The sequence below is a fragment of the Mesorhizobium sp. WSM4814 genome (genome assembly GCF_055811595.1).
Genome location: NZ_JBVVQT010000005.1, coordinates 1 through 52,631 on the forward strand (window position 1 = coordinate 1; position 52,631 = coordinate 52,631).

Here is a 52,631-nt window from a genome sequence, read left to right on the forward strand (position 1 = left end):
CATAGCCATCGCCTGTGGCCCGCGGGTTCCTTCCTCGGGGACTTTCGTACGCCTGCCGGCGCCCGAAACTCTTCACGGGGGCGGACTGGCGGCTTTCAAGTCAATTATTCAGAAGCGGACTGTTGCCGCCCTGGTATTGACGTTGTCCGACAGCAGGCCGCCGACTTCGGGCGTTGCGATGGGGTAGTTTTCGCGAACAAGACTTGCGTCTGTCGGCGACGTCGAGGCCTGCCTGACATCGCTGCAGCCTGTATATCGAACCCTGCTTCCGTTACGCACTCATCAAGTGATATTGAAGATGGTGCACAAGACTTCGCCATAGGTCAGACGACATGTCGAACATCGAGGAATTGACCAGCGTCCGGCGAAGTCGCCAAACGGTCGGCCATTATCTCAAGCTGAGTGCGTACTGCTCGGCTGCCATTCTCTTTGCATCGCTATGTCGTCCGACCTCCGCTTTTGAGAGCCTGGAGCAAGCTAGCGCAACGGATTATTTGAGTTGCGGGTCCTCTGGCAATCGTTCCGCACCGAGCGAAGGAGCCAGCAAGCCCCAACCGAACCCAAAACGACAACCCGCCGGCCCCATATTCAGGCAGAGCCTACGCAACGCTCCTGATCGCAGAGTTGCGCTTCTACAGAGCGTGCTGGCGGATAAGGCAGTTTATGCATCTGTGATCGATGGCTTGTTCGGCTCGCAAACAGTGAGCGCGGTGAAGTCCTTTCAGGCCAATAGTGGGATGCCTGTCGACGGCATGGTCGGCATTGAGACAGGCAAAGCGATGGGGTTGCCGTTTTGGGACGCCAGTCACACTCGCAAGCTAACTCCTCCATTTCGTGATTCTGCGAAATATCCTGACGATATAGAATTCAGGTTCAGGAGCCTGATCGGGATTGGCAATTTCTTCAGCAGCGTGCCAGACGCCCGCTACAGTTCGTCCGATACGCTCACTCGACGGGCGCTTCGAACAAACAATCCCGGCGCCATCAACATCTCGAGATGGCAGCGAGATAGCATGAAAGGGTATGTGGGTTGCACGCTGCCCGACAGGTACGGCAACCAGACCGCCGTTTACGAGACTCCTGAGTTTGGGGTAGCCGCTTGGGGCTTTCTTCTTCGCAAAATCTATTTCGGGGGCAAGAAGGACAAGGTCACCATTGGCGCCATCGTAGACAAGTACCGCGGCGACAATCCTCGTGATGCGTATATTGACGGCTACAAAAAATATTCAGGCGGCAAATTGGCGGAAAGCTATGAAATCGACTTATATGACAATCGGCAACTGGCCTTGCTGGCAATCGCCGCATACTCACACGAATTCGGCTCCTGGTACCCTCTCACGGGAAAGCAGCTTCTGGCAGGCTTTTCCATTACCGATGAATACATCGACTCTGGCGTTAACGACGAGGTCATCGTGGCGCCGGAGGAAATGGATCCCGGCCGATATATAAAGCATTCCGATGCCGAACGCCCCGCACCCACGCCCCCTCCGCCGGCCGCGCGGTCAGCCACAACCGATGCAGCGGTGCGACACGGCCTGCAGCAGCTAGTCGAGACTGAGGGTGGGCCGCCAGGTGCGATAGCAACTCTTTACCGCGACGGCCGCCTAACCGTACTCAGTGCGGGCCGCGCCAATGTGTCCTCGGATGTAGCGCCAGCGGTCAATCAATACATGCGTATCGCCAGCGTCTCAAAAGCCTTCAACGGGGCCATTGCCCTCCATCTCGTCCAGACTGGCCGGATCGGCCTCGACGAGGCTATCGGCCAACATTTGCCCGGGCTGCCGGCGGCATGGTCCGCGATCACGCTTCGGCACATGCTAAACCACACCAGCGGGTTACCTGATTACCTGCGATCCGACGGCTTGGCCAAGCAAGTGGCGACAGATCCCCAAGGCTACGTCGAGCCGAGAAAGATCATCGACTGGGTCCGCAACGATCCGCTCGAGTTTGCCCCCGGTTCTAAGTATGCCTACTCAAACACCGACAATATCGTGGTTGGGCTGATTGCCGAAGAAGTGACCTCCAAACCTTACGAGGCACTGTTGCAAGAGATGATATTTGGTCCTGCCAACCTCGCGCAAACTAGCTTCCCGACAACGGAAATCGCGCTGCCGACGCCCTACATCCACGGCTACGCCGTTGAGCCCGGATCCCAGCCAGAGGACGTGACCAACTTTGTCAGCCCCAGCGGCGCGTGGGCATCTGGTGCGATCGTGTCGACTCCTGAAAACTTGTCCACGTTCATACGGGCTGACCTTGCGCTGAAGTTTTTCGGCGCTGCCGAGCAGCAGGAGCAGATGCAGTTCATATCAGGAGATTCCAGCCCGCCCGGACCAGGGACGAATGAGGCTGGCCTAGGACTGTTCCGCTACACCACGCCGTGCGGCGTCGTGTACGGCCATACTGGCAACTTCCAGGGCTATACGCAGTGGGCCGCGTCCAACGCCGACGGTACGCGCTCGGTCACTACCACGCTGAACGCTGCCGAGCCCACAGGTGCCTTGATTGAGCACTTGAGGGAGGTTCAGGCTCAGGCTGTCTGCGCGTTACTCGGCCATTGACGGTATTTTTTGCCAGTGACGGACCCGCGGCATACTGCTAAACCAATTCAGAGTTACCGCTGATTTCCCTGCCACGATAGTTCAGCGAGTTTGACATGCCTGGTCGCAAGGCGCTGTCCCGATGGTCCGACGCAGTGCGTTGCCATCGATTTGTCTTGCGATTAGTGCCTTCATTGTCGGGCCCAGCCTTAGCCAAACAATTCCCGAGCAGTCCAGCGTTACGGTGTTGTCCATGGGGATGCCTCAAACAGTTTCTGTTCAAATTGAACAAAACGGGAACAAAAAAGTCAAGTGTGGATTGACTTGGCGAGGAATGCCTTCCTATTTGTCAGAGGTGGGGCGGTCGCTCACAAACTGGGGAGAGCCGCGATGGGCAGACGAAAAAGCCGGTTCGACAGGCTGTCGGCGAGGCATGCCGAGGCGATCATCAGCGACGCTCTCAGCCTGCGCAGGACGGTGCTTTCGTCGCAACTGCATCTGAAGGCGCAAGGCGAACTGTTTTGGCAGCTTTGCGGGCTTGTCGAAAAATTGCATGAGGTGATGGCCAGCGTAGCGGAGAAGGAGCCCGATTTCCGGATGCCGGATCTTGGCCTGCTTCCGCTTCCCGAGGGCTATTTGACTCGGAAATGAGGCCATGGCCGGGCCGATGGACAGCGTTGGACGTGCCGCGAAGGCCAACATGCTGCTGATCGTCGAGTGCGGCCACTGCTACCATGTCGGGCGTTTTCGGGCCAACGACGTGGCCAAGGTGGTGGGCTGGAACAAGCCGCTGGAAGCCATCAGGTTCAGGTGCAAACGATGCAGCCGCAAGGACACCACCGTTCGCACTCAGTTCGTCGACCAGGACCATCCGCCAAAAGGCTACATCTGGGTGCTGCAGAAATTCAAGCTTTAGAACAGCGAACCTTGTACCGGCGCCTGTGGCGCCTGCGGCGGAAATTTTATCTGCGTCGCCGGCTTGTCGACGATCACCAGCGCGTCGTCCGCTGCCGTGCGCTGCAGGTGCCTGGCCTGCGACCACGGCGCGGTCAGCCAGGTCTCGGTTTCCTCCTGCGTGGTCAGGATCACGGGCATCGCCTTCTCGTGGATCGGCGCGATCAGCGCGTTTGGCCTGGTGGTCAGAAAGCCGTAGAGCTCGAACTCGCCCGGGCCGTCCTTGATCTTGCGCACGCCTTGCCAGCGCGTCCACAGGCCGGCGAAGAAGAACAGCGGCAGCGCCTCGCTCAGCGCGAACCAGTAGTTTCTCTGGATACCGGTATCCGGATCCTTGTCGCCCGGCGTTGGGCTCGGTTCGGCAAAACTGGTGAGCGGCACCACGCAGCGGTTCTCGACGCCGAGATATTGCTGCCAGTGGCCATATTGCGGGTTGCGGATGTTGGTGGTGCCGTAGTCGGCCTTGCCCTTCACGCGCTCGATCGGCGTCGGCATGCCCCACAGCAGGTTGGCCAGCTCGCGCGTCCCGTCCGGCGCATTGCGCACCACCGGGCCGGGCTGGTTGGGATAGATGTCGATGGAGGGCTCGAGATTGCCGAGGCTATCGCGCAGGGCGCGGGTCCACTGGCGGATCGCCTCCTGGCTGGTGGTGATGTTGTAGAGGTTGCACATATCGAGCCCCGGGGATGTTCAGGCATCTTGCGGGAAAGGGCAGGTAATTTCCAGCGCTTGTCCATTCGGCTGTGACACGGCTACCCCAGACCACAGCGCCGCGATCACCGCCGCCATCCCGGCGGGTCGACCGCGGCAGAAGGATACTGCCGCGCGCAGCGGCGAACCGCCGGCTCCGCTTACGCAACGCACGCCGCTCGCGCGCGTTCTACCATTAGGAGGAGCATGGTCATCAGGAGGAGCATGGGATGTGACACCTGGTCTCATGCGCTCACAATCGGAGGCAAACCACGATGTCCAAGTTTAGAGATGCCCTTGACCGCGGCAAGCAAGCTCGCCGTGAGCACGAGGAAAAGGTCGGCAAAGAGAAGGCCGAAGGGGTGGACTTCGGCGCGCAAGCAAGGGCCTGGCTAAACGACGTCGTGGTCGCGTCGCTGGAAGCGGCCAGGGCTGACGTAGCAGGCGAGGTGGCGGTCGAGATGGACACTGCGCCACGCCGCCAAGACAAAGCATCAACACCATCTATTCGGTTCAGGATCTACAGGAAGCGGGGAACGGAAAAGGAGGTGATCGGAAGGACGTTCTCGGTCAACGTCCAGCTGAGTGGACAAGTGTCGGCATCTTCGCCGGGGATGGTGGCGAGAGAAGTGGGAAACATCGGGGATAAGGCTGACGAGCGGTTCTCTAGCTTGCTGGCGGAACTGATCGAGGACGCAGCGAAGGGCACTTAGCCAGCAAGGTGTCGAGGAAAGGGCTGGCGATTTCCAGGGCTGTCCGCCGGTTTGCTGACACGCCGGGCCTGTCAGTAACAGCTTTCCGGATGCCGCAAACTCCCCTTCCGTTAACCTTTCGTTAACCATGGCTGGCTAGCGTTTACCTATCAGTAAGGAATCGCTATCCGTGACCTTCGCCGCCCCCGTCGAGACCAAATCCATTCGCTTTCGCGCCCGCTCCTTCGTCGCCTTCACGCTCACCCCGGAGACGCCGCTTTCGGAGTGGCTGGAAAGCCTCGACCGCTGGATCGGCAATTCTCCCGGCTATTTTGCCGGCCGCCCGGTGGTGCTCAACCTCAACACGCTGAAGCCCGCGGTCAGCCAGATCGAGGCGCTGGTTGCCGAGCTTGGGCTGCGCGGCATCCGCATCTATGCCATCGAGCTCGACGGCAACACGGTGCTTGAGCCCAGTCTGCCGCCTGTGCTGATCGGCGCCAAGGAAGCCACAGCCGGGCTGCTCATGCAGGCCGACCAAAAGGCTGCCGGCAGGCCGGAAGAGACGGGCAGGGCGGAAGAAGGCAGGGCGGAACCGGGCAAACGGTCAGAAGACAGGGTGCCGGAAGCGCCGGCCACGCTGATGGTCAAGACGCCGATCCGCTCGGGCCAGTCGATCTTCCACGCGCATGGCGATGTCATCGTGCTGGGCTCGGTCGCCTCCGGTTCCGAGATCGTCGCCGCCGGCTCGATCCATGTCTACGGCACGCTGCGCGGGCGGGCGTCGGCCGGTGTGCTCGGCCATTCGGCGGCGCGCATCTTCTGCCGCAAAAACGAGGCCGAACTGCTGTCGGTCGACGGCTGGTATTGCACCGCCGAGGAGATGGAGCCGGCCTTGCGTGGAAAAGCGGTGCAGGCGTTTCTGGAAAAGGACACGCTGCGCATCTCGCCGTTCAGCCAATGAAGGTACCCGAAAGTACGCAGCGGTTTTGAAATAGAAACAAAGACTTAAGCGCATCGCATAAATCGAACGCTTAACAATACGAACAACAATAAGGAGGCATAGATGGGCAAAGTTGTGGTGGTCACCTCGGGCAAGGGGGGCGTCGGCAAGACGACCTCGACGGCCGCCCTTGGCGCCGCCGTCGCGAGAACCGGCAAGAGGGTGGCGCTGGTCGACTTCGACGTGGGTTTGAGGAATCTCGACCTGATCATGGGTGCCGAGCGGCGGGTGGTGTTCGACCTGGTCAACGTCATCCAGGGAACGGCCAAGCTGTCGCAGGCGCTGATCCGCGACAAGCGGGTCGAGACGCTGTTCCTGCTGCCGGCCTCGCAGACGCGCGACAAGGATGCGCTGACCGAGGAGGGCGTCGGCGAGGTGATCGAAAAGCTGAGCTCGGTGTTCGACTACGTCTTCTGCGACAGCCCGGCCGGCATCGAGCGCGGCGCGCAGCTTGCCATGCGCTTTGCCGACGAGGCGGTCATCGTCACTAACCCGGAAGTCAGTTCGGTGCGCGATTCCGATCGCATCATCGGCCTGCTCGACGCCAGGACCGTCAAGGCCGAGCGGGGCGAGCAGATCGCCAAGCATGTGCTGGTGACGCGCTATGATGCGGCGCGCGCGGCGCGCGGCGAAATGCTCTCGATCGACGATGTGCTGGAAATCCTGTCGACGCCGCTGCTGGGCATCATTCCCGAGAGCCAGGACGTGCTCAAGGCCTCCAACCTCGGGTCGCCGGTGACACTCAGCGATCCGACCAACTCCGCCGCCCGCGCCTATATCGAGGCGGCCAAACGGCTCGAGGGCGAGGACCTGCCGGTCGTCGTGCCGTTCGAGCGCAAGGGCTTTCTCGATCGGCTTTTTGGAAGGAGGGCAGCATGAGCCTGTTAGACCTCTTCAAGCGGCGCGGCAGCGCGCCGGTGGCGCGCGAGCGGCTGCAGGTGCTGCTCGCCTATGAGCGCCGCAACCGCAGCCAGCCCGATCTCGTCTCGGTGCTGCGCGAGGAGATCATGGCCGTCATCGCCAGGCATGTGCAGATCGACCAGGATTATCTGCAGGTCTCGATGGATCGCGGCGAGACGATGTCGACGCTGGAGATCGACATCCAGATCCCCAACAAGAGCGCTAGGCCGCTAGCCATGTCGGCCTGAGCGTTGCGCCTGTAGTGGTTTTGACGCCGGCGGGACAGCGCCCCCTCTGGCCTACCGGCCATCTCCCCCAATGGCCGGCAGGACAGAGGGGGTACTGTCCCGCCGACATCTTTTTATTTTATGTCAACCATAGGTTGCGTTAAATATTTCCCATCCATTTGCCACTTGCGCAACCAACAAAAGGGTGAAAACGTTGGTCCGGGGTAAATGGGCAAGGGTGGTCGTCGCGGCTGTTAGAAGCTCCGGGGCGGCCTTGAAAAGCGATGAATTTTCCACAGTTCCTGGTGGGGATGACCGCCGCGGCATTCGTCGTGGCGCTCTCGAGTTATTTGGCAACGGGTTCAATCTGGAAGGCGCTCGGCTGGACGGTCCTCACCTTGATCGTTCTGCAGCTTGGATATTTTTTGTCCGTCGTCCGGCTGATCTATAGGGCCGAACGAAAGCCACACAGTGACCGCGACCCGCGAGTACTGGACCGTCGAGACAGCATGCGGTTTCGAGATTCAGGTCGGCCACCACAAATATAAACATGCCTAGACCATGATGTTCATCAGATAGACAGTATGGTCTAAACCGCTTGAAAGCGGACATGTTCGGTTCTGGGAATGTGCCTTGGACGTTCCGTTACTTTAGTCAACCAGTATATATCTCCGGGTGCATATGCCCGATACTGCGCAGCGCGTCATCCGCTCCAGCTCCGTCGCTCTGCTCACTCCGCCGCCAGCTTGTCCTGCGTCCTGGTGTCGAAGTCGCTGGCGTCGTGGCGCTCGTGCAATTGCATCGCCGGCTCGCCAAAGGCGCGGTTGACCATGCGGCCGCGCTGCACCGCCGGCCGCGCGTCGATCGCGTCGGCCCAGCGCTGCACGTGCTTGTATTCCTGCACCGACAGGAACGCGCCGGCGTCGTTGTACATGCGGCCCTTGGCCAGCCCGCCATACCAGGGCCACACGGCGATGTCGGCAATCGTGTAGGCGTCGCCGCCGAGATATTCGCTTACCGCCAGGCGCCGGTCGAGCACGTCCATCTGGCGCTTCACCTCCATGGCGAAGCGGTCGATGGCATATTCGAATTTTTCCGGTGCGTAGGCGTAGAAATGGCCGAAGCCGCCGCCGAGATAGGGCGCCGAGCCCATTTGCCAAAACAGCCACGACAGGGTTTCTGCGCGCGCCGGCTGCTCGATCGGCAGGAACTCGCCGAATTTCTCGGCCAGATGCAGCAGGATCGAGCCGGATTCGAAGACGCGGATCGGCTTTGGCCCGCTGCGGTCCATCAGCGCCGGGATCTTGGAGTTGGGATTGACCTCGACGAAGCCGCTGCCGAACTGGTCGCCGTCGTTGATCCTGATCAGCCAGGCGTCATATTCGGCGCCTTTGTGGCCGCGCGCCAGCAACTCCTCCAGCATGATCGTCACCTTCACGCCGTTTGGTGTCGCCTGCGAGTAAAGCTGCAGCGGATGCTTGCCGACCGGCAGCTGCTTGTCATGCGTCGGGCCGGCGATCGGCCGGTTGATGCTGGCGAAGGCGCCGCCATTTTCCTTGTTCCAGATCCATACTTTCGGCGGTGTGTATTGGTTCATTTCGGAGGCCTTTGATGTGAGCGGAGAGGGTCTTGGGGAGGATCAGCTTGCATAGATACAGGTAGTGCGGGCTGACGGAAGTTCAACTTGTGTTGAACTATTGTCGATGTCGGCAGCGCAAGCCTGCGCGATTGCATCCGGCCCTTGCGCCTCGTCATATGCGCCATAGCTATATAAGAATGCCGGCCCTCTGAACGGTCGTCGTGAATATGGCCAGGATTGAGAGCATGACCATCGATACGATTTTGCGGTCCATCGTGACGGTGCGGGCTTCGATCCCGGATGATGCCTTCACCGCGAATGCGCTGGGCACCAGCCGGGAGGGCAGCGGCGTGGTCATTCGCGACAACGGCCTGGTGCTCACCATCGGCTATCTCATCACCGAGGCGGAAGAAGTCTGGCTGACCGACCACAGCGGGCGCGTGATTCCCGCGCACGCGCTTGCCTACGACCAGGAAACGGGCTTCGGCCTGGTGCAGGCGCTGGCCCCGCTCTCCCTGCCCGCAGTGGCTTTCGGCGACGCGGCCAGGGCGACGGCCGGCGACCCGGTGGTGCTCGCCGACGGCATCGGCCAGGCGGTCAGCGCGTACATCGTCACCAAGCAGGAATTCGCCGGCTATTGGGAATATCTGCTGGACGAGGCGATCTTCACCGCGCCGGCTCATCCGTCGTGGGGAGGTGCGGCCCTCATCGGGCAGGACGGCAGGCTGCTCGGCATCGGTTCTCTGCGCCTGCAGATGAGCCGCGCCGGCGAGATCGCCGATATCAACATGGTGGTGCCGATCGACCTGCTGCCGCCCATCCTCGACGATCTGCTGACACGCGGCCAGGTTGCCAAGCCACCGCGCCCATGGCTCGGCGCCTTCTCCGCCGAAAGCAATGGCGAGGTCGTGGTGATGAGCGTCGCCGAAGGCAGCCCGGCCGCCGAAGCCGGCCTGCGCCAGGGCGACATCATCTCGGATGTGCGCGACGGCGAAGTCGACGGGCTCGCCGATTTCTACCGCAAGTTGTGGCAGAACCCGGCGGGCGCCGAGATCCCGTTGCGTGTTGTGCGCGACGGCCGCGAAACCTGGCTGCGCGTCAAGTCGGCCGACCGCAACAGCTTTCTTAGGAAACCGCAGCTGCAGTGAGGCTCCTTTCCTTCTTCCACCAGGGGCCTTGTGGGAGAAGGAGGATCGGCGCGCAGCGCCGAGCCGGAAGGCTGCAGGTTATTACATCACGATTTGAAGGACCGCCATGGGCGGCGCGAAGCATCGCGCCAACCTTGCAACAAGGCCACTGTTGCTCCATTCGATCGGAGCCAAGCAGCGACAAAGGAGAACCGATGACGACCACACAAAGGCAGACCCGCTGATGGCGCCGGTCGAGGTCGACCCCGCCAAGGTCCGCGAATTCAGCGATGCCGAGAGCTTCTACACCTGGCTCGGCAAGCATCACGACACCGAGACAGAAATCTGGATCAAGATCCACAAGGTCGGTTCGGGACTGCCTTCGATCACGCCCAAGGAGGCCATCGACGTCGTGCTGTGCTGGGGCTGGATCGATGCCGTGCGCAAGGGGCTCGACGACAAGAGCTATTTGCAGCGCTACACACCGCGCGGCAGGAAGAGCATCTGGAGCCAGATCAACGTCGACAACGTCGCCCGGCTGATCGAGGCGGGCCGGATGACCGAGCATGGGCTCAAACAGGTCGAGGCGGCGAAGGCCGACGGGCGCTGGGCGCGCGCCTATGCAAGCGGCAAGGACATGAAAATCCCCGCGGATCTGCGGGCCGCAATAGACGCCGAGCCCGAGGCCAAGGCGATGCTGGCAAGGCTCAGCGCGCAGAACCGCTTCGCGCTCGCCTTCCGCATCCACAACATGAAGACCGAGGCTGGCCGCGAGAAGAAGATCGCCGCCTTCGTCGAAATGCTGAAGCGCGGTGAGGCGATCTACCCGCAAGGGAAGAAGTGAGGCTGGCGCCGTCGCGGCTGTGGCTGCCATTGCGGCAAAGTTCGCGCCTCGTGGGTGTCAGGGTGAGAGAAATTGGCCGTCCACCCCAGCCGCTGCGCAGTAACGGATTCTTCTTTGCTTTTGCCGCACAATGGCCGCGACGAGGCAGGCGAAGTCCAGAGCATGGCCGAAAAGAAAAATCGCGACGGAGAGTTCTGGGAGCTGGCGCTCGAACGCGCGCATCTTGGCGTCTGGGACTGGGATCTCGCGAGCGGCGACTGTTTTTACTCGGCGATGTGGTTGCAGATGCTCGGCTATGGCGAGGGTGAGCTTGCGGAGACAAGCGATCTCTGGCTGCAGCTGACGCATCCCGACGATCGCGAGCGGGCGGTGGCCAGCGGCGAACGCCACATTGCCGGCCTGACCGATTCGATCGAGACCGAGCTCAGGCTGAAGCACAAATCCGGTCACTGGGTATGGGTTCTCGATCGCGGCGGAGTGGTCGAACGCGACGCCGAAAACCGGCCGGTCAGACTGATGGGCGTCCAGACCGACATCACCAAGCAGAAGCAGGCGGAAGCAGAGCTTGAACAGGTCAACGTCCGCTTTCGCCTGGCATTGGCGGCCAGCGGCACCGGCATCTGGCATCACGATATCGGTGCACGCAAAAGCTACTGGGACCAGCGCACGCGGGAGATCTACGGGCTTGTCGCCGACACCGACGAAGTGTCGCAAGACCTCTGGCACAGCTATCTGCATCCGGACGACCGGGCCGACGCCGAGCGGGCCCATTTGGCGCCGCTGCAAACGCAAAAGGTCGTCGCCGTGCAATACCGCATCATCAAGCGGGACGGCGAAATCCGACATCTCGAATCGCTGATACGGTTCGCCGACGCCCAGTCGTCGGGCCAGATCCTGGGCACGGTGCGCGACATCACCGAGGCGAAGCAACGCGAGCAGGAACTTGCCCATGCGGCCCGCCACGACGCGCTGACCGGCCTTCTGAACCGCGCCGCTTTCGACCGGCTGCTGGCCGAGCACATCGCAACGGCGCGCCGGCTCGCGGTGTTCTACGTCGATCTCGATTACTTCAAGGCACTGAACGACTTCGCCGGCCACGCCGCCGGCGACCTTGCCCTGAAGAGCGTCGCCGAGCGCATTCTGGGCTGTCTGCCGCCGTCGGTGCACGCCGCGCGCCTCGGCGGCGACGAGTTCGCGCTGCTGGTGCCTGATTGCGACGCAGCGCAAGCCGAGCGTCTCGCCGGCGCCGTACTCGCGGCGGTTCGCGATGCCGACCTCGGCTCGACGGCGGCGTCGCGCAAGCTTGCGGCCAGCATCGGCATCGCCTTTGTCGCCGATGCGAATACCGCAGTGGCCGACGCGCTCGCCTGCGCCGACGACGCCTGCTATGCGGCCAAGGCCGCCGGGCGCAATCGCTTCGCGGTGTTCTCGCCCGAGACGACATCCGGTTCCAGCGGCCTCAATGCGGCGCGGCTGGCCGCCGACACCGTCGACGCCATGGCGGACGGAAGGCTGAAACTGTTCGGCCAGGAAATCCACCAGCTCGGAAAACCCTGGCAAGAAAGCCGCCATGTCGAGGTCCTGGCGCGGCTCGCCGGGCGCAACGGCCGGCTGATCCCGCCGGGCGAGTTCATCCCGGCGGCGGAGCGGTTCGGCGTCGCCTCGCGGCTCGACCGCTGGATCATCAGGACGGCGCTGTCGCTTCATGGTCCGGCGCTGAAGTCAGGGGCGCTCACGCTCGGCTTCAACCTGTCGGCGCAGACGCTGAGCGACCCGCAGCTTTGGGATTTCGTCGACGCCATCATCGCCGAGACCGGGGCGCCGCATTCCGGCATCGGCTTCGAGATCACCGAAACCGCCGCAGTCACCAATTTCGCAGCTGCCGAGCAGTTCGTCGGCAAGGCGCGCGAGCGGCGCTGCCGCGTCAGCCTCGACGATTTCGGGGCGGGCATGAGCTCGTTCGAATATCTCCGGCGCTTTCCCGTCGACACGATCAAGATCGACGGCTCGTTCATCGAGCATATTGCCGATAGCCGCTTTGACCGCGAAATCGTCTCGGCGATATCGGGCATCGCCAGGAGCCTCGGCTGCTCCGTGGTGGCGGAGAAGATCGAAACGCAGGATGCGCTCGACATTCTCGCGGATATGGGCATTGACTTCGGCCAGGGATTTCTGCTGCACCGGCCGGAACCGCTGCAAGCGATCGTGGCGCGGGCGTGCGCGACCCGGGCGAGCGCGACGCAAGCGGGCGTGACACAAGCGGGCGCAACACGGGCGAGCAAGACACGGGCGAGCGCGCCGGCACCAGCCGGACGGCGAGCCTAGCCCGGATCTCTCCGGGCTGGCCGGGCGAAAAGTCCGCAAAACCGGTCCGGCGCCGTGATGCGCGACTGGTCAGGACTTTCCTGGCGGGCGATAGCGGACCGACTTTGCCTTGCCAAGCGCTTGCATCGTCTCTTCGACGCTCAGGAGAACGGTGGTCTCGTACGAGCTGAGCGCTCCTCCCGCACCAATGGCAAGCATGACAGATGCCATTGAAACGTTGTCGGGCGCCTCCCACAGGTTCCAGCCATCGTGCTCTCCGAAGCCGTACCAGAACCCGTGCAGCTTTCCGCCCACCGATTCGATGTAGGTGCGGGCTGCCTCGCGTCTATCCTCGGGGTTTTCGATCAGGCGCGCCCAGGTCTCGGGCGTATAGCTGAATCGTGAGAGATACATGGGCATGGTTCGCCTCCAGGGCCGCCGATCCCCCAGCGGCTCGGCGTCGAGGGGATCGAGGGGGGCTGGCGCCGAGCCTGACCGGCTTGGTTGGTTCACCGGCTGACAAAATATGCGCTCAGGCTAATTTAATCGCAACACCTATCCTGCAGGCCGCCGCCGATGCGGATCAGGCGTTGCGGCTCGCCATATGCGCGTCGAGCTTCTTTCTCGAAGGCCCGTACCGCTTGATGATGGTCGCGGCCTCGCTCGGCGGTATGCCGTATTTTTTCGCAAACGCCGCTACGTCGTAAGGCTCCTCGCCGGCGGCCGGTTTGCGGTCCTGCTTGCTCTTGGATTTGTCGTCGGCCATGTCGTCCTCCGTCATGTCAGGTGGTTCCCGCTCATGGGCTCGAACCACGATTCACGCCTTCAAAGGGCGCTGTCCTACCATTAGACGAAGCGGGAATAGAGGAAGTAACGCTGTCTAGCACTTTCTCATCCGCGCATGAAGCTGCTTCATGCCGTCATCGGCTTGAGCATGAGCTTTTCAGCAGGGCCTTGTAGAGACGGGAGCAATCGCCGTGACCAGAACCGACCTCTGTGACATCTACCGAGACTACATTGCCTGCCTGAACAAGCAGGACTGGCCGAAGCTGGGGCAGTTCGTTGATGATGAAGTGGTCCACAACGGTCGGCGGCTCGGTCTATCAGACTATCGCAAAATGCTGGAGAGAGACTTTGCTGAAATTCCGGACCTTTATTTCAACGTCCAGATGCTGATTTCCGATCCGCCCTATATAGCGAGCCGGCTCGGGTTCGACTGCACGCCGAAAGAAAGCTTCCTCGGCCTCCCTGTAAATGGGAAGAGAGTTTCCTTTGCCGAGAATGTTGTCTATGAATTTGGGGACAAAAAGATTGTAGAAGTATGGTCTGTCATAGACAAGGCTGCCATCGAAGCCCAGCTTTAGCGCAGGAATGCTCGGCCGTCGTTCCACGTTCCGATATGAACCACGGTATGAACAATGGCAGCTGCCTGTCCACCGCCTGTCAAGGACCCGGCCTTGACGCCTGAACACGCTGCCCCAGATTACGCGGCGGAGTTTTTAGAAATGCGATACGACTGGCAGGGGCGCAAATTCCTGGAACGGCATTTCGGCATTGTTATCGCAATTGGCCTGGCTGCAGGGCTGTCCGTGCTGGTCGCGCTGGGCTACACGCCTTAGAGACTGTTTGGAAACTCTACTCTGGCGGCCATCTGATGGCGTTTTCTGCGCTTACCTACAGCGCCGCGCGTCCTTTGGACGCGCAAAAGGACGCTGTAGCACTTTTGGTTTGCGCATGATCCTTTCCGAAAATCTTCCGATTTTCGGGGTCATGCGCGGGCTCACGGACCAAAACGTCCGCTGCGCGCCGGTTCTCGAAACCACCACCATATGACTCGCCAGAGCGAATTTCGAAACAGTCTCTTAAGCCTCGGATTTAGCGCTCTGCTGGGCATGCCCCACGGCATTGGCGAAAGAAATGTCATCCTTGATCTCGCGCATCGCCATCGAGGTGATCGTGCGGCGCACGCCGGGCAGGCGACTGAGCTCGACGCGCAGCATCCTGTCCAGCGCCATCATGTCGACGGTCACGATCTGCAGGAGATAGTCGGCCTCGCCTGTGGTGGCGTGGCAGCGCCGGATCAGCGGATGCGCCTGGACGGCGGCCTCGAAGGCTTCGGACAGTTCGAAATCGATCGACACCTGGATGAAGGCTTCGATGCCGAAGCCGAGCTTGGCCGGGTCGACCCGCGTCGAGTAGCCGCGGATGATGCCGGCGTCCTCCAGCGCCTTGACCCGCTTCCAGCACGGCGTCTTGCTTAAGCCGACCTCGTCGGCAAGCACTGCGAAGGAGGTGCGCGCATCGCGTTCCAGCGCCGCGACGATCTTCCGGTCGACGGCATCCAGCATCACACGTTCTCCAAACCTTCGCGATGGACGAACATCCGTCCTCCATTTTCTGGCATTTGGATAACACAAAGGAACAATGTTCAAGTGAAAAGCGACTAAACTGCGGGCTCGGACCGAACAAACGCCTGAGGGCCGGGCAAAGGAGCAGCTGCCATGCACAAGCCGGATTATCACGCCCGTATCGAAGCGCCCGAGATGCGCGACTATGGCGTCTATCTCAGCTGCGACAAGCTACTCGCCTGCCAGAAGCCGCTGGCCGAGATGGTAAATGCCGACGAGCTGCAGTTCCAGATCGTCCACCAGGTCGAGGAGCTGTGGATGAAGCTCATCGCCTACACGCTGGTCGATGTCGTCGACTTCCTCGAGCAGCAGAACACCCATCGCATCGTCACGCTGATGGGGCGGGTGCATCGGCTGATGCGCCTGATGACGGCGCAGCTCGACCTGCTCGAAACCATGTCGCCCAAGGAATACCAGGAGATTCGGCTGCAGCTCGGCAATGGCAGCGGCCAGGAATCGCCGGGCTTCAAGCTCTTGCTGCGCACGCCGCCGGACCTGTGGCGGGCGTTCAAGGCGTCCTATCTCGATGGTCGCGGGCTCTCGCTCGAGGATGTCTACGATGTCAGCTATGACCACGGCGACAGCTATGTCGTCGCCGAGGCGCTGATCGAATTCGACGAGCTGTTCCAGAAATTCCGCGCCAATCATCTTTATCTCATCCACCGCTCGATCGGGCTCGGCTCGAAATCGCTCAAGGGCCGGCCAGTCGAACTGCTGCAGGCCGGCGCCCTGCATCGCTTCTTCCCGGAACTGTGGGACATACGCTGCGACATGACCGACCGCTGGAGCGGCCAGTATGGGACTGTGCGGGCACCGATCAGCCACCCGGAGGCGAAGGCAGGGTAAGGCCCGCGATCCCTTCTCCCCTTGTGGGAGAAGGTGGATCGGCGCGCAGCGCCGAGCCGGACGAGGGGTGTTGGACGGAATGCGGCGATGCCAAGCTGGAGCACCCCTCATCTGACCGCTTCGCGGCCACCTTCTGCCACAAGGGGAGAAGGGGAAGCGCCGCATGTCGGATTTGCGGCTGGTGTAACGTCCTTGGGGCGAAATCGGTCGCAACCCTGGAGGACGGCATGTCATCGGAAACCACCCAATCACCGGCTCAACCGCCGTGGCAGACCGCGGCAATCCTGATTGGCCGCTTGATCTTCGCAGCCGTCTTTCTCATGGCGGTGACCTTCAAATTCATCGACATGGGCGCCACTGCGGGCTACATCGCCGCCGCCGGATTTCCGTTCCCGCTGTTTCTGGCCTGGTGCGCGGCCGTGCTCGAAGTCGTCCTCGTCCTGTGCTTCCTGACCGGCGCCTTGTTCTCGCAGGCCGCTCTTGTCGCCGGCGCCTATGTGCTGTTCCTCGCCTTTGCCTTCCACGGGCCGTCGCACTGGGCCGGAAACCAGGCCGAGTTCGGCTTTTTCGTCGATCATTTTACCTTCCTGGCCGGGCTGCTGTTTGCCGCGGTGCATGGGCCGGGCCGTGTGCTGACCTGGAAGGCTGCATCGGCCAGCTGATCGTAGCTCGGCTGGCAGGCGGCGTTCCGATACGGCGAGGCGATCGCGGCGTCACATCTGGTCGTTGTAGGGTTCCTTCATCTGGCCGACCATGCGCGCCAGTTTGGAGAAGGACGGCATGTCCGCCTCCGGCTGGCACTGGTTCGCCAGCTCCAGCAGCCGGATCGGGAAGTTGACGGCATCGCGGCTCGACGCCGACATGCCTTCGGAGCGCTCCTCGCTGGTCTCGCTGGCTTCGGCCTTGCGCAAGGCGATGTCTATCTCCTCGACCGTCAGCACGCCCTTGCGGACAAGGACCTGATTGATCGATGCGACGGCCATCAGCAGGCCCTCGAGTTGCAGATTGGCGACATTCATGGCTTTGCTCCCATTGGCAAAATTGCAAACGCGCGAACGCCGGTTCCGATCCGGACAGCTGCACCATAGCGCGGCGGGCGGCCGAATTTTAGGCCGGCCCGCGAGATTTCGCTTGCTTTGTGACGGCAGCTATGCTAGGAATATAGTCATGGTGCTGATTTGCGCCGACGACCCGCCCGCCGAGGCGGGTTTTTTATATCAAGCCTTCTCGAACGTTTGTGCCTGTGTTTGCCGATAGCAAATGTCGGCGGGACAGCGCCCCCTCTGTCCTGCCCTCTCTTTGCCAAAATTTGGCATCTCCCCCACTTGGGGGAGATCGGATGTCACCCCGGCTTTCGCCAATCACCAGCATCGAGGTAGGCATGGCCGAGAATCCTTTCGACGACGAACCGGCTGATGTGACCGAACCCAGGCCTTCCGGCCGGCCAAAGCGAGCGAAAAAAACGCTGGCCGATGGTTTTCTGGACGCCATCCGCGCCGATTTCCGGGCGCATGGCGCCGGCGTCATCGCCGAGGTTCGTACCGAAAAGCCCGATCAGTATCTGAAGATCGTGCTGTCGGTGCTGCCCAAGGATCTGCATCTCAACATCAACAGCCTGGAAGCACTGAGCGATGACGAAATCAGGCAGCGCATCCGCGGCCTCGAAGCCGTCCTGCGGCCGTTTCTCGAAAAGTCCGGCGTCGCAGGACAGGGGCTCGCAAAGCCGGGCCGCGACGGCGAAGACCGAGTATCTGAGCCTGCTCAGGGAATTGGACCGGAGGCGGCGCACTAACCAGCTTGCCGCCTACCGGCCTTACCCGCGACAGGCCGAGTTCCATGCGGCCGGTGCTGCCAACCGAGAACGCCTGTTCATGGCCGGCAACCAGCTCGGCAAGACAAGGGCCGGCGGCGCCGAATGGGCGATGCATCTCACCGGGCGTTATCCCGAGTGGTGGCAAGGCAAGTTTTTTGACACGGCCGTGCGGCTGTGGGCGGCCGGTGTCACCGCCGAGGGCACGCGCGACAACCCGCAGCGCATCTTGGTCGGCCCGCCGCAGCAGCCGGCGGCGTGGGGCACCGGCATGATCCCGGCCGACGCCATTGTCAGCACCATCATGGGGCGCGGCGCGCCGCATGGGCTGGACAGCGTCGTCGTGCGCCATGGCGGCGGCGGTGATGTGCAGGCCGATGAATCGGTGCTGTCGTTCAAGAGTTTTGAGAAGGGCCGCGAAAAGTGGCAGGGCGAAACGCTGCACGGCGTCTGGTTCGACGAGGAACCACCGCTCGACATCTATTCCGAAGGCCTGACCCGCACCAACGCGACAGGCGGCATCACCATCGTCACTTTTACGCCGCTGCTCGGCATGTCGGAAGTGGTGCTGCTGTTTCTGTCGGCGGATGAGGTGGAGGGGATGCCGAAAGCCAGCGGATGAAGTCGAATCAAGGGTATCTGCTGCCCGCAAGCTGCCTGGCGCGGGCCTTGGGATCGGTTGCTTTCCGGGTAAGTGGTTGACACCATATCCTTTCATCACCTGTAATCTGATTGTACCAGACATTGCATACTTTGTCTGGTGTGTCCGGGGTACAAACTTCGTGTTTGAATCCCCTGCGCATGTAGACCCCGCAGGTCTGCTTACTTGTGTCGTACGGGACGTTCGATTGGCATGCTGATGTACTGGCGGCAATGGCCACGACGATTACTATGCGGATCATGTATCTCCCCCAAGCTGCCAGCAGCTTTGCACTGATGGACAGTATTATCAATGGCAATCGCTCGCCGCGGCAAGTAAATTACGGAACTCTAATATGTCTCGCCACGTCACCTTCATGACCATCGACGATGCCGAGCATTACACGCCGCAGCAGCGCGCCGCGATCGTATCGGCCTATCCGGCGCATGAGCGCGAGGCGCGGGCGAGCGGCATTCCGGTGCTGGGTTCCGGCCGGATCTTTCCGGTGGCGGAGGAGCTGATTGCCTGCGAGCCGTTCCGGCTGCCGCGCTACTGGCCGCGGCTCGGGGCGCTGGATTTCGGCTGGGATCACCCTTCCGCTGCTGTCGAACTCGCCTGGGATACGGAGGCCGACGTCGTCTATGTCGCAAAAGCCTGCCGCGCCTCGCAGCAAACGCCGGCCATGCAGGCGCTGACCCTAAAGCCGTGGGGCGAATGGCTGCCCTGGGCGTGGCCGCGCGACGGCCGCCGCGAGACGCTGGAAGGTGCGGGCGTGGCACTTGCCCGGCAATATGGCGCGCATGGGCTGAACATGCTTTCCAGCCATGCGCAATTCGCCGACGGTTCGGTGTCGGTCGAGGCCGGGCTGATGGAGATGCTCGACCGCATGCAGAGCGGCCGCTTCAAGGTGTTCTCGACGCTTCTGCCCTGGTTCGAGGAGTTTCGGCTCTACCACCGCAAAGACGGCCAGGTGGTGAAGCTGCGCGACGATCTGATGGCGGCGACACGCTATGGCGTGATGATGCTGAGGGAAGCAGTGGTCGACCCGGCCGAGTTCAAGACGGCACGGCGAAAGGCAGGGCAGAGCGATCCGCTGGGGGCGTTCCGGTGAGGGCGATGACCGTTCGCATTGTCAGCGCTACGCTGCGCGACCTCTCCTACATCGCCGCCAACCTGCGGCTCGAGGACCGGACGGAGATCGACTGCCAGTCCGACGAATGGTCGCCGGCGCTGCTGGCGCTGACGGTGCTGCAGGGGTTTGCCTATGTCGCCGAGCTGAACGGCAATCCGGAGGCCGGCTTTGGCGCCGCCGAGCAGCGCGGCGGGTTGTGGATCGCCTGGAGCTGGGGCACGCGCCGCATGAAGCGCTGCGTGCCTGGGATCACGGCGTTCTTTCACGCCGTGCTCGGTCCGCAGGTTGCCGCGCACGGCGCCTGGCGGGTCGAGGCGCGGGCGCTGGCCAGCAATGAACTGGCGCTGCGCTGGCTGGCCCGGCTTGGCGCCACGCAACGCTGCCGCCTGCCGGGCTACGGCAAGAACGGCGAGGATTTTTTGCTCTACGACTGGACGAGGTCGTCTGACTTTGGGTCGTCTGACTTTGGAGAAAGCTGGAACCATGTGCCTTTTTCAAAAGCCGCCGGCGCTGAAGCCGCTGCCACCGACACCGACCATTGCCGACAAGGACGTGCAGGCGCGCGAAGCAGCGCTCCGGGCTGAGCTCGAGCAGCGCCAGGGCACCGCCGGCACGGTCAAGACCGATCTGTCGCCGAGCGAACTCAGCGGCCGGCGCCGCGTGCTGCTGGGGGTGTGAGGTGGGTGCCGAGGAGACGCTACGTTTCGTAGGCGCGTGCTGGCCGGTGGTATTGGCGCCGGCATGCGAAATTGGTGACGCGGCAAGGGTGAAGAGCACCCCTTCTCCCCTTGTGGGAGAAGGTGGATCGGCGCTTTAGCGCCGAGACGGATGAGGGGTGCTGGAAGAAATGAGGCAGTGGATTTTTGCGCTATTGCCAAGCTGGAACACCCCTCATCCGACCTCGCGGAGCCCGTCCTCGGGCTTGCCGGAGGCAAGACCCGTGGGCGAGGCCACCTTCTCCCACAAGGGGAGAAGGCAAGGCTCTTCAGCCCTCACCCCGGCTTGCGCGCGAAGGCCCAGACCATCAGCGGATATTCCTCGTCGTTGCTGAGGTCGCGCCATAGGCCGTAGGCGCGCACCGGCCCGCCGATATGGGCTTTTGCGCAGGCTTTGTTGCCCCAGCTGAACACTTCAATGTTTGCCTGGGGGAAGCCGCCCTCGACCAGGACCTGCTTGAGGCCGGCGGCGGTCCAGCGGTTGTAGTCGTGCGGCCTGGCATGCACCCTGAACAGGAACGGCGTCGCCACCATCGCCCAGCCGCCCGGCCGGGTCATGGCGTGGATATTCTGTGCCGCGGCAAACGGGCGCTGCACATGCTCCAGCACCTGGTCGGCGATGACGACGGAATATTGCCGGTCGGTGCGGTCCTTGCAGATGTCGAAATCAGGAAAATCGACCGATGTATAGTTCGAGCATATCGTCTTCCAGTGGCGGTTCCAGCCGGGCGAGATCTCGATCACGTCTGAGGATTTGCGGCCGTCGGCCTCAAGAAACGCGGTGAACGCCTCGATCTGCCTGATGCGCAGCCAGTTGCGGGAATCGTAGCCGATCAGCCGCTTTGCAACCTGCTTGCTTCGCCTCTTCAGGGCGCCGGGTAGGCTTTCCGTCATTATCAAACCGATCTCCTTGAGTCGCCGCCCCGCGCCCCTTGAACATCGCAAAAGCGAACAAAATTCGACCTGGCCTTGGCAATATCTGGGCTTCGAACAAGCTGATACATCAGAACAAGGAAATGCCATGGCGAGCGATTCCCGTGCCCACGATATCCTGTCGCGACAGGCGGAACTGGAGAGCGAGCGCAGCCAGTATGAGGCTGTCTGGGAGGCGGTGTCGGAATTCTGCGACCCCGACGCGCCCGATGTCTGGAGTGGGCGCCGGGGCGCGGAACCGCAGGCCGAGCGGCACGAGCGGCGCGGCGCGCGTGTCTACGCCAACACCATCAACTCGGCCGCCAACCGGCTGGCCGCCGGGCTGGAAAGCCTGATCATCCCGCAGTCGGAGAAATGGCACGGGCTGTCGACCGCCGCCGTGAACGACGAGGAGAGCGAGGAGGAGAAGGAATGGGCGGAGGCGCTTCGCGATTTCCTGTTTGCGCTGCGCTATTCGGCCAATTCGAATTTCGTGCCGGCGACGCAGGCCTGCCTGCGCAACGTCGTGCGCTATGGCCCGGCCTATCTCTACGCCGAGGAGGGCTTTGGCGGCACGCTGATCCGCTATGCCTCGATCCCGGTGGTCGAGGGCTATCTCTGCCGCAACCGCTGGGGCCAGGTCGACATTTTCCACCGCCGCTATGAGCGCACGGCACGGCAGGCGGCGCAGCTGCTCGGTTATGACAAGCTGCCGGCGCGGATTAAGATGCTGGTCGACGACCCGGCCAAATGCGAGACCAAGATCTCGCTGATCCAGTGCATCCAGCCGCGCGACGAGCGCAAGATGTACCGGCTCTCCGGCACCTACCAGTATCTCGACACGGCGTTCGCCTCCTACCACGTCGTCGAGGACGAGGAGGTCATCGTCAGGGAGAGCGGTTTCCGCTCCTTCCCGGTGTCCTGCTTCAACTGGCGCCGCCATGAGGGCGACCCCTATGGCATCTCGCCGACCATCGAGGCGCTGACCACGGTGCGCGAGGAAAATGCGGTGCGCCGCTCGGGTCTCAGGGCGCTGCAGCAGATCACCGATCCGGCGACCGCCTCGAAAGCGCGGCTCGACTATGTGCCGGTGCTCAATCCCGGCGAGAACTATCCCGGCCTGATCGACGACAATGGCCGGCCGCTGATTGCGCCGATCGCTGTGGGCCAGAACCCGACCCATGCATTCGACTACGCGGAAAGCCGGGCCGAGGAGATCCGCGACATGATGTTCGTCAACCTGTTCCAGACGCTGGTGCAGAACCCGCAGATGACGGCCACCGAAGCCTTGATCCGGCAGGAGGAGAAAGGCGCGCTGCTCGGGCCCTCCGGCTCGATCATCCAGGCCGGCTTTGCCGCCAATCTCGACCGCGAGCTCGGTATCCTCGAGGACAAGGGATTGTATGAGGAAGACAGCCGCTTCCTGCCGCCGGCGAGCCTCGCCGGCAAGGCGGTGCGGCCGACCTTCACCGGTCCGCTCGACGTGCTGCGCCGCTCGGCCGAGGCGCGCGACACCATCCAGGTGGTGACCACGGCCATGCAGATGGCGCAGTTCGACCCCGGCGTCATGGACAATATCGACGGCGACGAGGCGCTGAAGATCGTGCAGAGCGCCGGCCGCAGCCCGCAGCGCATCTTTCGCCGCCAGGACGAGGTGGCTGATATTCGCGATGCCCGAGCCAGGGCGCAACAAGCGCAGGCCGGCATGGCGGCGATCGCCGCCGCCGGCAAGGTTGCCAGGGATGCGGTGCCGGCGGCGGTCCAGGCGCGCGACAGCGGCCTGCTCGACAGTCTCAGCGGGCTGATGCCGCAGGGCGGCGAGGGCGGCGCATGAGCGGCAAACGCTTCGCCCATTCGCGCCAGGCCGGCGGCCCGGCCAGGGCGCAGGATGCGCTGACCAGGGCCTATCTCAGGGTGTTCTCAGGCCAGGACGGCGAGATGGTGCTGGCCGACCTGTCGGCGGCGACCGGCTATTACCGCCGCCCGTCCTATGGCGAGTGGCTGGCCAAGACCAAGACGCCGAACGGCTTCGAGCTGCACAGCGCGCTGAGCAACGCGCGCGCCGAAGTGGTGCAGCACATCATGGGGTTTTTGACACTCGACGAAGCGCAACTGGCGGCGCTGGAGAAGGCGGCGCGGTTGGAGGGGCGGTAGGGGTGAAGCACCGCCATTGGTGACGCCTTCTCCCCTTGTGGGAGAAGGTGGATCGGCGCGAAGCGCCGAGACGGATGAGGGGTGCTGAAAGAAATGAGGCGTTGGTGATCGCACCATCGATCCGGTGTTCAGGCGCGGTCGGAGACAGAGGTATTCGTCAAGCTGGAACACCCCTTATCCGGCTGCTTCGCGGCCACCTTCTCCCACAAGGGGAGAAGGGAAGACCAGCGCCGGGGCTTCGTCTCAATAATCGCCGCGGTAGTAGCGGTCGTCGCAACGGGCGGTGTAGATGCGGCCGTAGCGGTCCTGATAGCGGCAAAGCTGTTCGCCGCGCCGCTGTGGCGTCGTCGCGCTGCCGACGACCGCCCCCAGCAGGGCGCCGCTGGCTGCGCCGATAACCGTGCTCTTGGTGTCGCGGCCCAGGGCCTGACCGACGAGAGCGCCGCCAGCGCCGCCGACCAGGGCCCCCGTGGTGGCTCTTTGCTGCCCTTCGGTCTGTGCACATCCTGCCAGCGCGGCAGTCACAAGCAGGGCGGCAATGGCTTTGTACATGGTCATCGTCTGATACTCCGTTGAAGCCTATGAACTAATACACTGGCTGGTTTTGCCAAGTGTTTGCCAAGTGCGGTTGCATTGCGGCGGAACCGCGGCAACCGCTTGTCACGAAATGCGACATGGTTTCTTTCGTCTTGACGGTGCGTGCCGCCGGTTCTGAAAGATCGTACTCGAACAAGACGATAGGGCCAGGTTCTGTCGAAAAGAATCAGGCTGCGGCCACAACGATTCCGCCGGCTCCAGCCGATCCTTCAACAATCCAATAACACGACTGACTGAACTGGCCAGTGCTCGTTTCCATTTGCAAACAACAAGAAGGAATCTTTCTCATGACAGATCTGGCAGACGCCGGGTCCGTGGTGGCGTCGCCACCGGCGGGCAACCTTGCAGGGCCACCGGCCGCCGGGGACAACGGGTCCGCCCCGCCGGCCGGCAAGAGCTGGTTTGACGGTCTTTCCGAAGGCAACCGCAAGCTCGCTGAAACCAAGGGCTGGACCAAGCCTGAAAGCCTCGACCGGGTTCTCACATCCTATGCCGAGCTGGAGCGGCAGCAGGGCGAAAGCCTGCGCATTCCGGCAGCGGACGCAGCTGCGGAAGACTGGGACAGGTTCCATGCCCGGCTGCCTGAGGCGATGCGCCCGCTGACATCGCCCGACAAGGTCGAGTACAGGCGCCCTGACGGGCTCCCCGAAAACTTCGCCTATTCGGACGAACTCGCCAACGCGTCCAAGGCGTGGGCGGTCGAGGCCGGCGCCACGCCGAAGGTGGCGCAGGCCTATCACGACCGCTTCGTCGGCTACATGGCCGAACAGGCCAAGGCGCAGCAGATCGCCGCTGCCCGTTCGGTCGAGGCCACTCACGACGACCTGGTCCGGGACTGGGGACCGACTGACAGCGACGGCTTTCGCCAGCGACTGGAGGTCGCCAACCGGGCGATGAAGAAGCTCGGCCTGGTCGATGCCTACAAGGCGAAGGGCATCCTCCTGCCTGACGGCGCCTTGACCGATCCGCAGATCGCCAGGGCGTTCCAAGCCATTGGCGAGGCGATGTTCAGGGATGACACGATCGACGGCGGCGCAGCCTCGAACGGAGGCAATCCGTTCAAGCGCAACGCCGCCGGCGAACGCAACCTGACCGATATCTCGGCCCTCGTCAGAAGCGACCCCGTCCGCGCCCGGCGGCTGGCACGCGAGGCGGGCGAAAACCCCGACCTGTGGATACCGAACAATCCCCTTTGAAATAGGGCAACCGCATCCGAATGCCCCCTCATCCGGCCTGAAGGGGCGCAGCCGTCAATCAAACTGAAGGAAAGAAAAAATGGCAGACGCCTATACCCGCATCGCGGACGCGATCGTTCCGTCCGTCTACGCACAATACTCATTCGAGGAACACGTCCAGTCGCTCGAGATCTACCAGGCCGGGATCCTGTTTTCCGACCCGACCATCGCCTCGAAGCTCTCCATGGGCGGGCGTTCCGTCGACATGCCAGGCTGGAAGGATCTCGGCAACGATCCGTCCGAGCCGGTCAATGACGATCCGGCCGACTCGATCGAGATGAAGAAGATCGGCGCGCGCCGCGAGGTCGCCGCCCGCAATGTCCGCGCCCAGGCGTGGGGTATTCCGGACCTGACCTCGATCCTGGCCGGCGACGACCCGCAGAAGCTGATCGTGCGCCGCCAGACCGACTACTGGCAGCGCGCCAACAAGCTGACGCTGCTCGGCATCCTGAAAGGGGTGGTGGCCGACAACCTTGCCAATGATGCCGGCGACCTCGTCCGCATCACCGGCGCCTCCATCGTCGACACCGACATCATCGAGGCCGCCTATCTGATGGGCGACCGCGCCGACAAGTTCAAGACGATCTGGATGCACTCCAAGCAGATGAAGGCGCTGAAGCTCGCCGACCTCATCGACTATGTGCCGCTGTCCGAGCAGGGCGGGCCGCTGATCCCCTACTATATGGGGCTGCGGGCCGTCATCGACGACGACATCCCGGTCGCCGCGGGCGTCTACACGGCGTTCATGTTCAAGGACAAGGCAATCCTGTGGAACGAGCTGCCGGTCAATACCGAAGGCGGGCCGCTGGAGTTCGACCGCAAGCCGCGCCAGGGCCATGGCGGCGGCGTCACCGAAATGGTCGCCCGCCGGCATTTCGTCCCGCATGTGCCCGGCACCCGCTTCCTCGACGCGTCGACGGCTGGCGAATTCGCCACCGATGCCGAACTGGCGCTGGCGGCGAACTGGGACCGCACGGCGTCGAGCGTCAAGCACATGACGTTCATCGCGCTGAAGACGACCGAGGCCTGATGAAGCAAGGCGAGGGCGGGGCGTCAGAGTCCCGCCCCTTCTGGACACCGGGTCGGCCGATGTGCGAATCCCAAAATCACGCGCCGTGCTGCCCCAGAATTGTTGTTGTTGCACATTGATCAATCGCCGCCACCAAACGGTTACACAAGCGGGCGATGCTGCCTTGTCTTTGCGATGGAGGGTAACCATGAATATGACCTACAAGGCAGTTCAGGATGTGCTTCGAAAAGCCGGCATTGTCATAAGCAAAAAGGGCGAGCTTCACCGCATCAACTTCTTCAGCGGCCTAGAAAACACCGCCTACTACACGACGAGCCTCGAGGATGCGCTTGAGCGCGGTTTGGCAATGGCGAGAGGCGCCGAAAGGTTGCCAGCAAGCGCGTTTGCCAAGTCGCGCGGGCGGCCGACGAGCGCACACTTCGGCTGACGCCGCAGGATGTCATCGCCGCGTTGCGCGGCGATGTTGTGAAATAATATCACGTGGCGCACGCTGGCAATTTTCCAGCGGTTGCATTCCTTGGCGCCCCCCTCTGTCCTGCCCTCTTTGCCAAAATTTGGCATCTCCCCCACTTGGGGGGAGATCGGTAGCTTCACCGACAACGCGCCCTTTACTTCAACGTTGGCGATTGGCGAAAGCCAATGCGACATCCAATCTCCCCTCGTGGGCCTCGTGGGGAAGATGCCCGGCAGGGCAGAGGGGGCGCGACGGATCGCGACCTTCCTCACAATCCCACCCCACTCATGTCCTGCTTTTCCCGATCCACACAGACGGAGGCCTAAAACCATGGCCATCACCCCGCTCGACATCGCCAACATGGCGCTTGGCGTCCTCGACGAGGCGCCGGTCGACAGCCTTGATCAGGATGTCAAACCGGCCCGCCTGCTCAACCTGCATTTCGACCTGACCCGCGAGGCGGAGCTGATGAAACATGCCTGGGTGTTCGCAATCCTGGCGGCCGCCGTCGCCGGGTCCGATACCGGCAGTGGCGCGGGCACGCTGAACTTTGCCTATGAATTGCCCGTGGACTGCCTGCGGCCTTTGCCGCTGACCCACAATGGCGAGCCGGATGGCGTGCCGATCGCGTGGCGCCGGAAGCCGGCTTGATCTATTCCGACCAATCGAGCCCGCTGATCATCCGCTATATCGCCAACCTCACCGATCCGAACGACTGGGACGCGACGTTCACCGAAGTGCTGGTTGCAGCGCTTGCCGTCAAGATCGCGCATCCGCTGACCCACAAGGCGGGCATGATCGACATCGCCCGCAGTGCCTATAGCGCGGCGCTGGACGCGGCGTTCCACGCCAACGCCATCCAGCGTGGCGGCAGGTTTTCAACGTCGTCCTGGGCGGTCCAGCGCGGCGACAACCGGTTCAGGCGCGCCTGATGACGATGCTCTATCCCATCCAGGACACCTTCGTCCGCGGCGAAATCTCACCGCGATTGCACGCTCGCGCCTCGCTCGACCTATACAGGGCCGCGCTCTCCCGCTGCGAAAACTTTTTGACGCTTCCCCATGGTGGCATCCGGAAGCGCGGCGGTACCTATTTCTGCGCCGAGGTGAGGGATTCTTCCAAAGCGACGCGGCTGATCCCGTTCATCTTCTCGGCGGACCAGGCCTATGCGCTCGAATTCGGCGATCTCTACATCCGCGTCCATGCCTATGGCGCCCGCGTCGGGGTGGTTGAAGTGGTGACGCCATACCTGGAGGCTGACCTGTTCGACCTGCAATTCGTCCAGTCCGCCGACCAGATGTGGATCACCCACAAAAACCACCTGCCGCAGGTTCTCACCCGCACGGCGCACACCGCATGGACGCTGGCCGAGTTCGTCTTTCTCGACGGCCCCTATGACGACATCAACACAAGCGCGACCACGCTGACGCCGGCCGAGACAGGCGCCGTTCATCCGGCGATGACCAGCAATACGCTGCCAACCGGCACCGCTGCATCCAGCGCCGGCACCGCATATCTCGCGTTCGACCGTGACAACAAGACAGTCATAACGTTCGGTACGACCACCGGCGACGTGTCCTATGATTTTGCAGGCACCGCGACAAAGGTGTGCGACGGTTACTGGATACAGACTAGGGCGAACGGCGGCTCCAGAGCACCGGTGTCATGGGATTTCCAGGGCTTCGATGGCACCAACTGGATCTCGCTTGACAGCCGGACGGCGGAAACCGGCTGGTCGCGCGGCGAGGTGCGGTTTTATGAGTTCCAGAACGAGACCGCCTATCAGTCCTATCGGATAGTGCTCAACGGATCCGAAGGCGACGACAACATGGACATAGCCGAGATGGGCTGGCACGAGGATGGCGATACACAGACGCCATTCGATCTCACGGCATCCTCGATCGTCGGCATCAATGACGGCACCGGCTTCCAGACCAGCGATGTCGGCCGGACCATTCGCTTGCTCGGCTCGGATGCCGTCTGGCGCTGGGCGCGCATCACCAGCCGCAGCAGCGCGACCGAGGTCAAGGTCAGGCTGTATGGGCATGCGCTGCCCAATCTCAGCCCGATCGCCCGCTGGCGCCTCGGCACCTTCGTTCCCGGCAAATATGTCCAGAGCGGTTCGCTGTACGAGGAGCGCCTGGCCTTCAGCCGAAAATTTTCCGTCTATGCCTCGGCAACCGGCGATTTCGAGAATTTCGCCACCGGCGAAAAGGACGACGACGCGCTTGAATTCGTCCAGGCCGGCGGCGGCCAGGCCAACGATATCACCTGGATTGCGGAATCCGACGGGGCGCTGATCATTGGCACCCTTGGCGGCATCCGGGCGCTGTCGGGCTCGGGCATCGACGAAGCGCTGACGCCGTCATCGTTCAAGAACCGCCGCTCCCGCACCTTTGGCTGCGCGCCGCTGCGCCCTGTCGACGCCGGGCAATCGTTCCTGTTCGTCACCAGGTCGCGCAAATCGATTGCAGAACTGACCCAGAGCGCGACCGGCAAATTCACCTCGGAGGATGTCGGGCAGGTTTCCGAGCATATCCCGAAGCAGGGTGTCGTCGAACTGGCATTCCAGACCGATCCCGACCCGCTGCTGTGGTTCCCGCTCGATAATGGCGAGTTGGGGGGATACACGCACCAGCCTTCGCAGGAAGTCCGCGGCATGCACCGGCATCGCATCGCCGGGTATTTCTCCGGTTCCGCGTTCTCAGATTCAGCATGGGGAATGGTCGAGAGCGCCGTGGTGACGCCGGGGCAGGACGGCAATGACGATCTGTGGCTGATCGTCAAGCGCACCATCGGCGGCGCCACCAGGCGTACTATTGAAATCAAGTCGGCGCCGTTCGAATATGGCGAGATTGCCGACGCATTTGAGGTCGATAGCGGTCTGACCTACAGCGGTGTGGCTACAGGAACGGTCACAGGGCTCGATCATCTCAACGGCGAGACGGTCGATGCCCTGGCGGATGGCGTGGTCTACAAGGGCCTTGTCGTGGCTACTGGGGCGGTTTCCTTGCCTGGTGGTGCGACGGCCGCCAAATGGCAGGTGGGCCTGCCGTATGAGGCGGGCGCCGACACGCTGGAACTCGATGTCGGCGGCAGGGATGGCTCGATCGTTGGGCGGCGCAAGAAAGTCGCCAAGGTCATTCTGTCGCTGTTCGAGACGGATACGACCGGGCTGGAGATTACTTCCATGCAGCGTGGGCGGTGGGAGCCGGTTCGTATTCCCTCTGTCGTGACCCCTGACAGTTCGGCCAACCTGTTCACCGGGAACGTGGAAGTGCCGATCGACGATAGTTGGGAAGGGCAGGGGCGGGTGAGAATCCGCCATACCAACCCGACACCGTGCACCATCCGCGCGATCACGCCGGTGTTCGACAGTGAGGCGTAGTTCAAAATTGCCGATCTCCCCCTCAAGGGGGGAGATTGCGCGCTCAGCCCTTCCATCACTCCCTTAAAAGGACCCCGCTTCGATGACCCCATCCCCGCATGCCGAAGCTCTCGGCAGGGCGCGGACGGCTGCCGATTTTGCTGCCGTCATCGCCTTGCTCGACAGCGACCTCAAAACTGCTGCCGCCCGCGAACAGGAACTGGAAAAGGCCAAGGGTCGTGCGATGTTCGGCCGTGGCGACCTGGCGGCGGCGCGCATTGCGCTCTCCGAGGCCAACGCCGTCGTTGCGCTGCTGGAAAAAACCCGTGAGGCGGCGAACGAGCGCCATGCCGCCGCGCAAAGCGAAGACTGCGTCGACATCGCAGCACTTGCCGACGAGATCAGGGCAAACGCCGCTTCCCTCGACGAGCGCTGGCGCATGGCCCACTGGCTGGTCGAGCAGCTGCGCCAGCAATTGTTCGACGCCGATGCCTTGCGCGGTGCCGTCGCCACCGTCAACAGCCAGCTCGACGCCGCCGGCGTCGCCAACCTGAAAATCAACCCGACCGCCGTCCGGCGCGCCGCCGTGACCGGGCCGCGAGCGACAGCTCCGGATCGTCTCAGCGCGGCAGCGATCCAGGCCGACAGACTGCTTTTGTCGCTGCTCAGCCCCGGCGGCGCGCTCGACCCGCGACCGCCGCTTGGCGCGCCGGTCGGAGGCATCGCGGGTCGATATTCGCTGCGTGGCCGAGGCCGCGGCTGACCATGTGCACGCTTGCCCTTATCGGCACGGCTCTCTCGGTCGGCGGCGCGCTGGTCGAAGGCCAGCAGTCGCGGCAGATGGCCGACTATCAGGCCAGAGCCTATGAGCAGCAGGCGCAGGCCGACGCGCAAGCCGCCGCCTTCGAGCAGGCCCAGGGACGCCACAAGCAGGATCTGTTGCTGTCGCAGGCGCGCGCCCGGGCCGGCGCCTCGGGCGTCGCCCTGTCAGGCTCACCGAGCGAGGTGCTCGCCGCCAATGCAAGGCAGGGCCAGCTCGACATCAAGGCGATCCAGTACGGCTCGCAGCTGCGCCAGAACAATTTCGCCACGCAGGCCGCGATCTCGCGCTTTTCCGGCAGTCAGGCGGCGGCTGCCTCGATCTTCAGGGCCGGCGGCAATCTCGTGTCCGGCCTTTCCGGGCTGTACGACCCGAAGAAAGCGGTGACGTTCGGCAACAGCGCCTTTGCGCCGGCGCCGGGCGGAGGGCTTTACTGATGGCGACCATCCCCCTCCAGCTCGCCCAGCGCCGGCTCGACAGCGGCAGCGTGGTTTCCTATCCCGACAGCTCGCCGGTCGGCGCCGCGATGCAGGGCTTTGGCGACGAGCTCGCGGCCGTCGCCGAGCGTTTCCGCCAGCAGAAGCAGCAGCAGGACGCGTTCGACGCCGAGGTCATCGGCCGCGAGCTGAACGGACAGATCGCCCAGGCCGAGAAAGAAGCGATCCAGAATGCGCCGGCCGACGGCCGCGGCCTGCACGACGCCATGTATGGCCAGGCACGCAACGGTGTCGTCAAGCCCGGCCTGTTCGACAAGATCTTCGACAGCACCGTGCCAAAAATGCCGGAAAGTGAACGCGCCAGCTTCATCAGGCAAAAAGAGGCGATGAGATTGGCCGGGTCGGCGCGCATGGCCGCACAGCAATATGCGCGCCGCCAGGACTATGAGCAGGCCGAATGGTCCAAGGCGCAAGCTACGGAGCTCAATGCCATCGCGCAGAGCGACCCGGACGACACCGCGACGTTCGAGGCGATCAGGCAGGGCGGGTTCGACTTCATCGCCAAGATGGGCAACCCGGTCGCCCGGCAGCTGGCCGAAACCGGCTGGCGCAGCAACACGGCAAAGGCGCTCGCCCAGGCGATGCTCGCCAAGGACCCGAAGCGCGCTGCCGAAATGCTGGGTGCGCCGGCCGCGCAGGCCGGTGGCGGTGAAACCACAGGCGCTGAAGGCACTGATCTGTCGGCGGAAAACCCGAATGGGCCCGCTTCGGGCGACGACCGCCTTGCTGATCTGACGCCCGACGACAGGGTTGCGCTCGCCCGGCTGGCCGGCGTCTCGGCGACGCAAAACTGATGTCGGCACCGGCGACTTGGCCAGGTTCTTCTTGTTACCTGGCCTGTTGCGTTGCCGTTGGCCCGCCGGCATCTTTAATGGCTTCTTCATGTTAGTGGGCTTTTTTATGGGAACCTCGCAGGCATGGGTCCAGGGCGACAAGAGCGACGGCGGCCTTTCTTACAACACAGACTTGTGGTTCTGGATTTGAAATTCCCAAGCGCTGATGCGATCATTGGCAAATCCACCTCGCCCATCCAGGCTTCTCAGATGAAGGACTGACCCTACCTTGTTGCGCCTAGATTCTTTTCCGATGCTGGCAAGGATCGTTTTTCCGATCACGTTGGCCGGCGTTCTCCTGCTCACGCTTCTGCCGGCGCGGTTCTTGCCGGACCTCGGCACGGCCGTCACGCTTCACGACGACAAGCTGCAGCACGCCATCGCCTTCGCCGTGCTGGCGGCCCTGGGAAGCCTCGGTTGGCCGGAACACAGGACAAGGCTGATTGTTCTCCTCGCCTTTACCGGCGCGGCGATCGAGGTGCTTCAGGGCGCGCAACTGATCGGGCGCGACCTGGATGGGTTCGACTGGGTTGCCGACTGCGCCGGCATGGCGTTGGGACTGACAATCGCCGGGACAAGCAGGCGCGTCGGCAAGCGCGTCGGCGGATTGCCGTAGGTCGTCACCCCAAGGCGAAGCAAGGAACGAAGCGACGCGGCGCAGACCTTGGGAACCATGTCGCGACATCAACCGAGCTGCGGCGGTTCAGGATAAAAGCGTTCCGTAGCGATCCTTCGCGCCCCCCTCTGTCCTGCCGGACATCTCCCCCACGAGGGGGGAGATCGGCCGTCATCTCCGCTTTCGCTAACCACCAACCTTGCAAAAAGGATGCTGCCGATCTCCTCCCGTGTGGGGGAGACGCCCGGCAGGACAGTGGGGGCGCTGTCCCTCGGCGATCAAAGGTTCTGCACCGCAGCAGTGCTCCGATGTTACGGAATGGATCCCAGGGTCTTCGCCGCGTCGCTTCGCTTCTTGCTCCGCACTGGGATGACGAAGGCGCGGCCGCCAACCGTCGATGTGCCATGGACCGCGCGTCCCGCGCCCGCTGAAAGCACTTTCAAGCCTCGCTTCGCGGGGCTTTTTTTCATGGAGCAAGCCTGATGGCCCGACCCGCAACTGCCGCCGTTCGACTTCTGACCGGGGAACGCGAACCCGTGCGCCTGGCGACCACGGCCAGCATCCTGCTGCATCGCCTGCAGACCATCGACGGCGTGCCGGCTGAGGTCGGCGACCGCGTGCTGGTCAAGGACCAGGCCGACCCGACGCAGAACGGCATCTACACGGTGAGCGAAGGCGAGTGGTTCCGCGCCGCCGACGCCCGCACCGCCCGCACCTTGCAGAGGGGAACGACGGTTCACACCCAGATCGGGTCGGTCAATGCCGGCCGGGTGTTTGAATTCAGCGCCGACGCGCCGGTGGTGGGCAGCGATGCCATCACCATTGCCCCGTTCGTGCCGCCCGATATTTCGCAGGTGGTCGGTGCGGTGGTGACGCTGCGCGATGAAACGCAGGTGCTGAAGCATGCCACCGAGGCCAGCGCCGGCCAGGCCGCCGCCAGCGCGTCCACCTCCGCTGCCAATGCCGGACAGACCGCCGCCGATGTCGCTTCCACGGCGGCCAACCTAGCCGGCGCCCAGGCGGCACGCGACGCGTCGCTGTATGGCAAGGGCATCTTCCCGACGATCGTAGCCGCGATCGGCTTTGGCGTGGCTGGCTTCAGTGCCCTGGTCGGCGGCGCCGGCGGCACGGACGGCACGTTCGATCTGGCGTTTACCGGCGGCGCCGGTTCTGGCGCCGCAGGACGCTTCGTTGTCGCTGGCGGTGCTCTGACGATGATCCTGATCACGGCACCCGGTTCCTACACGGTCGCGCCGAGTTTCAGCTTCGCGGCGTCTGCGGGACTGGCCGGCGCAAGTGCGGCGGCGGTTTTGGGCCGGAATGTTGAAGTTGGTGAATACTTCTGGACCGAAATCAGCGATGGCATCCTTGGTATGTACACCGTCGCGGTCGGGCCGGTTGCCGTCGAGACCGGTGTTCGCACGTCGGCAGCGGAAGTTGTCGGCTTGATCGGGTCGCGGACGGTTGGGCCGGTCCTGATCACGGGCTCCGTCGGCGGCACGGCTGTTACCAATACCAGCGCCTATTATTGGCCGGGCTCTCTGTCGGCTGTCGATGAGTTTCTTTCGAGCCTAGAACTAGGCTTCGGCGCCGGGGCAGGAACAATCCATATCGTAATTGCCCAGGTCGAGGGCGATGGCACTTTAACTCTCGTCTCGCAACAAACCATCCCTGTCGTTGCCGGCCCGTCTTCCGTCAACTCGGGTCTCTCGATCCTGAAGCCAGCCGGCAGTGTCATGGGCCTGCAACGGACAGGAGCCGGCACATGGTATTATACGGCGGGGTCCATTCCGAACGGCGAAAGCAAGTGGTTCACGGCGACGGCTCCTACGTCACACACAGCCAAGACCGTCGACTTTGTCAATGGTCCGCAATGGAAAGCCACTTTCACGGGCGAAGTCGGCACAAAGGCGCGTGCAGCCTACGACACCGCAAACGATCTGGTAGACATCGTCGGCACTGAGCAGGTGGTCGGCTGGCCGAACCTGGTCAACACCGGCACGAATACCCCGGCGAACTACAGCGTCGTCATGCAAACGCCAGCGCCGGCCGATGGTTACATCACGGAAATCGATGTCGGTGCCAGCGGGGCCGGCACGGCCAACATTCACGTCATCCACTACAATGGCGATCTAACCGTCAACGTGATCAGCACGCACCAGATCGCGTTGGCCAATGGTGTGAGCGAAATCTCCCTCAGCATACCGATTGCAGCGGGGCAGTATCCGGCAATCAGCGGCGGCGGCTACAAGTTTCAGAACAGCGTCAACCCGCAAGGCATTCCCGCATGGATCAGGTCCGGCGTGCTGTCGAACGGCGCTGTTGTGGCATCATCGACCCTGCACCGCTATGAGGTTGCGTTCACGATCAAAACTGGCCTCATCGCCGACGCTGCGCGGGCTCTGACAGGCGGCACACAGAACACCGGCATGAACCTGCTGGCGGACGCCGACCCGAATGGCGTCGTTGACGCGACCGCAATCTTTGCCTCGGCCGCTGCTGCCCATCCAAACCTGTATGTGCCGCCCGGCAGCTTCGCGTTGACGGCTATGCCTAAGTCGGGTGACGGTTTTTGGGGACCAGGAAAGCCGTTCGTCGGCGGCCGGAGGTTCTTCGTTCCGGCCCGCCCGTCGCTGTTTAATCTCTATGATGGCTTCCGGGCCAAGATGGCAGAGCATATCGCCAACAACGATGTGCTCTGCTTGATCGCCGATAGCATCGGTCATTGGGCGTTGGCCAGCAATGGCCCGGCGCATTGGTTTAATCGAGTTACCCAATTTGCCAATCTCGGCATTGCCGATGACGAGCCGGGCATGACGGCGCTGCGGCCAAGCTCCACCTACACGCCGGCCTTCTATGGCGTTGCGACCAGCGGAACCGTCTCGACGGGAACGCGCGGGCCAGTTGGCGAAAGCATCATCCTTGCGGATGGCGCGTCCTTGGCGTTCACTGGAGCTTATGAACAGGTCGATGTCCACTACACCCGGGACGCCGGTCAAGGTTCGCTTGCCTTCGCTTTCGACGGTGGCGCGGCGTACAAGACTGTCAATGCTGCCGGCGCTCTGGCGCTCGATCAATATTCCGGCCCGTCGCTGACGGGGCAGGCCGTCAGCGGCAATTACACACTGACGGCGATAGGCGGCCCTGTCGAAATTACCGGGCTTATCCGTCTTGGAATTAAGGTGCCGGGATCGCGCCCTCGACTGCGCTCACTGCGCGCCGCGCATGGGAGCTATACTTTCGCGTCATTTAATACGGCGCGTCTTACCTCGGCAATCGTTCAAGCGAGCTATGCTGGCGGCAAGATCGTTCCGATTCTCGCACTTGGCATCAACGACAGTTTTGGTACCGCGCCGGCTACGATTTCCACGAACATCGCTGCGGTGCTTAATACGCTGGAGGCAGCTGCCGCACCTCGCATCCTTGCGATGCCGCCGACCCGCCCGTCTTCGGCCTGGAATGGTAGCTACACTGGCGGGCGGACTTACGACGCGGCGCTTGGCGCTATCCGCCAGACATACCGGTCACGAAACGTGCTGACGATCCCGATTGATGGTTTCGATTACATCGACGCTGGAGCCTATCAAGAGGGGCTTCACTTCAACGACGTCGGCCATGACAGCAACGCCTTGCGCTTCATCGAATATGTCGCGGAGAGGGGATAGGCAGATGGCACAGGCAATTCAGCACAAGGGTGAGACGGTACCAAACTCCGGGAAGGCGAGGAGTGGGTCGTTGTCGGCACCAAGATCGAGCGGAATGGGCTACCTCACGTCGACACTGTACATGTCGGACGAGCTGCATCCGAATGCAGCCGGCGCCATGCCACCTATGACGCCGAATGCCTGCGTCAAATGGTGCGTCGGGGTCTCTTCGATGCCTAGACTGAAATGGTGGCGTGTGGCAGATGTTCGCAAATGCGTATCTTCTCCACCATTCTCGCTGTTCGCCGCCGCTTTTCGTCTTGGATCGCCACAGGCGCCGCAAGGGAGAATGCCGTCATCGGGCAGCGCACGAAGTTCGGTGCCGGGGCGGAGATCTTCAACATTCATGGCGACAGGTCCCGGGTCTCAATCGGCGCGGACAGCCATCTGGACGGACATTTGCAGGTCTTTGCCCATGAGGGCCGGATCAATATCGATGACTGGTTCTACCTTGGTCCAGGCTCGACGATTTGGTCATCGGATCCGGTGGGGATCAAGATCGGCAAACATGTCCACGTCTCGTGGGGGGTGGCGATCCACGATACCAACTCGCATCCCATGGACCCGCAGAAGCGTTTTGCGCAGATGCAGGCCATCTTTCGCGAAGGCCACCCGCGCGTCGACCCAGGCATCCGCTCAGCACCGATCACAATCGGAGATGATGTCTGGATCGGCAACAGTGCCATGATAATGAAGGGTGTCACGATCGGCGACCGGGCGATAATTTCAGCCGGCTCAATCGTACGGTCGGACGTTCCGGCCGACGCTTTGGTGCGGCCGGACCGCGACCTGGTGAAATGAAATGATGCCTTCGCTCATCAATGAGCGTCGTCCCATCCTAGAGCGCCAACCATTCGCTTGCGCCAAGGCGCGGGCGAATGGCAACGGCTAATGGCGGCTGTCTTGCGGCTTGTTGTGAGGCTGGCTGTTCGACCACCAGACAAAATACAGCGAACCCACCTTCATGACCGGCACGCGGCGCTCGCGTTCGCGCCCCCGCAATTCGCGATAGACTTTTACCTTCAAGGTGCCGCCCGGCAGTTTGATGCGCACGGCCATCGGTTCAACTCCGCTGTGCAATTCAATGATGATGTGCGATGCAGCAATTAGAGAACTTCCCCAGCCGAAGAGTCAACCGCCGATGCGCGCGTTTGTTGGCTTGACCGGAAGGGTTCAAGCGCAGCCGCCCGAGGACGGCTTTTTTCGGGCCGTCAAGGCGCTGCCCGAGATCGGTTTGGATCGTCGTCGGGCTGGTCGTTCAACGGACGCGGCCGGTTCGACCACCAGCTGAAATACAGCGAGCCCAGCTTCAGAACCGGGATGCGGCGGGCGCGCTCACGCTCGCGCAACTCCCGATACACCTTCATCTTCAAGGTGCCGCCCGGCAACCTGATACGCACTGCCATTGCTCCCAACCCCCGTTGTGCAATGCAGCGACTTAGAGAGCTTCCGTGGCGGAAGAGTCAAGGGCTGATCGTTGATTATTTCCGCGGCTGTTTTCCGGGACCGGCTTGAGCGGGAGAATGGTGAATGGTGAATGGTGAATGGTGAATGGTAGTAGTGAGTAGAGCACCTTCTTCACTATTCACTATTCACCCACTCCCTTTGGCGGCCGTCCGGACGGACGATCCGAAATGCTGCTCGGCCACCAGACGATGAAATAGTCTCCAAGCCGCCAGACCGGGACCTGGCGCTTCTGCTCGCGGCGACGCAGCTCGTCCTTTTTCTTGATCTTCAGTGTCCCGCCCGGAAGCCTGATCCTGATTGTCACGCGCCCTCCGCACCTGTTCCCATGGGGTATGAACGGTTCATGCGAGCAGTTTATTCCGGCTAAGCGGTTTCCATGCCGATGGCAAGACGGATCGAGCTGTTCTCAACTGGTCAATGCCGTCAGTTGAAGAAATTCGCCATGCCCTGGAAGGCCAGGAATGCATAGACGATCGGCCCGGCTATCAGCCCGCAATAGAGGCACAGGATCACCGCCAGCGCGACAAGCAGCGGCTTGTCGCGGCCGACCGCGCAGAGCTCGGCCTTCACCGTCCAGCGCGCCGTTCCTTCGTCTTGCGACATCGGCAAATCCCCACAGTTTGGGGCCATTTCACACAATCGCCTGCAAACATCAACCGGGCGCCTGCAAACATCAACCGGGCGCCTGCAAACATCAACCGCCTGCAAACATCAACCTGGGAAAGGACAAGACCATGGACATGACGTTCAAGGGCGCCGCCAGGCGCCTCGACGATCTCGATCTGCCAAGACTCGGCGCCAGCATCGGCGTCGGCGAAGACGAGATCCACGCCTTTCTCGATGTCGAAACCAGCGGGCATGGCTTCGACGCCCAGGGCCGGCCGGTCATCCTGTTCGAGCCGCATGTGTTTTACCGCAATCTGGCGGGCGCGGCTCGGGCAAAGGCGGTAGCGGCCGGCCTTGCCTATGCCAAATGGGGCGAAAAGCCGTATCCCCGCGACAGCTATCCGCGCCTGAAAGCCGCCTGCGCCATCGACGAGACGGCGGCGCTCAGATCGGCGTCATGGGGGCTCGGCCAGGTCCTCGGCGAGAATTTCAGGGCGGCCGGCTTTCTGACCGTGCAGGCAATGGTCGAAGCCATGATGGCGGACGAGGCGCTGCAGCTGGCGGCGGCGGTCAATTTCATCGCCGCCAACCGGCTCGACGGCAAATTGCGCAAGCATGACTGGGCCGGCTTCGCCAGGGGCTACAACGGCGCATCCTATGCGAAGAACGCCTACGATATCCGGCTTGCCGAGGCGTTCCGCAAATGGTCCGGGATCAGGGACACGCCGCCCCCTCCGGCGCCGGTTCCGATCCCGCAGCCGCCGCAACCGAAGGGTTTCACGCCCGTCAAGGCAGAGCCGGGCAAAACCGGAGTGCGGCGCGGGCCGTTGTCCGGACCGTTTTCCGGATCGTTGTCCGGATTATGGGCCGCAGTGCTGGCTCCGTTGGTCGCCGCAATCCTCTCCTTGTTTCGAAAGGCCCCCTCCCTGTTTCGAAAGGTAAAGCCATGAACTGGTTCAATACCAACGCCGCGCACAATCTGATCAATGTGCTGATCCTGCTGCTCACCGGCCTGGTCGGCTTCGACTGGACGCTGTTCGGCATCGACGCCGCCCTGGCGCTAAAAATCACCGGGGTGCTGGCCCTGCTCAAGATCCTGATCAACGTCGTGCGCGACGGCGTCGCCGGCCTCGTCAGAAACCAGCCTGCCGTGGAGGGCAATTGAGATGTGGGTGCTTTCGATGCTGGGCGCGCTCGCCGGCAACACGACGATCTTGGCGATTTTTGCCGCGCTCGTCGGCGGCATCGGCCTGTTTGTCGCCGGCGGTCGGGCCAACAAGGATGCGGCCAGGCGAGCGGCAGAAAAACTCGTTGCCGTCGAGGAGCGCCTCGAAATGGACCGCGAGGCGACCGATGCCGAACGCGCGGCGCGCGACCTGCCGGACGAAGCCGCACGGCGGGAGGCGATGCGATGGTCAAAGCGCTGATGCTGCTGCCCAGTCTGCTGCTGCCCGGCCTGTTGCCCAAGTGCCTGCTGTTTGGCGGCCTGCTGCTCGCCGGGTGCGCAACGCCGGTTTCGCCGGCGCGCCAGGTTTGGTGCGACCACAACCAGCCGCGCCGTGCGTCCGCCGCCGTCGTCGCCGCCATGACGCGGCCGGAGCTCGACGAAATCAATGCCTACAACGGCAAGGGCGCCAGATGGTGCGGGTGGAAGCCATGATACAGGAACTTCTCGACGCGCTCGGCATCAAGGCGCCGGTGGTGGTCGCCGGCCTTTCCGGCGGGATTTTGCGAGCCCTGTCGCGCCACCGCTACAAGGTTCGCGAGATGGTGGCGTCGCCGATCTGCGGCGCGCTGGCGGCGGCCTACCTGACCTTGCCGGCGGTGCATTATTTCCGCGCCACAGGCCTGGCGATTCCAGCCAACGACGACACCACGACGCTGGCCGCGGCGTTCCTCATCGGCGTCTCGGCGATGTGGATCTCGGACATCGTCTTCGAAGTGGTGGTCAGGCGGTTCAAGCCCGAGAAGGAGGAGTGGCCGGAGAAGGAGGAGTGGCCGGAGAAGGAGGAGTGATCGCGGCTGACTTGTTGCGCCCTCGCGCCGTTGCGCAGGGTGCGGAACCACGGCCGAAGCTGCGCGTTAGGCACGACCTTTGCCGAGGATGCAGCATGCCAGATCGCCCAATCGTCCCGACAGCCGCAGCGATCCTGATCGCCGCCACAAGCATGGCTCACGCCCGGCCGGATACGCGCGCCATGACATGCGAACAGACGCAGCTTCTGATCCAGAGCCGGCGCGCGGTGGTGCTGACCACCGGCCGCAACACCTATGACCGCTATGTCCGCCGGTTCGGCAATGAATGCGACTGGCCCGAAGTGCCTGTCGCCGCCTATGTCGGGACGCTTGACGGTCGATGCCGGGTCCATCGATGCGAGGAACCGGTGTTCGATTTCCCGGACTAGCGGCCGAAGCTGCTGATCTCCCCCCTTGAGGGGGAGATGGCCGGCAGGCATAGGGGGTCGTCTCACGTAATACGCCAACCTCCACTGCCGCAAGAGAAGAGGCCGCGCCCAGTCGAACCGACCCCCTCTGCCCTGCCGGGCATCTCCCCCTCAAGGGGGGAGATTGGCCGTCATCGGTGTATTCACCAATTACCAGCGTTGCGGGATGAGTGCCGAGGCCGAAGCTGCTGATCTCCCCCTCACGGGGGGAGATTGCTCTAGAAGCCGAAGAACTGCCAGCCGATGAGGTAGCCAAGCGCGACGACCGCCAGGGGGAACAAGGCCGGCGCCAGCCGGCTCAGGGCGGAGTTGCTTGCCGGCTCCTTTGGAGCGCTTCTTTCGGCGTTTCCGAGGTTCTTGGTCATTCCGCTATAGTAGCAATCGCTGATTAACGATTCCCCAACATGCCGCGCCGGCGCGATGGAGCCGGGCGGCTTGCTGCAGGCGGGAACCAATCGCCGCCAGCCGGCTTTGGCAAGGAGGCGATCGTTCGCGCGGAGGCGTTCGACATGAAACCTTTCGCATTCCTGCCAATCACGCTGCTCGGCGCACTGGCGTTGGCGGCGCCGGTTGCCGCCCAGGCGGATAACCAGACACAAGACCAGGCGCCTGCCGGCCACTGCCAGGCGCAGCCGCAGAACGGCGAGCAGCAGCCGCCGCCGCCCGTCAACAACGGTGACAGCAACAGCCTGACCGACACGCTTGACCCCTGCAACGGCGTGCTGCTGCCGCCGCCGACCGGCGATCAGGGCGTGGCCGCACCGCCGCCGGACCAGGGCAGGACACCGGTGCTCAAGCCCGGCGAGGTCCCGGCGCAGCCGCCGAAACCATAGATTGGGGGCATTTGCCGGTCTCGCGCCTGACGTGCCGGCGCCGGCAGGGGTTTTTTTGCCGTAGGGAGCGGAACATTAGTTATCGCTGAATGTTCTTTTCGAAGCAGTCGGTATCATCCCCCTCCGGTATCGCTGCTGATCGGGCAAAACCGATCGGCCCGCGCGCTTGGGCGACCAAGATCGCGGGCCACTGCCAGCCAACGCGGCGATCAATTAGTCGCCGCTCACGGAACAAGACGGTTTCGTCAAACGTTGGCTTTTGGGCCGAGTCGTCCCGACTGCGGACAGCAGAGCCCGCAAACCAGACAGGAGAAGACGATGAAAATCCACCTTGTTCCTGCCGCCGCCGGGCTGGCTCTGCTGGCCGGTGTCGGCGTCGCCACCGCAGACCAGGTGATTATCACGCCCGAGCAGCAGACGGTCGTCCGCCAATATGTGGAGAGGCACCCGCTGGCGTCGATCAGCCTCCTGGGCGTGGAACTCAATGTCGGTTCCACCTTGCCCGACACGGTTGAACTTCATGAGGTTCCCGACGTCGAATACAGATACGTAGTCGTCGACGATCGCACCGTGCTGGTCGATCCCGGCACCCGCAGGATCGTGCAGGTCATCGACTGACCTTCACCCGCCGCTCTCCCGGGAAGACGCGGGAACAGCGGCGGCTCGCCGGCAGGCAGCCGGCTGTCGATCGTCTTCGTGGCGGGACGGAAGGAGCCATTTCCATGTTGCCGCATGTCGAATCACGCGATGTGGCCGCATCCGTCGACAAGCTGCTTGCCCTGCTTGCCGAACGGGGCTCTGCCCTGTTGTCGATGAAGGCGTTGATTGCAGCCGTGCGTGAGCAAACCGGAACCGAGCGCTCGGACGCGGATCTGGCGGGGCTGATCACCAAAAAGGCGGCACTCCTCGGTCTCGCGGTCCTGTCCGATTTGGGTGGACCAGACTCTGGCCGACCCGATCTGGGCCGAAGCCCCCAAGACGCCGGTCGAAAATTCAGCTAGAAGTTGTCGCTCACCGATTTGAGCCGAGGAGGCAACAGTGACTGATAACAGGCAGGAACGCATTCGCCGGCGGGCTCACGCGATCTGGGAGCAGGCCGGCCGGCCCGACGGCGCGCATCAGCAGCATTGGGACCAGGCCGCGGCCGAGATCGACGGTGGGGAAAGCGGACCCAAAGCCAAGACTGCTCGGCCAAAGGCGGCTCGGCCGAACGCGCCGGTTCGGCCGAAGGAGCCGGCGGCCGGCAAGCTGACCAGTTCAAAGACTGCCCGGCCGCGCAAGGGCTAGCCGCCATCTGATATAGTGCTCTACGGCGCCATCAAAGGTTTCGCACATAACGCTTCGGCCGCGGGACGAAGCACTGTCCCGCGGCCGAAGCGCTGGTCCCGAAATCGATCTCGGCTACTGGCCGCAGTGCCTGTCGTTGACGGTGGGTGAAACCGTGCCGGGAGCCTTGTGCGTGGCATCAGGCATCGCGCCCTGCGGGCTTGGCGGGCAGTTCCGGTCGGCATTGGAATTCGTGCCGTCGGGGCCCGCAATGATGCTGCCGGTAATCCCGGTATCGACCCTATCCGGCTCAGCCAGGGTCGGATCGACCGGGGCCGGGTCGATGACGACGCTCCTGCCGCTGCCGGGAGCCATGCCAGCCTCTGTGTCGGCTGGGTCGGCTGTGCTCTGGGCCATCGCAGAGGTGGCCAAGCCGGCGGCGAGCACGGACGCCGCGAGTAACTTCGTAAGCATGGTTTGCCTCCATTTGTCTCCATTTCTTCGGTCGTCGCCGCATCGCGACTACAGAAAAAAACCGCTCGGGGGTGGTGAAGGTTCCCATAAAATTCCAGCCTGCGACCAACCGTCGTGATCAGGAGGGGCCGTCGTGACCAGGAGGGGCCGTCGTGATCAGCAGGGCCCGTGGTGACCAGGAGGGGCCGTCGCGACCAGCAGGGCAATCTTGCCCGGGATGCCGGGAACCCAAAAGCGTGCCGGCCGCGAGCCGTTGACATGACTTGCCCTATCGCGCTATTGAACAGGACTATACAGGTTTACTGAACAGGTATTCCATGGCGCGTCGCACGACCCTGTCGTCTCCCGGAACCGGCAAGCCGGAACGGATCGCCACCGTCCTCGAGCACGAGATCCGCTCCGGCGTGCTCGGCTTCGGCGACCGCCTGCAGAGCGAGAACGAGCTTGGCCAGCGCTTCTCCGTCAGCCGCAACACCATCCGCAAGGGTCTCGAGGAATTGTCGAGCCGCGGACTGATCACCACCAAGGTCGGCATCGGCTCGTTCGTCACCTTCGACGGCATGCCGGTCGACGATGCCGTCGGCTGGTCGCGGGCGCTGGCCAATGCCGGCGCCAATGCCGAGACGCGCACGCTCAGGCTCGAAGTCATGCAGGATGGCGAGCTCGCCGCCAGGCTCGGCGTCGAAAGCCCGTTCTTCATCGCCGTCGACCGGGTGCGCTCAAACGCCGATGACGGCCACGCCATCTCGATCGAGCGCAGCCGCCTGCCGCTGTCGCCCGAACTGGAGGACGTGCCGCTGCGCGGCCTGCGCGAGGGATCGCTGCACCAGACGTTGCGCGGCGCGGGTCTTGTCCCCGATCACGGCGAGGAGTGGGTCGATATCGAGATGCTGAGCGCTAAGGACGCGGCCATTCTCGACTGCGCGCCGGGCGCGCCGTTCCTGCGCACGCGGCGCCTGACGCGCGCCGCCGACGGCCGCGCCATCGAATATGTCACCAGCCTGCTCAATCCGGCGCATTTCGCGCTTCACCTGGAGTTCTGAGCATGGAGATGGCCGCGGCGATCGACCGGGCGATGGGTGCGCTTGTCGGCGGGGCGCTGGGCGACGCGCTCGGCATGCCGACGCAGCTTTTGTCGCCGGCCCGCATCGCCGAGCTCTACGGTCCTGTCGAGGGTTTCGTCGCGCCCGCCGCCGACCATCCGGTGTCGAAGGGCCTGGCTGCCGGCACCGTCACCGACGACACCGAACAGGCGCTGCTGCTCGGCCGCATCCTGGTTGCTTCAGGCGACGGCTTCGACCACACGCGCTGGGTCAAGGCGCTGCTCGACTGGGAGCGCGAGGTCAAGGCGCGCGGCAGCTACGATCTGCTCGGACCGTCGACCAAGCGCGCCATCGACGCCATCAATGACGGCGTGCCGGCCGAGGAGGCAGGGCGCAGCGGCGACACCAATGGCGCGGCGATGCGCATCGCGCCGGTCGGCATCATGATGCCGCTGGAGCCGCTCGACGCGCTGGTCGCCAAGGTTGCGGAAACCTGCCGGGCGACGCACAACACCTCGATCGCCATTGCCGCGGCGGCTGCCGTTGCCGCTGCCGTCAGCTGTGGCGTTGCCGGCGGCGATTGGCGCGCCGCCTCGGATCGCGCGGTCGTGGCGGCAAGGCAGGGCGCAGAACGCGGTCATTGGACGACCGGCGGCGATATCGCCGCGCGCATCGACTGGGCGAGGGGCCTGGTTCGCGGCAAGGCCGTCACCGACGGCATCCGGCTGATCGTCGACCTGGTCGGCACCGGCGTCGCCAGCCAGGAATCGGTTCCGGCGGCCTTCGCGGTGCTGGAAATCGCCGGCGGCGATCCCTGGCAGGCGGCCGTCATCAGCGCCAATCTCGGCGGCGACACCGACACGATTGGCGCCATCGCGGCCGGCATGGCAGGCGCCTGCGCCGGCTTTCGCCGATTGCCAAGGGAACACGTCGCCCGACTCAAGGGCCTCGACATCGCGCAGGTGCGCGGGCTCGCCGCCGACCTGGTCGCGGCGCGGATGGCGAAACGCGGTTCAGGCAAGGACGCGGCGGCATGAGCGGAGCTCAGCCTGGCATGAGCGGAGCTCAGCCTGACATGAGCGGAGCTCAGCCTGACATGAGCGGGCGCCTCGTCCATGTCGGCAGCGCGGTGGTCGACCATGTCTACCACATCGACGCCCTGCCTGAGCCCGGCACCGAAAAGACCGCATCGAGCTTTGCCCAGGTCGCCGGCGGCGGCTTCAACATGATGGTCGCGGCCAGCCGCACCGGCATGAAGGTCGTCTTCGGCGGCCAGCTCGGCAGCGGACCGAATGGCGACTTCCTGCGCGCCGCCTTTGCTGCCGAAGGCATCGCTACGCTGACGCCGCCATCACCTGACATGGACAGCGGCAATTGCGTCGCCATGATCAGCGGTGACGCTGAGCGCACCTTCGTGTCATGGCCTGGCGCCGAGAGTGTGCTCAGCCTCGGCATGATGGCGCCGGTCCGGGTTGCGCCTGATGATTGGGTGTTCGCCTCCGGCTACACGCTGAGCTATCCCGGCAGCCGCGACGCGCTGGCCGACTGGATCGAGGCGCTGCCGGCGGAGATTCCCCTTGTCTTCGATCCGACGCCGGTCGTCTCGGAGATTCCGCGCGCCATTCTCGACCGGGTGCTGGCGCGCACAAGCTGGTTGAGCTGCAACACAACGGAAGCGGCCGAGATCGCCGGCCGCGGCGATGTCGAGGCCGTTGCCGCCCGGCTGCTGGCCAGCCACTGCCCGAGCGCCGAGGCGGTCGTCATCCGCGCCGGAGCAAAAGGCTGCTTCGTGCGGTTGGCTGACGGCAACGCGCGGACCATACCCGGTTTCAACGTCGCCGCCGTCGATACCAACGGCGCCGGCGACACCCATATCGGCGCCTTCGTCAGCGCGCTGTCGCGCGGCGTGCCGCCCTTCGAAGCGGCGGGCTACGCCAATGCGGCGGCAGCGCTCTCGGTCACCCGCCGTGGCGGGTCGTCGGCGCCGACCGCCCACGAGATCCAGACTTTCCTCAGCCATGACGATCAATCTGTGCATGGCGGCAGGCAAGAGGCCCATTTCCGACAGCAAAAATGACTTAAACAAGCTCGCCAACCGGGCAAACAATGAGAGGAACGAACATGCGCATGCCCAAACTGACTGCTTTTCTGACGGCAACCGCCGTCTTCGCTTCCGCACTGGTCGCCAGCGCCGACGAGGTGCATGTGCTCAACTGGAAGGGCTACGGCGCCGACGAGCCCTGGGCCATCGCCGCCTTCGAGAAGGCGACCGGCAACAAGGTCGTCAACGACTTCTTCAATTCCGAACAGGAAATGCTGACCAAGCTGAGGACCAATCCCGGCCTCTACGACGTTGTCATGATCAACGCCGCCTTCAACGACCAGGCGATGGCGGAAAAACTGATCCAGCCGATCGACGTCTCGAAAATCCCCAACTATGCCGACATCAGCCCGGACAAGGCAGGCTCGCCGATGCTCGCCCGCGACGGCAAGGTCTATGGCGTGCCATGGGTATGGGGCTTGACCGCGCTCGCCATCAACGAGAAAGCCTTCGAGACGCCGCCGACCAGCATCGCCGAGATGTGGAACGAGGCGCACAAGGGCCGCGTCACCATTCGCGACGATGCGGTCGAAGCGGTCCAGTTCGGCGCCATCGCCACCGGCCAGAACATCAACGACATCAAGGATATGGAAGCGGTCAAGGCGAAGCTGACTTCGCTGATGCCGCAGATCAAGACGTTCTGGAGCTCGGAAAACGACTGGAACCAGATGGTCGCCTCCAACCAGATCGACATCGGCACCTATTGGAGCGGCTCGGCCGACCGCGCCAAGACGCATTTCAAGCTGCCGGTGTCGCTGGTCATCCCAAGCGAGGGCGCCGTCGCCTGGCTCGACGCCTTCTCCATCCCGGTCGGCGCAAAAAACGTCGCCGGCGCCGAGGCCTTCATCAACTATATGATCGACCCAAAATTCTACGTCGAATGGGTCACCAAGGTCGGCGCGCCGGTGTCGGCCAACGCCAAGGCGGTCGCCGCGCTTCCCGAAGATGCCTTCAACCGCAAGGTGATGGGCGACCCCGACGTCGCCAAGCGCATCCAGTTCCAGGCGCCGATCAGCGACGCGCAGCGCGAGGCTTATCTGGCGCTGTGGCAGGAGCTGAAGGTCAATGTGAAGTAACGGAAAGCTTTTCGGGAGGAACATATGGCAGGACAGGTCGCAACCGGTTCGAGGAGCGGATTGCGATCGGCTTTGCCGCTGCTTGTGCCCGCCTATCTCTGGCTGACGGTGGCGATCTTCTTGCCGCTGTCGGCCATGGTGTTCTTCTCCTTCATGACCGAGCTGCCGCTGTCGGGAAAGGCGTGGTCGTTCACGCTGGACAATTATGCCACGTTCTTTGCGCAGGGCCTCTACCGGACGCTGCTGCTGGCCTCGCTCAGGCTCGGGCTCGAGGTGACGCTGTGGTGCGTCGTCATCGGCTATCCCGCGGCCTATGTGCTGGCCAAGGTGTTTAGGGGACGCAGCCGCGAGGCGATCTTCCTGCTCGTCATCCTGCCGTTCTGGTCGAACGGCCTGGTGCGCATCTTCTCCTGGGCGATGGTGCTGCGCGAAGGCGGCATCCTCGATACCGCGCTCAACGCCGTGCTGCCGTTCAAGATCAACATCGACCTGATGTATTCCTATCCGGCCGTCATCATCGGCCTGGTCCATTCCTACGTGCCCTACATGGTGCTGACCTGTTACCTGACGCTGCAGGCCATCGACGATTCGCTGATCGAGGCAGGGCGCTCGCTCGGCGCCTCGCGGCTGCAGATGCTGAAACGGGTGATCATTCCGCTGTCGATGCCGGGGCTGATCGCCGGAGCGGCGCTGATCTTCGTTCCCGTCGTCGGCTCCTTCATGGAACCGCGTATCCTCGGTGGCCGCACCGGCACTTTCTACGGCACGATCATCGAGGACCAGTTCGTCGCCGTGTTCAACTGGCCGCTGGGTGCGGCGCTGTCCTTCATCCTGCTGGCCGTCGTGCTGGTCATCCTGGCATTGGCGTCGCCGGTGTTGAAGAGGGCCGCGTGATGGCGACGACGCGTATCCTGGAATGGTGTGGGCGCCTCTACATCTGGCTGCTGCTCGCCTTCCTCTACCTGCCTGTTATCATCATGGCGCTGATGTCGTTCAACGTCTCGCCCTTCTACCAGTTGCCGTTCGAATGGACGACGGAGTGGTACGCTTCGCTGTGGCAGAACGACCAGCTGATCTCGGCCACCTGGAACAGCATGGAGATCGCCATCATCACCACCATCATCGCCACGGTGCTCGGCTCGGCGGCATCGCTGGCGCTCTATCGCCATGAATTTCGCGGCAAGAAAGTCCTGCAAGCGCTGCTGTTTCCACCGATCGCCATTCCGTGGCTGATCACCGGCACGGCGATGCTGATCTTCTTCTTCGGCGTCGGCATCGGGCGGGGACTGTTCGCGATCCTGCTCGGCCATGTGGCGCTGGCGCTGCCCTATGTCATCGTCGTCGTCTCGGCCCGGCTGCAGACCTTTGCGCCGGAGCTGGAAGAGGCGGCGCGATCGCTCGGCGCCAACCAGTGGCAGGTGACTTCGCGGGTGACGCTGCCCTGGATCCTGCCGGGCGTCATCGCCGGCGGGCTGTTCGCCTTCGCCGTGTCGTTCGACCAGTTCGTGGTCTCCTACTTCCTGTCGACGCCGGGCCAGACGACCTTGCCGGTCGAGATCTACGCCGCGATCCGCAAGGGTTTCACGCCGGAGATCAATGCCGTCTCGACGATCATCATCGTCGTCTCGATGGCGCTGATGCTGCTCACGGCAAAATTCTTCAAATTCGGCGGAGAGAAATAATGGCCGGCGTGCAGGTAGCGAATTTGTCGCGCAGTTTTGGCGCGCACAAGGCGCTGGACGATGTCTCGATCGATTTCGCCGACGGCGGTTTCTACGCGCTGCTCGGGCCGTCGGGCAGCGGCAAGACCACGCTCCTGCGCCAGATCGCCGGCTTCGATTTCCCCGACTCCGGCCGCATCGCCATCGGCGGCGAGAGCGTCGAGCGGGTGCCGGTCGAGAAGCGGCGCATCGGCATGGTGTTCCAGAACTATGCGCTGTTTCCCAATATGAGCGTTGCCGACAATGTCGGCTTCGGCCTGTCGGTGCGCGGGCAAGCCAAGCCAACGATAGCCAGCGAGGTGCAGCGCGCGCTCGACCTGGTGCAGCTCGGCAAGCTCGGCGGCCGCCGCCCGCACCAGCTGTCGGGCGGCCAGCGCCAACGGGTGGCGCTCGCCCGGGCCATCGTCACCAAGCCGCGCGTGCTTTTGCTCGACGAGCCGCTGGGCGCGCTCGACAAGGCGCTGCGCGTCGACATGCAGATCGAGCTGAAGCGCATCCAGCGCGAGATCGGCATCACCACCATCTTCGTCACCCACGACCAGGAAGAAGCGCTGACGATGAGCGACCGCATCGGCATCCTGCGTGACGGCAGGCTGGTGCAGGAGGGGCCGCCCGAGGAGATCTACGACAGGCCGAAGAGCGAATTCGCCGCCACCTTCCTCGGCGACGCCAACATTTTTCGCGGCGACAGCACCGGCGCCGGCATCCGGCTGCCGGACGGCACGGCGATCGCCGCCGCGGCAGGCGCGACGCTTGCCGCCGGCGCCAGGGCCAGCTGCGCGGTGCGGCCCGAACGCATCCGCATTGCTACCGATTCAGGGACGTCCGATCCGAACGCCAATATGCTCCGCGGCCAGGTTTCCAAGCGCATCTTCGCCGGCAGCAACAGCACCTATTTCGTCGATCGCGACGGGCAAACGCTCAAGGTCATCGTGCAGAACACCGGCGTTGAAAGGTTGGCGGAGGGGCAAGAAGTGGTGCTGCGCTGGTCGCCGGAGAGCACGGTGCTGATCGCTGAGGACTGAATGGGTTGTCGCTCTACGATGTACCCCCACCCCTAACCCCTCCCCACAAAGGGGAGGGAGACTTTCGTTGGCGCTGACCTCGGCAACTTGCCTGCCTTTCGGCGCCAAGGGGAGAAATAAAGGCGCGCGGCAGCATTCCCTCCCCCTTGTGGGGAGGGTTAGGGTGGGGGTCCGCTTCGCAAGAATCCAAATGCTGTCCCGCTGTCTGTCGAGCAAAATGGGGCGCCGGAGCATGCCGATGACGCTTGAACTCAGTGCGGGCGACCAGTCGATGCTCGACGGCGAGCACGGCCGGGCCGTGGCTGCAGCCGTGAAGATACTGGTCGCCTTTTCCAACGCCGTCGGTGCGCGCAAATTGTTGGACATTGCCGGGGCGCATATCGACGGCTGCCTCTATCACGGCCAGGCCAGCCTCGATTTCGTCGAAAGGCTGGTCGAGGGCGGCGGCCGCGTTCGGGTGCCGACGACACTCAATGTCGGTTCCTTCGACCTCATCCATCCCGGGCTGGTGAAGATGCCGCGGTCGCAAGAGGTGCCGGCGCGGCGGCTGATGAAGGCGCATCTAAAACTCGGCTGCCAGGCGACCTTCACCTGCGCGCCCTATCAGACGCGGTTCCGGCCGGGCTTTGGCGAGCAGATCGCCTGGGGCGAGTCCAACGCCATCGTCTTTGCCAATTCGGTGATCGGTGCGCGGACCAATCGCTATGGCGATTTCATCGATCTGTGCTGCGCGATGACCGGGCGCGCGCCGGCCTGGGGACTGCATTTGACCGATAATCGGCGCGGCCAGATCCTGTTCGAGCTGACCGGTTCTTTCGAACCTGCCGATGCCCTGTTCGTTGGCGTCGGGCTTATTGTCGGTCAAAGGAGTGGCGACCGCATTCCGGTCATATCGGGCCTGCCGCAGCCGCGCGACGAGGACCAGCTGAAGGCGCTTGGCGCGGCGGCGGCAACGACGGGTGCGGTGGCGCTGTTTCATGCGGTCGGCATCACGCCGGAAGCAAGGACGCTCGACGACGCATTTCGCGGCGTGGCGCCGGAGGCGACGATCCGGATCTGTCGCGCCGACATCGACCAGGCGCTGGCAAAACTGTCGAGCGTCCCCGACGGCGCGCCGCTTGCGGCCGTATCGCTCGGCACGCCGCATTTTTCCCATGACGAATGGATGCGCCTGCTGGCGATGCTGCGCGAGGTGGCGCCGGGCAGGGGCATCCCGATCTACGTCAACACCGGGCGCGCCACTTTCAAGAGATTGCAGGACGAGGGCGAACTGGACGGCATGGAGGCGTTCAACGTCATTCCGGTTACCGATACCTGCACCTATGTCACCTCTGTGCTCGAGCGTCTCGACGGCGTGGTGATGACCAATTCCGGCAAATGGGCGCATTATGCGCCCGGCAATATCGGCGTGACAGTGGCCTTCGGCGACCTGGAAGACTGCGTTCACTCGGCCGCTGCCGGCCGCGTCGTGCGAGGCGCGCGATGAGCCAACAGGACGGTCGAGCGCTGAACAGAGTCGGCACGTTCCAGCTTGCCGGCGAGGCGCAGGGATCGGCGCTGGTGCTGTCGCATGCGCTCAGCTTCTGGGGTGGCGTCGATGCCGAAACGGGCGACATCATCGACCGTTCGCACCCGGGCGGCAACGTCGCCGGCAAGATCCTGGTGATGGCATCCGGGCGGGGGTCGTCGTCCTCGTCGTCGGTCCTGGCCGAGGCGATCCGCAGGGGCACGGCGCCGGCCGGCATCATCCTGCAGCGGCCCGATCCGATCCTGGCCGTCGGCGCCATCGTCGCCGAGTTCCTCTACGAAATCAGCATGCCGCTGGTCGTCTGCGACATATCGGGCATTGTCTCCGGCGACCGGATCGCGATTGGCATGGCTGAGGGTGCGCAAGCGATGGTGAGCAGAATCTAGGCCGTGTTGACAGTGCCACAGGCCGTTCAGATC

The 52,631-nt window shown here is 63.5% G+C and carries 67 protein-coding genes and 1 tRNA gene (1 of these 68 running past the window's edge); 52 read left to right on the forward strand and 16 right to left on the reverse strand.

From position 1 onward, the window contains the following. Positions 1-332 precede the first annotated feature (332 nt). From AC0L2V_RS10425 to AC0L2V_RS10435, 3 genes are all read left to right on the forward strand, one after another. A complete protein-coding gene (locus AC0L2V_RS10425; RefSeq protein ID WP_473520032.1) occupies positions 333-2,561 on the forward strand; it encodes a serine hydrolase in 2,229 nt (742 codons plus the stop codon). A 369-nt stretch (positions 2,562-2,930) separates the two neighbouring features. Then, positions 2,931-3,191: a hypothetical protein gene (locus tag AC0L2V_RS10430; protein ID WP_287295606.1), complete on the forward strand. Its 261-nt coding sequence runs from the start codon at positions 2,931-2,933 to the stop codon at positions 3,189-3,191. Positions 3,192-3,195: 4 nt separating this feature from the next. Continuing rightward, positions 3,196-3,456, forward strand: a complete 261-nt coding sequence (locus tag AC0L2V_RS10435; RefSeq protein WP_473492941.1) for a hypothetical protein — start codon at positions 3,196-3,198, stop codon at positions 3,454-3,456. Here the strand turns inward: AC0L2V_RS10435 and AC0L2V_RS10440 are convergent. Then, positions 3,453-4,166: an SOS response-associated peptidase gene (locus AC0L2V_RS10440; protein ID WP_473492943.1), complete on the reverse strand. Its 714-nt coding sequence runs from the start codon at positions 4,164-4,166 to the stop codon at positions 3,453-3,455. The genes AC0L2V_RS10435 and AC0L2V_RS10440 overlap by 4 nt on opposite strands. A 293-nt stretch (positions 4,167-4,459) precedes the next feature. On the opposite strand from AC0L2V_RS10440, the gene AC0L2V_RS10445 reads away from it, so the two are divergent. The 5 genes from AC0L2V_RS10445 to AC0L2V_RS10465 all read left to right on the forward strand — a co-directional run bounded on the left by AC0L2V_RS10445 (position 4,460) and on the right by AC0L2V_RS10465 (position 7,551). Further along, positions 4,460-4,897 (forward strand): hypothetical protein, encoded by a 438-nt coding sequence (locus tag AC0L2V_RS10445; protein WP_473492945.1) that lies wholly within the window; start codon positions 4,460-4,462, stop codon positions 4,895-4,897. A gap of 169 nt (positions 4,898-5,066) precedes the next feature. Next, positions 5,067-5,837 carry a septum site-determining protein MinC gene (gene minC / locus AC0L2V_RS10450; protein WP_473520033.1) on the forward strand — a complete coding sequence of 257 codons (771 nt, stop codon included), beginning with the start codon at positions 5,067-5,069 and terminating at the stop codon, positions 5,835-5,837. Positions 5,838-5,939: 102 nt separating this feature from the next. After that, a complete protein-coding gene (minD, locus tag AC0L2V_RS10455; protein ID WP_023803856.1) occupies positions 5,940-6,755 on the forward strand; it encodes a septum site-determining protein MinD in 816 nt (271 codons plus the stop codon). Continuing rightward, complete coding sequence (gene minE, locus AC0L2V_RS10460) at positions 6,752-7,024, forward strand: cell division topological specificity factor MinE (RefSeq protein ID WP_023803855.1); 273 nt, start codon at positions 6,752-6,754, stop codon at positions 7,022-7,024. Before minD ends, minE begins: the two co-directional genes overlap by 4 nt. Before the next feature lie 290 nt (positions 7,025-7,314). Next, positions 7,315-7,551 carry an exopolysaccharide production repressor protein gene (locus AC0L2V_RS10465; protein WP_473520152.1) on the forward strand — a complete coding sequence of 79 codons (237 nt, stop codon included), beginning with the start codon at positions 7,315-7,317 and terminating at the stop codon, positions 7,549-7,551. A 182-nt stretch (positions 7,552-7,733) separates the two neighbouring features. Here AC0L2V_RS10465 and yghU read toward each other — a convergent pair whose 3' ends face one another. After that, entirely contained in the window at positions 7,734-8,600 is an 867-nt protein-coding gene (gene yghU, locus AC0L2V_RS10470) for a glutathione-dependent disulfide-bond oxidoreductase (protein WP_473517254.1), read from the reverse strand. Between the two features lie 227 nt (positions 8,601-8,827). Here yghU and AC0L2V_RS10475 point away from each other — a divergent pair, with 227 nt between their 5' ends. The 3 genes from AC0L2V_RS10475 (at position 8,828) to AC0L2V_RS10485 (ending at position 12,878) form a co-directional block, all read left to right on the forward strand. After that, entirely contained in the window at positions 8,828-9,730 is a 903-nt protein-coding gene (locus AC0L2V_RS10475) for a S1C family serine protease (RefSeq protein ID WP_473520034.1), read from the forward strand. Positions 9,731-9,953: 223 nt separating this feature from the next. Further along, entirely contained in the window at positions 9,954-10,553 is a 600-nt protein-coding gene (locus AC0L2V_RS10480) for a YdeI/OmpD-associated family protein (RefSeq protein ID WP_473520153.1), read from the forward strand. 162 nt (positions 10,554-10,715) lie between these two features. Further along, a complete protein-coding gene (locus tag AC0L2V_RS10485) occupies positions 10,716-12,878 on the forward strand; it encodes an EAL domain-containing protein (RefSeq protein ID WP_473520035.1) in 2,163 nt (720 codons plus the stop codon). A 69-nt stretch (positions 12,879-12,947) separates the two neighbouring features. Here the strand turns inward: AC0L2V_RS10485 and AC0L2V_RS10490 are convergent, their stop codons facing one another. The 3 genes from AC0L2V_RS10490 to AC0L2V_RS10500 all read right to left on the reverse strand — a co-directional run bounded on the left by AC0L2V_RS10490 (position 12,948) and on the right by AC0L2V_RS10500 (position 13,718). Continuing rightward, positions 12,948-13,277, reverse strand: a complete 330-nt coding sequence (locus AC0L2V_RS10490) for a GYD domain-containing protein (protein WP_027155386.1) — start codon at positions 13,275-13,277, stop codon at positions 12,948-12,950. Between the two features lie 163 nt (positions 13,278-13,440). Further along, positions 13,441-13,638: a DUF3606 domain-containing protein gene (locus AC0L2V_RS10495; RefSeq protein ID WP_287299490.1), complete on the reverse strand. Its 198-nt coding sequence runs from the start codon at positions 13,636-13,638 to the stop codon at positions 13,441-13,443. A gap of 6 nt (positions 13,639-13,644) precedes the next feature. Further along, positions 13,645-13,718: transfer RNA gene (locus AC0L2V_RS10500), tRNA-Gln, on the reverse strand. A gap of 116 nt (positions 13,719-13,834) precedes the next feature. Between AC0L2V_RS10500 and AC0L2V_RS10505 the strand changes: the two genes are divergently transcribed. Continuing rightward, on the forward strand, positions 13,835-14,221 hold the full coding sequence (locus tag AC0L2V_RS10505; protein ID WP_473520036.1) for an ester cyclase: 387 nt from the start codon (positions 13,835-13,837) through the stop codon (positions 14,219-14,221). Between the two features lie 93 nt (positions 14,222-14,314). Next, positions 14,315-14,476, forward strand: coding sequence for a hypothetical protein (locus AC0L2V_RS10510; RefSeq protein ID WP_287068712.1), 162 nt, complete (start codon positions 14,315-14,317; stop codon positions 14,474-14,476). Positions 14,477-14,719: 243 nt separating this feature from the next. On the opposite strand, the gene AC0L2V_RS10515 is transcribed toward AC0L2V_RS10510, so the two are convergent. Further along, a complete protein-coding gene (locus tag AC0L2V_RS10515) occupies positions 14,720-15,205 on the reverse strand; it encodes an Lrp/AsnC family transcriptional regulator (protein WP_287283691.1) in 486 nt (161 codons plus the stop codon). Between the two features lie 153 nt (positions 15,206-15,358). Between AC0L2V_RS10515 and AC0L2V_RS10520 the strand changes: the two genes are divergently transcribed. Continuing rightward, positions 15,359-16,111 (forward strand): tryptophan 2,3-dioxygenase family protein, encoded by a 753-nt coding sequence (locus tag AC0L2V_RS10520; protein ID WP_473509329.1) that lies wholly within the window; start codon positions 15,359-15,361, stop codon positions 16,109-16,111. A gap of 227 nt (positions 16,112-16,338) precedes the next feature. After that, entirely contained in the window at positions 16,339-16,773 is a 435-nt protein-coding gene (locus tag AC0L2V_RS10525) for a DoxX family protein (RefSeq protein WP_473520037.1), read from the forward strand. 51 nt (positions 16,774-16,824) lie between these two features. Here AC0L2V_RS10525 and AC0L2V_RS10530 read toward each other — a convergent pair whose 3' ends face one another. After that, on the reverse strand, positions 16,825-17,130 hold the full coding sequence (locus tag AC0L2V_RS10530) for a hypothetical protein (RefSeq protein WP_023803842.1): 306 nt from the start codon (positions 17,128-17,130) through the stop codon (positions 16,825-16,827). A 320-nt stretch (positions 17,131-17,450) separates the two neighbouring features. Between AC0L2V_RS10530 and AC0L2V_RS10535 the strand changes: the two genes are divergently transcribed. The 4 genes from AC0L2V_RS10535 (at position 17,451) to AC0L2V_RS10550 (ending at position 20,277) form a co-directional block, all read left to right on the forward strand. Further along, a complete protein-coding gene (locus AC0L2V_RS10535) occupies positions 17,451-17,903 on the forward strand; it encodes a hypothetical protein (protein WP_473520038.1) in 453 nt (150 codons plus the stop codon). 79 nt (positions 17,904-17,982) lie between these two features. Further along, complete coding sequence (locus tag AC0L2V_RS10540) at positions 17,983-18,543, forward strand: terminase large subunit domain-containing protein (protein WP_473520039.1); 561 nt, start codon at positions 17,983-17,985, stop codon at positions 18,541-18,543. Between the two features lie 373 nt (positions 18,544-18,916). Next, positions 18,917-19,672: a phage terminase large subunit family protein gene (locus AC0L2V_RS10545; RefSeq protein ID WP_473520040.1), complete on the forward strand. Its 756-nt coding sequence runs from the start codon at positions 18,917-18,919 to the stop codon at positions 19,670-19,672. A 5-nt stretch (positions 19,673-19,677) separates the two neighbouring features. After that, complete coding sequence (locus AC0L2V_RS10550; RefSeq protein ID WP_473520041.1) at positions 19,678-20,277, forward strand: hypothetical protein; 600 nt, start codon at positions 19,678-19,680, stop codon at positions 20,275-20,277. A gap of 408 nt (positions 20,278-20,685) precedes the next feature. Here AC0L2V_RS10550 and AC0L2V_RS10555 read toward each other — a convergent pair whose 3' ends face one another. Then, entirely contained in the window at positions 20,686-21,303 is a 618-nt protein-coding gene (locus tag AC0L2V_RS10555; protein ID WP_128175005.1) for a methyltransferase domain-containing protein, read from the reverse strand. Between the two features lie 127 nt (positions 21,304-21,430). On the opposite strand from AC0L2V_RS10555, the gene AC0L2V_RS10560 reads away from it, so the two are divergent. After that, complete coding sequence (locus tag AC0L2V_RS10560; RefSeq protein ID WP_091599014.1) at positions 21,431-23,155, forward strand: portal protein; 1,725 nt, start codon at positions 21,431-21,433, stop codon at positions 23,153-23,155. Then, a complete protein-coding gene (locus AC0L2V_RS10565) occupies positions 23,152-23,475 on the forward strand; it encodes a Bbp19 family protein (RefSeq protein WP_473520042.1) in 324 nt (107 codons plus the stop codon). Before AC0L2V_RS10560 ends, AC0L2V_RS10565 begins: the two co-directional genes overlap by 4 nt. Positions 23,476-23,718: 243 nt before the next feature. Here AC0L2V_RS10565 and AC0L2V_RS10570 read toward each other — a convergent pair whose 3' ends face one another. Then, on the reverse strand, positions 23,719-24,033 hold the full coding sequence (locus AC0L2V_RS10570; RefSeq protein ID WP_027154393.1) for a YMGG-like glycine zipper-containing protein: 315 nt from the start codon (positions 24,031-24,033) through the stop codon (positions 23,719-23,721). 326 nt (positions 24,034-24,359) lie between these two features. On the opposite strand from AC0L2V_RS10570, the gene AC0L2V_RS10575 reads away from it, so the two are divergent. From AC0L2V_RS10575 to AC0L2V_RS10630, 12 genes are all read left to right on the forward strand, one after another. After that, complete coding sequence (locus tag AC0L2V_RS10575) at positions 24,360-25,268, forward strand: hypothetical protein (protein ID WP_473520043.1); 909 nt, start codon at positions 24,360-24,362, stop codon at positions 25,266-25,268. Positions 25,269-25,347: 79 nt separating this feature from the next. Continuing rightward, complete coding sequence (locus tag AC0L2V_RS10580; protein ID WP_473520044.1) at positions 25,348-26,337, forward strand: Coat protein; 990 nt, start codon at positions 25,348-25,350, stop codon at positions 26,335-26,337. A gap of 187 nt (positions 26,338-26,524) precedes the next feature. After that, positions 26,525-26,764: a hypothetical protein gene (locus tag AC0L2V_RS10585; protein WP_473520045.1), complete on the forward strand. Its 240-nt coding sequence runs from the start codon at positions 26,525-26,527 to the stop codon at positions 26,762-26,764. Positions 26,765-27,121: 357 nt separating this feature from the next. Next, positions 27,122-27,442 (forward strand): phage connector family protein, encoded by a 321-nt coding sequence (locus AC0L2V_RS10590; RefSeq protein ID WP_473520046.1) that lies wholly within the window; start codon positions 27,122-27,124, stop codon positions 27,440-27,442. Beyond that, positions 27,439-27,723 carry a hypothetical protein gene (locus AC0L2V_RS10595; RefSeq protein WP_473520047.1) on the forward strand — a complete coding sequence of 95 codons (285 nt, stop codon included), beginning with the start codon at positions 27,439-27,441 and terminating at the stop codon, positions 27,721-27,723. The genes AC0L2V_RS10590 and AC0L2V_RS10595 overlap by 4 nt, the downstream gene beginning before the upstream one ends. Beyond that, positions 27,723-30,179, forward strand: coding sequence for a phage tail protein (locus AC0L2V_RS10600; protein ID WP_473520048.1), 2,457 nt, complete (start codon positions 27,723-27,725; stop codon positions 30,177-30,179). Before AC0L2V_RS10595 ends, AC0L2V_RS10600 begins: the two co-directional genes overlap by 1 nt. Positions 30,180-30,261: 82 nt before the next feature. Further along, entirely contained in the window at positions 30,262-30,921 is a 660-nt protein-coding gene (locus AC0L2V_RS10605; RefSeq protein WP_473520049.1) for a hypothetical protein, read from the forward strand. Positions 30,922-30,923: 2 nt separating this feature from the next. Continuing rightward, positions 30,924-31,415 carry a hypothetical protein gene (locus AC0L2V_RS10610; RefSeq protein ID WP_473520050.1) on the forward strand — a complete coding sequence of 164 codons (492 nt, stop codon included), beginning with the start codon at positions 30,924-30,926 and terminating at the stop codon, positions 31,413-31,415. After that, positions 31,415-32,269, forward strand: coding sequence for a hypothetical protein (locus AC0L2V_RS10615; protein WP_473520051.1), 855 nt, complete (start codon positions 31,415-31,417; stop codon positions 32,267-32,269). Before AC0L2V_RS10610 ends, AC0L2V_RS10615 begins: the two co-directional genes overlap by 1 nt. Before the next feature lie 292 nt (positions 32,270-32,561). Next, a complete protein-coding gene (locus tag AC0L2V_RS10620; RefSeq protein ID WP_287346608.1) occupies positions 32,562-32,924 on the forward strand; it encodes a VanZ family protein in 363 nt (120 codons plus the stop codon). A 482-nt stretch (positions 32,925-33,406) separates the two neighbouring features. Then, entirely contained in the window at positions 33,407-36,589 is a 3,183-nt protein-coding gene (locus tag AC0L2V_RS10625) for an SGNH/GDSL hydrolase family protein (RefSeq protein WP_473520052.1), read from the forward strand. Positions 36,590-36,841: 252 nt separating this feature from the next. Then, positions 36,842-37,429 (forward strand): acyltransferase, encoded by a 588-nt coding sequence (locus tag AC0L2V_RS10630; protein WP_167366550.1) that lies wholly within the window; start codon positions 36,842-36,844, stop codon positions 37,427-37,429. An 87-nt stretch (positions 37,430-37,516) separates the two neighbouring features. Here the strand turns inward: AC0L2V_RS10630 and AC0L2V_RS10635 are convergent, their stop codons facing one another. The 4 genes from AC0L2V_RS10635 to AC0L2V_RS10650 form a co-directional block, all read right to left on the reverse strand. Beyond that, entirely contained in the window at positions 37,517-37,687 is a 171-nt protein-coding gene (locus AC0L2V_RS10635) for a hypothetical protein (RefSeq protein ID WP_023798595.1), read from the reverse strand. Positions 37,688-37,839: 152 nt separating this feature from the next. After that, positions 37,840-38,034: a hypothetical protein gene (locus tag AC0L2V_RS10640; protein WP_473509311.1), complete on the reverse strand. Its 195-nt coding sequence runs from the start codon at positions 38,032-38,034 to the stop codon at positions 37,840-37,842. A gap of 182 nt (positions 38,035-38,216) precedes the next feature. Beyond that, positions 38,217-38,399, reverse strand: a complete 183-nt coding sequence (locus AC0L2V_RS10645; RefSeq protein WP_023798597.1) for a hypothetical protein — start codon at positions 38,397-38,399, stop codon at positions 38,217-38,219. Between the two features lie 119 nt (positions 38,400-38,518). Then, the gene (locus tag AC0L2V_RS10650; protein ID WP_091599061.1) at positions 38,519-38,698 is read right to left on the reverse strand and encodes a hypothetical protein; all 180 of its coding nucleotides are present in this window, start codon (positions 38,696-38,698) and stop codon (positions 38,519-38,521) included. 131 nt (positions 38,699-38,829) lie between these two features. Here AC0L2V_RS10650 and AC0L2V_RS10655 point away from each other — a divergent pair, with 131 nt between their 5' ends. From AC0L2V_RS10655 to AC0L2V_RS10680, 6 genes are all read left to right on the forward strand, one after another. Beyond that, a complete protein-coding gene (locus AC0L2V_RS10655; RefSeq protein ID WP_473520053.1) occupies positions 38,830-39,651 on the forward strand; it encodes an N-acetylmuramidase family protein in 822 nt (273 codons plus the stop codon). Next, positions 39,648-39,866, forward strand: a complete 219-nt coding sequence (locus AC0L2V_RS10660; protein ID WP_023798600.1) for a hypothetical protein — start codon at positions 39,648-39,650, stop codon at positions 39,864-39,866. Before AC0L2V_RS10655 ends, AC0L2V_RS10660 begins: the two co-directional genes overlap by 4 nt. 1 nt (position 39,867) lies before the next feature. After that, positions 39,868-40,128 carry a hypothetical protein gene (locus AC0L2V_RS10665; RefSeq protein ID WP_091599070.1) on the forward strand — a complete coding sequence of 87 codons (261 nt, stop codon included), beginning with the start codon at positions 39,868-39,870 and terminating at the stop codon, positions 40,126-40,128. Beyond that, the gene (locus AC0L2V_RS10670) at positions 40,113-40,361 is read left to right on the forward strand and encodes a hypothetical protein (RefSeq protein WP_473509308.1); all 249 of its coding nucleotides are present in this window, start codon (positions 40,113-40,115) and stop codon (positions 40,359-40,361) included. Before AC0L2V_RS10665 ends, AC0L2V_RS10670 begins: the two co-directional genes overlap by 16 nt. Next, positions 40,340-40,717 (forward strand): hypothetical protein, encoded by a 378-nt coding sequence (locus tag AC0L2V_RS10675; RefSeq protein ID WP_473509306.1) that lies wholly within the window; start codon positions 40,340-40,342, stop codon positions 40,715-40,717. The genes AC0L2V_RS10670 and AC0L2V_RS10675 overlap by 22 nt, the downstream gene beginning before the upstream one ends. Positions 40,718-40,812: 95 nt before the next feature. Beyond that, positions 40,813-41,106, forward strand: coding sequence for a hypothetical protein (locus tag AC0L2V_RS10680; RefSeq protein WP_473509304.1), 294 nt, complete (start codon positions 40,813-40,815; stop codon positions 41,104-41,106). Between the two features lie 257 nt (positions 41,107-41,363). Here AC0L2V_RS10680 and AC0L2V_RS10685 read toward each other — a convergent pair whose 3' ends face one another. Then, the gene (locus tag AC0L2V_RS10685; protein ID WP_091599075.1) at positions 41,364-41,510 is read right to left on the reverse strand and encodes a hypothetical protein; all 147 of its coding nucleotides are present in this window, start codon (positions 41,508-41,510) and stop codon (positions 41,364-41,366) included. Positions 41,511-41,654: 144 nt separating this feature from the next. Between AC0L2V_RS10685 and AC0L2V_RS10690 the strand changes: the two genes are divergently transcribed. From AC0L2V_RS10690 to AC0L2V_RS10705, 4 genes are all read left to right on the forward strand, one after another. Next, positions 41,655-41,978: a hypothetical protein gene (locus tag AC0L2V_RS10690; RefSeq protein ID WP_473509302.1), complete on the forward strand. Its 324-nt coding sequence runs from the start codon at positions 41,655-41,657 to the stop codon at positions 41,976-41,978. 318 nt (positions 41,979-42,296) lie between these two features. After that, positions 42,297-42,596, forward strand: a complete 300-nt coding sequence (locus AC0L2V_RS10695) for a DUF1236 domain-containing protein (protein ID WP_091599078.1) — start codon at positions 42,297-42,299, stop codon at positions 42,594-42,596. Between the two features lie 104 nt (positions 42,597-42,700). Then, the gene (locus tag AC0L2V_RS10700) at positions 42,701-42,979 is read left to right on the forward strand and encodes a hypothetical protein (RefSeq protein WP_473520054.1); all 279 of its coding nucleotides are present in this window, start codon (positions 42,701-42,703) and stop codon (positions 42,977-42,979) included. A gap of 37 nt (positions 42,980-43,016) precedes the next feature. Then, positions 43,017-43,265 (forward strand): DUF2934 domain-containing protein, encoded by a 249-nt coding sequence (locus AC0L2V_RS10705; protein WP_473520055.1) that lies wholly within the window; start codon positions 43,017-43,019, stop codon positions 43,263-43,265. Between the two features lie 114 nt (positions 43,266-43,379). Here the strand turns inward: AC0L2V_RS10705 and AC0L2V_RS10710 are convergent, their stop codons facing one another. Beyond that, positions 43,380-43,718, reverse strand: a complete 339-nt coding sequence (locus AC0L2V_RS10710; protein WP_473520056.1) for a hypothetical protein — start codon at positions 43,716-43,718, stop codon at positions 43,380-43,382. Positions 43,719-44,035: 317 nt separating this feature from the next. On the opposite strand from AC0L2V_RS10710, the gene AC0L2V_RS10715 reads away from it, so the two are divergent. The 9 genes from AC0L2V_RS10715 (at position 44,036) to AC0L2V_RS10755 (ending at position 52,598) form a co-directional block, all read left to right on the forward strand. After that, positions 44,036-44,761: a GntR family transcriptional regulator gene (locus AC0L2V_RS10715; RefSeq protein ID WP_473520057.1), complete on the forward strand. Its 726-nt coding sequence runs from the start codon at positions 44,036-44,038 to the stop codon at positions 44,759-44,761. Between the two features lie 2 nt (positions 44,762-44,763). Further along, positions 44,764-45,798, forward strand: a complete 1,035-nt coding sequence (locus AC0L2V_RS10720; protein ID WP_473520058.1) for an ADP-ribosylglycohydrolase family protein — start codon at positions 44,764-44,766, stop codon at positions 45,796-45,798. Between the two features lie 59 nt (positions 45,799-45,857). Continuing rightward, on the forward strand, positions 45,858-46,838 hold the full coding sequence (locus AC0L2V_RS10725) for a PfkB family carbohydrate kinase (RefSeq protein WP_473520154.1): 981 nt from the start codon (positions 45,858-45,860) through the stop codon (positions 46,836-46,838). 44 nt (positions 46,839-46,882) lie between these two features. Next, positions 46,883-47,938 (forward strand): ABC transporter substrate-binding protein, encoded by a 1,056-nt coding sequence (locus AC0L2V_RS10730; RefSeq protein ID WP_473520059.1) that lies wholly within the window; start codon positions 46,883-46,885, stop codon positions 47,936-47,938. Positions 47,939-47,962: 24 nt separating this feature from the next. Beyond that, positions 47,963-48,832 carry an ABC transporter permease gene (locus tag AC0L2V_RS10735; protein ID WP_473520060.1) on the forward strand — a complete coding sequence of 290 codons (870 nt, stop codon included), beginning with the start codon at positions 47,963-47,965 and terminating at the stop codon, positions 48,830-48,832. Next, the gene (locus tag AC0L2V_RS10740) at positions 48,832-49,620 is read left to right on the forward strand and encodes an ABC transporter permease (protein WP_473520061.1); all 789 of its coding nucleotides are present in this window, start codon (positions 48,832-48,834) and stop codon (positions 49,618-49,620) included. Before AC0L2V_RS10735 ends, AC0L2V_RS10740 begins: the two co-directional genes overlap by 1 nt. Beyond that, on the forward strand, positions 49,620-50,684 hold the full coding sequence (locus AC0L2V_RS10745) for an ABC transporter ATP-binding protein (RefSeq protein ID WP_473509284.1): 1,065 nt from the start codon (positions 49,620-49,622) through the stop codon (positions 50,682-50,684). Before AC0L2V_RS10740 ends, AC0L2V_RS10745 begins: the two co-directional genes overlap by 1 nt. A gap of 238 nt (positions 50,685-50,922) precedes the next feature. After that, on the forward strand, positions 50,923-52,170 hold the full coding sequence (locus AC0L2V_RS10750) for an aconitase X (protein ID WP_473509283.1): 1,248 nt from the start codon (positions 50,923-50,925) through the stop codon (positions 52,168-52,170). Then, the gene (locus tag AC0L2V_RS10755) at positions 52,167-52,598 is read left to right on the forward strand and encodes an aconitase X swivel domain-containing protein (RefSeq protein WP_473509281.1); all 432 of its coding nucleotides are present in this window, start codon (positions 52,167-52,169) and stop codon (positions 52,596-52,598) included. The genes AC0L2V_RS10750 and AC0L2V_RS10755 overlap by 4 nt, the downstream gene beginning before the upstream one ends. 26 nt (positions 52,599-52,624) lie before the next feature. On the opposite strand, the gene AC0L2V_RS10760 is transcribed toward AC0L2V_RS10755, so the two are convergent. Further along, positions 52,625-52,631 carry the 3' portion of a LacI family DNA-binding transcriptional regulator gene (locus AC0L2V_RS10760; protein WP_473509279.1) on the reverse strand. Its footprint extends 1,025 nt past the window's final position, so the window shows 7 of its 1,032 coding nt (coding positions 1,026-1,032); the start codon falls outside the window, past its right edge; the stop codon is at positions 52,625-52,627.

Bases quoted from the DNA above. Each gene is read 5' to 3' on its own strand.
- AC0L2V_RS10425 (WP_473520032.1), top strand. From the start codon at position 333: ATGTCGAACATCGAGGAATTGACCAGCGTCCGGCGAAGTCGCCAAACG.
- AC0L2V_RS10430 (WP_287295606.1), top strand. From the start codon at position 2,931: ATGGGCAGACGAAAAAGCCGGTTCGACAGGCTGTCGGCGAGGCATGCC.
- AC0L2V_RS10435 (WP_473492941.1), top strand. From the start codon at position 3,196: ATGGCCGGGCCGATGGACAGCGTTGGACGTGCCGCGAAGGCCAACATG.
- AC0L2V_RS10440 (WP_473492943.1), bottom strand. From the start codon at position 4,166: ATGTGCAACCTCTACAACATCACCACCAGCCAGGAGGCGATCCGCCAG.
- AC0L2V_RS10445 (WP_473492945.1), top strand. From the start codon at position 4,460: ATGTCCAAGTTTAGAGATGCCCTTGACCGCGGCAAGCAAGCTCGCCGT.
- minD (WP_023803856.1), top strand. From the start codon at position 5,940: ATGGGCAAAGTTGTGGTGGTCACCTCGGGCAAGGGGGGCGTCGGCAAG.
- minE (WP_023803855.1), top strand. From the start codon at position 6,752: ATGAGCCTGTTAGACCTCTTCAAGCGGCGCGGCAGCGCGCCGGTGGCG.
- AC0L2V_RS10465 (WP_473520152.1), top strand. From the start codon at position 7,315: ATGACCGCCGCGGCATTCGTCGTGGCGCTCTCGAGTTATTTGGCAACG.
- yghU (WP_473517254.1), bottom strand. From the start codon at position 8,600: ATGAACCAATACACACCGCCGAAAGTATGGATCTGGAACAAGGAAAAT.
- AC0L2V_RS10475 (WP_473520034.1), top strand. From the start codon at position 8,828: ATGACCATCGATACGATTTTGCGGTCCATCGTGACGGTGCGGGCTTCG.
- AC0L2V_RS10480 (WP_473520153.1), top strand. From the start codon at position 9,954: ATGGCGCCGGTCGAGGTCGACCCCGCCAAGGTCCGCGAATTCAGCGAT.
- AC0L2V_RS10485 (WP_473520035.1), top strand. From the start codon at position 10,716: ATGGCCGAAAAGAAAAATCGCGACGGAGAGTTCTGGGAGCTGGCGCTC.
- AC0L2V_RS10490 (WP_027155386.1), bottom strand. From the start codon at position 13,277: ATGCCCATGTATCTCTCACGATTCAGCTATACGCCCGAGACCTGGGCG.
- AC0L2V_RS10495 (WP_287299490.1), bottom strand. From the start codon at position 13,638: ATGACGGAGGACGACATGGCCGACGACAAATCCAAGAGCAAGCAGGAC.
- AC0L2V_RS10515 (WP_287283691.1), bottom strand. From the start codon at position 15,205: ATGCTGGATGCCGTCGACCGGAAGATCGTCGCGGCGCTGGAACGCGAT.
- AC0L2V_RS10520 (WP_473509329.1), top strand. From the start codon at position 15,359: ATGCACAAGCCGGATTATCACGCCCGTATCGAAGCGCCCGAGATGCGC.
- AC0L2V_RS10525 (WP_473520037.1), top strand. From the start codon at position 16,339: ATGTCATCGGAAACCACCCAATCACCGGCTCAACCGCCGTGGCAGACC.
- AC0L2V_RS10530 (WP_023803842.1), bottom strand. From the start codon at position 17,130: ATGAATGTCGCCAATCTGCAACTCGAGGGCCTGCTGATGGCCGTCGCA.
- AC0L2V_RS10535 (WP_473520038.1), top strand. From the start codon at position 17,451: ATGTCACCCCGGCTTTCGCCAATCACCAGCATCGAGGTAGGCATGGCC.
- AC0L2V_RS10540 (WP_473520039.1), top strand. From the start codon at position 17,983: ATGGCCGGCAACCAGCTCGGCAAGACAAGGGCCGGCGGCGCCGAATGG.
- AC0L2V_RS10545 (WP_473520040.1), top strand. From the start codon at position 18,917: ATGTCTCGCCACGTCACCTTCATGACCATCGACGATGCCGAGCATTAC.
- AC0L2V_RS10550 (WP_473520041.1), top strand. From the start codon at position 19,678: ATGACCGTTCGCATTGTCAGCGCTACGCTGCGCGACCTCTCCTACATC.
- AC0L2V_RS10555 (WP_128175005.1), bottom strand. From the start codon at position 21,303: ATGACGGAAAGCCTACCCGGCGCCCTGAAGAGGCGAAGCAAGCAGGTT.
- AC0L2V_RS10560 (WP_091599014.1), top strand. From the start codon at position 21,431: ATGGCGAGCGATTCCCGTGCCCACGATATCCTGTCGCGACAGGCGGAA.
- AC0L2V_RS10565 (WP_473520042.1), top strand. From the start codon at position 23,152: ATGAGCGGCAAACGCTTCGCCCATTCGCGCCAGGCCGGCGGCCCGGCC.
- AC0L2V_RS10570 (WP_027154393.1), bottom strand. From the start codon at position 24,033: ATGACCATGTACAAAGCCATTGCCGCCCTGCTTGTGACTGCCGCGCTG.
- AC0L2V_RS10575 (WP_473520043.1), top strand. From the start codon at position 24,360: ATGACAGATCTGGCAGACGCCGGGTCCGTGGTGGCGTCGCCACCGGCG.
- AC0L2V_RS10580 (WP_473520044.1), top strand. From the start codon at position 25,348: ATGGCAGACGCCTATACCCGCATCGCGGACGCGATCGTTCCGTCCGTC.
- AC0L2V_RS10585 (WP_473520045.1), top strand. From the start codon at position 26,525: ATGAATATGACCTACAAGGCAGTTCAGGATGTGCTTCGAAAAGCCGGC.
- AC0L2V_RS10590 (WP_473520046.1), top strand. From the start codon at position 27,122: ATGGCCATCACCCCGCTCGACATCGCCAACATGGCGCTTGGCGTCCTC.
- AC0L2V_RS10600 (WP_473520048.1), top strand. From the start codon at position 27,723: ATGACGATGCTCTATCCCATCCAGGACACCTTCGTCCGCGGCGAAATC.
- AC0L2V_RS10605 (WP_473520049.1), top strand. From the start codon at position 30,262: ATGACCCCATCCCCGCATGCCGAAGCTCTCGGCAGGGCGCGGACGGCT.
- AC0L2V_RS10610 (WP_473520050.1), top strand. From the start codon at position 30,924: ATGTGCACGCTTGCCCTTATCGGCACGGCTCTCTCGGTCGGCGGCGCG.
- AC0L2V_RS10615 (WP_473520051.1), top strand. From the start codon at position 31,415: ATGGCGACCATCCCCCTCCAGCTCGCCCAGCGCCGGCTCGACAGCGGC.
- AC0L2V_RS10620 (WP_287346608.1), top strand. From the start codon at position 32,562: ATGCTGGCAAGGATCGTTTTTCCGATCACGTTGGCCGGCGTTCTCCTG.
- AC0L2V_RS10625 (WP_473520052.1), top strand. From the start codon at position 33,407: ATGGCCCGACCCGCAACTGCCGCCGTTCGACTTCTGACCGGGGAACGC.
- AC0L2V_RS10630 (WP_167366550.1), top strand. From the start codon at position 36,842: ATGCGTATCTTCTCCACCATTCTCGCTGTTCGCCGCCGCTTTTCGTCT.
- AC0L2V_RS10635 (WP_023798595.1), bottom strand. From the start codon at position 37,687: ATGGCCGTGCGCATCAAACTGCCGGGCGGCACCTTGAAGGTAAAAGTC.
- AC0L2V_RS10640 (WP_473509311.1), bottom strand. From the start codon at position 38,034: ATGGCAGTGCGTATCAGGTTGCCGGGCGGCACCTTGAAGATGAAGGTG.
- AC0L2V_RS10650 (WP_091599061.1), bottom strand. From the start codon at position 38,698: ATGTCGCAAGACGAAGGAACGGCGCGCTGGACGGTGAAGGCCGAGCTC.
- AC0L2V_RS10655 (WP_473520053.1), top strand. From the start codon at position 38,830: ATGGACATGACGTTCAAGGGCGCCGCCAGGCGCCTCGACGATCTCGAT.
- AC0L2V_RS10660 (WP_023798600.1), top strand. From the start codon at position 39,648: ATGAACTGGTTCAATACCAACGCCGCGCACAATCTGATCAATGTGCTG.
- AC0L2V_RS10665 (WP_091599070.1), top strand. From the start codon at position 39,868: ATGTGGGTGCTTTCGATGCTGGGCGCGCTCGCCGGCAACACGACGATC.
- AC0L2V_RS10670 (WP_473509308.1), top strand. From the start codon at position 40,113: ATGGTCAAAGCGCTGATGCTGCTGCCCAGTCTGCTGCTGCCCGGCCTG.
- AC0L2V_RS10675 (WP_473509306.1), top strand. From the start codon at position 40,340: ATGGTGCGGGTGGAAGCCATGATACAGGAACTTCTCGACGCGCTCGGC.
- AC0L2V_RS10680 (WP_473509304.1), top strand. From the start codon at position 40,813: ATGCCAGATCGCCCAATCGTCCCGACAGCCGCAGCGATCCTGATCGCC.
- AC0L2V_RS10685 (WP_091599075.1), bottom strand. From the start codon at position 41,510: ATGACCAAGAACCTCGGAAACGCCGAAAGAAGCGCTCCAAAGGAGCCG.
- AC0L2V_RS10690 (WP_473509302.1), top strand. From the start codon at position 41,655: ATGAAACCTTTCGCATTCCTGCCAATCACGCTGCTCGGCGCACTGGCG.
- AC0L2V_RS10695 (WP_091599078.1), top strand. From the start codon at position 42,297: ATGAAAATCCACCTTGTTCCTGCCGCCGCCGGGCTGGCTCTGCTGGCC.
- AC0L2V_RS10700 (WP_473520054.1), top strand. From the start codon at position 42,701: ATGTTGCCGCATGTCGAATCACGCGATGTGGCCGCATCCGTCGACAAG.
- AC0L2V_RS10710 (WP_473520056.1), bottom strand. From the start codon at position 43,718: ATGCTTACGAAGTTACTCGCGGCGTCCGTGCTCGCCGCCGGCTTGGCC.
- AC0L2V_RS10715 (WP_473520057.1), top strand. From the start codon at position 44,036: ATGGCGCGTCGCACGACCCTGTCGTCTCCCGGAACCGGCAAGCCGGAA.
- AC0L2V_RS10720 (WP_473520058.1), top strand. From the start codon at position 44,764: ATGGAGATGGCCGCGGCGATCGACCGGGCGATGGGTGCGCTTGTCGGC.
- AC0L2V_RS10725 (WP_473520154.1), top strand. From the start codon at position 45,858: ATGAGCGGGCGCCTCGTCCATGTCGGCAGCGCGGTGGTCGACCATGTC.
- AC0L2V_RS10730 (WP_473520059.1), top strand. From the start codon at position 46,883: ATGCGCATGCCCAAACTGACTGCTTTTCTGACGGCAACCGCCGTCTTC.
- AC0L2V_RS10735 (WP_473520060.1), top strand. From the start codon at position 47,963: ATGGCAGGACAGGTCGCAACCGGTTCGAGGAGCGGATTGCGATCGGCT.
- AC0L2V_RS10740 (WP_473520061.1), top strand. From the start codon at position 48,832: ATGGCGACGACGCGTATCCTGGAATGGTGTGGGCGCCTCTACATCTGG.
- AC0L2V_RS10745 (WP_473509284.1), top strand. From the start codon at position 49,620: ATGGCCGGCGTGCAGGTAGCGAATTTGTCGCGCAGTTTTGGCGCGCAC.
- AC0L2V_RS10750 (WP_473509283.1), top strand. From the start codon at position 50,923: ATGACGCTTGAACTCAGTGCGGGCGACCAGTCGATGCTCGACGGCGAG.
- AC0L2V_RS10755 (WP_473509281.1), top strand. From the start codon at position 52,167: ATGAGCCAACAGGACGGTCGAGCGCTGAACAGAGTCGGCACGTTCCAG.